Consider the following 57671-nt stretch of genomic DNA (forward strand, 5'->3'; position numbering starts at 1 on the left):
GCCCCGCTCGCGGGGTTCTGAGTACCGCTCAGCGCATTGTCACCATTATTGTTGGCATGGTGGAAACTCGGCTGCGTTTGGCCGTGGTGGAGCTGGAAGAGGAAAAGGCTAACGTTATTCAATTGCTGATGATGGCAGGCATTACGCTGCTGTTTACGGCATTTGGTTTGATGACGTTGCTGGTTCTGCTTTTCTGGGCAATTGATCCGGCCTATCGCTTGATGGCTTTGGGGATCACCACCGCAGTTTTACTGGGTCTAGCATTAATTGGGGCAATTTGGACTATCACCAAAGCTCGAAGATCAACGTTGTTAGGAGCCACTCGGCACCAGCTAGAAATTGACCGAGAGTTACTGGAAGAGGATCGCAAGTGAGCCGTAATCGTCAAGAACTCGCCTTAGAGAAAGCGCGTCTGCTGCGTCAGGTTCAGCAGCAACGTCTTGATTTAGCTGGTGAGCGTCGTACATGGTTACAGCTCACGGCGAAATTCGACCACCGTGTTTCGGCCGTGATGCGGTTACGCAAATTTATGCTGCTAGGCTCAAGCCTACTGGCGCTATATGGCGCTCGTCATCCGGCTAAAACTGCTCGCTGGACGCGTCGTGCATTCAGCGTATGGGGCGTTGTTAAAGTAGTACGCAAAGCGTTTTACTCAAAAGTCTAACTAAATTCCGCTCTCTTCAGACCTATAAAAACCCCACAAAAATCCTGCGCATTTATCTAAATTAAAAGTAATAACTTGCGAAATCACTCGCGTGCTATCTTTTAACTTATTGTATTTGATTATTTTCTTATAACTTTTTGACTTCAGTTTTTTTGAAGAATTCCAGCAATTTTACTCGCTAACACTCCTTCATGCTTTGTCCTAGTATTAGCCCATCGAGAGAAACGCGCTCCACAATATGGCTAACGCCACATGGATTGCACGCCTCACACCGAATAGCGCTGCATAAGCGGCAACATCAAATTGTCTGGAGCATGAAAATGAGCAACAAATTAGAAAATATCGCACTGCTGGCCGCCCGTATCCTGATGCCAATCCTGTTTATTTCAGCGGGTTGGGGCAAAGTGACTGGCTACGCTGGCACACAGCAATACATGGAAGCCATGGGCGTTCCGGGCGCACTGTTGCCGCTGACGATTCTGTTGGAGCTGGGTGGTGGTTTAGCCGTTCTGTTCGGTTTACTGACTCGCACTACCGCACTGTTTACCGCAGGCTTCACGATTCTGACCGCGTTCCTGTTCCATTCGAACTTTGCAGATGGTGTTAACCAACTGATGTTCATGAAAAACCTGACTATCGCTGGTGGCTACTTGGTTCTGGCCGTTGCAGGCCCAGGCGCATTCAGCATCGACCGTTTACTGAACAAAAAATGGTAATGACTTACCTTTCTACAGCTCGAATGATTTAGAGTAAAAAGGGCTATAGTGAGATAGTAAAGGGGCGAACACGCCCCTTTATGCTTTGGTATAAAGTCACTTCCCTGCAAATGATGGGGCACAATCAGGAGGATTTATGGGACAACTCGTTGACGGTATCTGGCAAGATATCTGGTATGACACCAAATCTACCGGTGGACGTTTTAAGCGTTCAAACGCGCAATTCCGTAACTGGGTCACTTCTGATGGATCTGCTGGCCCAAATAATGAACCGGGATTTAAGGCAGAAAAAGATCGCTACCATCTTTATGTCTCTTTGGCCTGTCCGTGGGCACATCGCACGTTGTTAGTCCGCAAGCTCAAGGGGCTGGAAACGCTGATACCTGTTTCCGTGGTCAGTCCGCTGATGCTGGAAAATGGTTGGACGTTTGAGCGCTCCTTTGCTGCCGCGACCGGTGACGAACTCTATCACCATGATTTTCTCTACCAGCTTTATCTACAGGCCGACCCGCACTATACCGGACGCGTCACTGTCCCTGTACTGTGGGATAAACAAACTCAAACCATCGTCAGCAATGAATCTTCAGATATCATTCGTATGTTTAATACGGCGTTTGATGATTTGGGCGCAAAGCCGGGTGATTTTTATCCGTCGGAATTGCGTGCTGAGATTGATGAGCTCAATAGTTGGGTTTATGACACCGTTAATAATGGCGTCTATAAAGCAGGGTTTGCGACGTCGCAAGAGGCCTATGATGAAGCCGTTAGCGCGGTATTTGCCTCATTAAATAAGCTGGAAAACATTCTTGCCCGTCAGCGTTACTTAACCGGTGAGCGTTTAACCGAGGCCGATCTTCGTTTGTGGACGACGTTAGTGCGTTTTGACCCAGTATACGTGACGCATTTTAAATGCGATTGGCAGCGGGTCAGTGACTATCCGAATCTGTATGGATTCCTGCGTGATATCTATCAGATGCCGGGTATTAAAGAGACGGTCAATTTGGAACACATCCGTAATCATTATTATCGCAGCCATAAAACCATCAACCCAACGGGCATTATTTCGATCGGGCCAAGGCAAGATCTTGATGCTCCGCACGGCCGCGATAAGCGTTAAAAAAAGCCCTGCAAAAGCAGTAACACCTTTCACTTAAGTGTGATTTTAGGGGAAGTACACCGATGGGGTCGTAGCAGCTTTAGCTGCCGACAACTTTGCTTGGAGCAAAGTTGAACAACGCTTTAGCGTTGGCCCTCTGGGAGGAACACAGGGATGTGTTCCTTAACCGCCCCGCGGTGTGCTAGCCCCGTGTATCTCGATCTCTTAAACGAACGGCGTTATGCACAAGCAGGGCTTTTTGATTTCTCATAAATACAGCGCAGGGCGGATAATTTGCTTTACGCCACGCTGGGCAAGCGCGGTGGCAAGCGTTTCAATATCTTCTTTTGTGGCACTTTGCCATGCTTGTGCATCACCGCGAACACCATGATGATGAAAGGCGTTGAGGCGTACAGGAATATCACCGAGCGTGGTAATAAACTGCGCTAATTCATCAATATGTTGCAGGTGATCGCTATGCTGTGGGATCACCAGCAGGCGCAGCTCGCTGAGCTTGTCATGTTTTGCCAACCACTGAATGCTTTGTTTGACCCTTTGATTATCTCGCCCCGTCAACGCTATGTGGCATTCGCTGCCCCACGCTTTAAGATCAATCATGGCACCGTCCATCCATGGTGCGATTTTCTCCCAGCCAGTCGTGGATAATTCACCGTTACTGTCGATTAGGCAGGTTAAATGCTTGAGCGCTGGCGTGGATTTAATCGCGGTGAAGAAGTCACATAAAAACGGCAGTTGCAGCGTTGCCTCACCGCCGCTAACCGTGATGCCATTGATAAACAGCGCATTGCGTTTTACCTGTGCCAAAAGAGAATCTACGCTGTAGCGCTGCACCATTGGGCTGGATTGGCGTGTGCAGGTTTGCAGGCAGGTATCGCATTGCTGACAGGCTTTCTCATCCCAACGCACACGCCCATCTTCCAGACGTAATGCCTGATGAGGGCAGGTCTCTACACAGTCGCCGCAGTGGTCACAAAGACCAATCGTGTAAGGATTGTGGCAATTCTTACAGTTTAGATTGCACCCTTGCAGAAAAATGGCCAAGCGACTGCCTGGCCCATCGACGCAGGAGAACGGTAAAATCTTACTTACCGAAGCGCATCGATTGCTCATGGCTAATCACTCGTGGCTGGCGTTGCATGATCCCGGTATTCTTGGCCGCTTCCTCTCCTAACCACGTGGTATTTAGTCGTGAGCCTTCCACATTGAATTTTTCAATATCAGACAGACGCACCATGTAGCCGGTGATACGAACCAAATCGTTACCGCAGACGTTGGCGGAAAACTCACGCATACCGGCGGCAAAACCACCGAGGCAAAGCTGCATCATGGCTTCAGGATTGCGCTTGATGGTTTCTTCCAGCGTTAAGATGTCGCTGATGCCCGATGTGTAATGCGCATGGTGAGGGGCCACGGTCATCAAATGGGTAACGGGATCGGGTTCTGTGCCGTAAGGAATTCGAGCGCCCGGCGTGGTGCCAATGTCAGAGCTAATACCCGATTGGGCATGCAGCATGGCACGCTGTTTCCAGCCGTGTTTAACCGGCGTTTGTGCCACAAACTCGGCCAGTTGTTCACTGATACGATAGCCAAGCTGATTCGCCTGTTCGCTTTCGCCGTAAACACCCGGTAAACCGTCTTTCTCCTGCAAAATATTCACCGCTTCCGCTAACGCATAAATCCCAAACATAGGCACAAAGCGCTGAGGATCGATTAAACCTTCTTTTACCAAGAAGCTTTGCTCAAAGAAATGCGATTGGTTGTAGAGGAAGTCGGTTCGAGCATCAATAATATTAATTTGCTGGCGACAATAATACGGTAGCTGGCGGGTAAAGAAGTCCTGTGAAGACTCGCTGCGTAACGCAATCTGCTTCAAATTAATACGAACTAGCGTGTTTCCGCCGCCGGCAAGTGGCAGAGAATTGTAACAGCTGACGATACCGTAGCCGCCTTTTGTGAAAATATTATCATGCACAGGGCCGTTGGCGATGTGAGGCTTACTGCATTCACAAATGTTTTTGGCCGCCTGAAGTAACAAAGATTCAGGTGTAATTTGTGGATCGTAGATAAACGTGAGGTTAGGTGCAACCTGCTTTAGCTCGGCGTCTACGCGTAAAATCAGGCGAGTCAGTAGGTTATCGTTCGGCCCAATGTTGGCATGCATAAAAGCATCTGGCAAAGTGCGATCCAGGTAACGCCAGAAACGTTTTATGCGGATATATAATTCGTTTTCTGTTAGAATTCCAACATAAGGCAGCAGTAGGCTGTCTAAATGGCCGAGAAATACCGGCATAGAGGTAACGGAAGGGACATGGTGGTACAGGATGCACAGCATATTGAGTGCGTCGTCAAAATCCTGCGCTGGTTCCAGTTCCAGATATTCGGAGCCCTGTGACAAAAACTTGACGTAATCCGGCAGAACGTAGCGTGGTTTGTACGGCGCATGTCCTTCAAACATATCGCAAATGACGTTCTCATCCAGTGCCTGACGGGCTTCTGGTGGTAGATTGGGATACGGTAGAGCGTTCTCGGCCTCTAGAGCCAAAAAGTGACGTTTTTGCTCTGGAGACAGCGTTTCGCTGGTCGCAATTTGCTGGCAGCGCTGTAGGAAAGCAGGTAGTACAGAAGTATCGGTGGAATTCGTCATAACGCCTCTCCGCGGGCAATAGTGCTGTTTTATCGTCATTCTAAAGAGGATAAGCCAGCGATCTATTGATCCTGATATAGGCCATGAGAAGGTAATGCGTTTTTCATCCATATAAGAGGTTATTTCGTGATGTTAATCACATATAATCTCGAGTTGTTACAGTTGGTTTTTCATCTACTGTGACGATGAGCACAAATGTGACGGAGGGTTTGTGTTCAAATAGTAACATATGATGTTGACCATGAAGGGCCACATGCGGTGAGATGGATCTCAGTTGCTTTCCGGTCAGAATGACGGAACAGAATCTTCAAGGAACCAAGTCCGCTCGCCAACGTATTGGGATACCTTCAAGGCTTTCGCGTTTATCGTGAACTGTGAAGCCTCCGAGCCCTAAATCATTGTGTCTGAATCTAGGCAAAGCCAGTTCAGCCCAGTTGGAGAGTAAAATGACTGATTTAAAAGTTGCTGCAAAACGTGCGTTACAGTTGATGGATTTGACCACCCTGAACGAAGACGACACCGACGAAAAAGTGATCGCTCTGTGCCATCAGGCAAAAAGCCCAGCTGGTAACACCGCAGCAGTTTGCATCTATCCACGTTTCATCCCAATTGCGCGTAAAACTTTGCGCGAGCAGGGCACTCCTGAAATTCATATCGCTACCGTGACTAACTTCCCGCACGGCAATGATGATATCGCTATTGCACTGGCAGAAACCAAAGCGGCTATCGCTTACGGCGCCGACGAAGTTGACGTGGTATTCCCATACCGCGCGCTGATGGCGGGCAACGAGCAGGTTGGTTTCGACATGGTTAAAGTCTGCAAAGATGCCTGTAACGAAGCTGGCGTATTGCTGAAAGTGATCATCGAAACTGGCGAGCTGAAAGACGCTGCGCTTATCCGTAAAGCATCTGAAATCTCTATCAAAGCGGGTGCTGACTTTATCAAAACCTCTACCGGTAAAGTACCAGTTAACGCCACGCTGGAAAGCGCAGAGATTATGATGACCGTGATCCGTGATATGGGCGTAGCCAAAACCGTTGGCTTCAAGCCTGCTGGTGGCGTTCGTACCGCTGAAGATGCTGCAGAATATCTGGCTCTGGCGGGTCGTTTGCTGGGTGATGACTGGGCTGATTCGCGTCACTTCCGTTTTGGTGCTTCCAGCCTGTTGGCAAGCCTGCTGAAAACGCTGGGCTACGATGCTAAAGGCACCGGCAGCGCTTACTAATTCAGTTTTTGTCTAACTGTTTGTCGCCGCGGCGGTTTCGTCGCGGTGATACTTATTGTTTTATTTAAATTATTTGTTCGATACCCAAAATGATTGACGTTGCATCAAGGCGGCAAACATAGCCAACGTAGCGGCAACTTCAAGCAGGAAGGGGCGGGGCGTTCCGCAGAACATACCTCTTTAACCTACACACATATCCAATGTCTTGAGCATGCGCTCTAAGTTCTAAGGATATAATCAGCAGGGGGATACAACCTTGTTCCTAGCACAAGAAATTATTCGTAAAAAACGTGATGGCCACGCGCTCAGCGAGGAAGAAATTCGTTTTTTCATCAACGGTATTCGTGACAATACCGTCTCTGAAGGTCAGATTGCCGCATTGGCGATGACCATCTTTTTCCACGATATGATCATGCCTGAACGCGTTGCCCTCACCATGGCAATGCGAGATTCCGGTACGGTTCTGGACTGGAAATCATTGAATCTAAACGGCCCGATTGTGGATAAACACTCCACCGGCGGCGTGGGTGACGTGACTTCATTGATGCTTGGCCCAATGGTGGCGGCATGCGGTGGTTATGTTCCGATGATTTCTGGCCGTGGTTTAGGCCATACCGGCGGTACGCTGGATAAGCTGGAAGCGATCCCAGGATTTGACATTTTCCCTGACGATGCGCGTTTCCGTAAAATTATTTCTGAAGTGGGTGTGGCTATTATCGGCCAGACCAACTCTTTGGCACCGGCAGATAAACGTTTCTACGCGACGCGTGACATTACCGCGACCGTTGACTCCATTCCGCTGATCACCGCGTCTATTTTAGCTAAGAAATTGGCTGAAGGACTGGATGCGTTAGTGATGGACGTGAAAGTCGGCTCCGGTGCCTTCATGCCTACTTTCGAGCTCTCCGAAGCGCTGGCGCAGTCTATCGTTGGCGTAGCTAACGGCGCAGGCTGCAAAACAACCGCGTTACTGACTGATATGAATCAGGTTCTGGCGTCAAGCGCCGGTAACGCCGTTGAAGTTCGCGAGTCTGTACAGTTCCTGACGGGTGAATACCGCAACCCGCGTTTGTTTGAAGTGACGATGGCTTTGTGTGCCGAGATGTTGATTTCTGGTAATTTGGCCGCAGATCAACAGGACGCACGCAATAAACTGCAGGCGGTATTGGATAACGGTAAAGCGGCAGAGATCTTTGGCCGCATGGTGGCAGCACAAGGTGGCCCAGCTGATTTTGTTGAGCGCTACGATAGCTACTTACCGCAGGCTACATTAAGCAAGCCGGTCTTTGCTGAACACAGTGGTATTATTACTGCTATGGATACCCGCGAACTGGGTATGTCAGTGGTTGGACTGGGCGGCGGGCGTCGCCGTGCGACCGACAGCATCGATTACAGCGTCGGTTTAACTGATATGGTTCGTTTGGGCGACAGCGTGGATGCGCAGCGTCCATTGGCGATTGTGCATGCGTCCAATGAAGAAGATTGGCAACAGGCTGCTCGTGCAGTACGCAGCGCAATTGTGTTGGGTGACAAAGCTCCGGCAGAAAATCCGGTAGTTTATCGCCGTATCACTGAGTAAACGCCATACTTAACGGGTGTTGGTTAAACCAGCCTTAGAATTAAAACCAGAGAGTCGCCAAGTTTGCATCGGCTCTTTGGTCACAGCGCTAAAGCGCAGGAGAGTAAGATGAAACGTACATTTATCATGGTATTAGACTCATTTGGTATCGGTGCGAGTGAAGATGCTGAACGCTTTGGCGATGTGGGTTCCGATACGCTAGGTCATATTGCTGACGCCTGCGCGCGCGGCGAAGCAGATATTGGTCGCAAAGGCCCGCTGACCCTGCCTAACCTGAGCCGTTTAGGTTTAGGTAAAGCTGCTGAAGAATCAACCGGCCGTTTTCCACAGGGCTTGGATAAAAACGCTGAGATCATCGGCGCGTATGGCTATGCGAGTGAGCTCTCTTCCGGTAAAGATACGCCGTCTGGTCACTGGGAAATTGCGGGTGTTCCTGTTCTGTTCGATTGGGGCTATTTCTCCGATCATGAAAACAGCTTCCCACAGGAACTGTTAGATATTCTGGTTAAGCGCGGCAATCTGCCGGGCTATCTGGGCAACTGCCACTCTTCTGGTACTGTGATTTTGGATCAGTTGGGTGAAGAGCACATGAAAACCGGCAAACCGATTTTCTATACCTCTGCTGACTCCGTATTCCAGATTGCTTGCCACGAAGAAACCTTTGGGCTGGATCGTCTGTATGAGCTGTGTGAAATCGCACGTGAAGAGCTGACTAAAGGTGGTTACAACATTGGCCGTGTGATTGCGCGTCCATTCGTAGGCGACAAACCTGGCGAGTTCAAACGTACCGGCAACCGTCATGACTTAGCGGTTGAGCCACCGGCACCAACCATGCTGAAAAAGTTGGTTGATGAGAAGGGCGGTGAAGTGGTTTCTATCGGTAAAATTGCTGATATCTACGCTAACGTCGGGATTACGCAGAAAGTGAAAGCGACCGGTATTGATGCGCTGTTTGATGCAACGCTTATCGAGATGGAAAAAGCGGGCAATAACACCATTGTGTTTACCAACTTTGTTGATTTCGACTCCTCTTACGGCCACCGTCGTGACGTCGCAGGTTATGCTGCCGCGCTTGAGCTGTTTGACCGTCGTCTGCCAGAAATGCTGAAATTGGTGAAAGATGACGATATCATTATCTTCACCGCTGACCACGGCTGTGACCCAACATGGGAAGGCTCCGACCATACCCGTGAACACATCCCTGTTCTGGTTTACGGCCCTAAAGTGAAACCGGGCTCGTTGGGCCATCGTGAAACCTTCGCAGATATTGGCCAAACCGTAGCAAACTACTTTGGTCTGTCTCCGATGGATTACGGTAAAGTGATGTTTTAATTTCTGAGCGCCACCCGGCTTTGATGAGTCGGGTGGCGTTTCATTTCATAGTTAGCTTGATATTTAGACTTACATACCAAAAGGATACGAATTATGGCTACGCCGCATATTAATGCCGAGATGGGTGATTTTGCAGACGTTGTGTTGATGCCGGGCGATCCGCTGCGCGCAAAACACATTGCTGAAACTTTCCTGCAAGACGTCCGTCAGGTAAACAGCGTGCGCGGCATGCTGGGCTTCACCGGTACTTATAAGGGTCGTAAGATCTCCGTTATGGGTCACGGCATGGGTATCCCATCATGTTCTATCTATGCGAAAGAGCTGATCACTGATTTTGGCGTGAAAAAAATCATCCGCGTGGGTTCATGTGGCGCAGTGCGCATGGACGTTAAACTGCGTGACGTGGTTATCGGCATGGGGGCATGTACTGACTCTAAAGTTAACCGTCTGCGTTTCAAAGACCACGACTATGCAGCGATTGCAGACTTCGACATGGTGCGTAACGCATCTGACGCAGCGAAAGCCAAAGGTATCAATGCACGCGTAGGTAACATCTTCTCTGCTGACCTGTTCTACACGCCAGACCCGTCTATGTTTGACGTGATGGATAAGTACGGCATTCTGGGTGTGGAAATGGAAGCTGCGGGTATCTACGGCGTTGCCGCTGAATTTGGTGCGAAAGCGCTGACTATTTGCACCGTGTCTGACCACATTCGTACCCACGAGCAGACCACTGCTGAAGAACGCCAGACTACGTTCAACGACATGATTGAAATCGCGCTGGAATCCGTTCTGCTGGGCGATGCGGAAGAAGCTGCTGCTAAGTAATAGCGGATAGCTGGAATACGTTTAAAGGCTCCTGAATAGGGGCCTTTTTTATATTCGGTGATGGTGTAAGGTTTTGTTCGCCTCTCGTTTATGTGGCGATGGTGATAGGTTTCGTTCGCCTCTCGTCTATGTGGCGATAGTGCAAGGTTTCGTTCGCCTATCCGCTGCTGTATTCACATACAAACTGGGTAGAAGGCGACCGATGAGGGGCGCCAGCGCGCGCCCCTTCAATCCTCGCGCTTTTATCCGAGACGCCATCTCCGCTCCGGTTTGGTATCGCCCATCCAGGGCGCCCCAAACTCCGCCGGTACATCCCTGTACCGGCGGCTCTCCCAACCAAGACTTAAACAATTAAAAGAAAAATAGAGAGATAAAATAAAAAGATAAGAAGACAAAAATGTCTTTTGTCTTTTTTATGTTTAAAGAGTGCATTTTAGAGCCGCCAGCAGGGATGCTGGTGGCAGGTTGAGGGCGTACAGGATGTGCGCTCCGAAACCGGTCGGGCAAACGACTCGGTAAAAAGCGCGAGAGTGAAGAGGTTGCGCGCTGGCAACCTCTTCTCGGACGCCTACATCAGCGGTTTCATGGAAACATAAAAGCTAACCGGCGTACGAAACCTTTCACTGTTCTAATATAAATACGAACAAGGCGACACACTGGCCGCCTTGTTTGTATTTGTGTTACATCAATTTAAATTACTTAGACCCAATCTTACGTAGTGGTTTGCCCTGCATCAGATTACGTTCAATGTGTTCCAGAGAGATATTCTTAGTCTCAGGGATCAGCGCTAACGTAATGAAGATGAAGATAACGTTCAGACCGGCATAGACCCAGAAGGTATGTGCGCTACCCAGAGAGTTCAGCATGGTCAGGAAGGTTGCCCCGACGATCATGTTGGCAATCCAGTTGGTGGCGGTTGAACATGTGATACCAAAATCACGGCCTTTCAGCGGCTGAATTTCAGAACACAGCACCCAAATCAGTGGACCGGCGCTCATGGCAAAACCGACGATGAAGATTAGCAGCATGATAACGGCAAAGTACTGAGCAAACACGGAGCTGATACCGATGTTCATCATGGTACCTAAGGTGCCCATACCTAAAGCCATCACGATAAAACCGAGAATCAAGGTTGGCTTACGACCCCAGCGGTCAACTAAACCGATGGCGATAAAGGTGGCTAATACGTTCACCAGACCCACGATAACCGTGCCCCACATCTGCTGTGAGGTGCTGGCAAAGCCCGCTAAGTCGAAGATTTTTGGTGCGTAATACATAATGACGTTCATACCGGTGAACTGCTGCATCACCTGTAACAACACGCCAAGATAAACGGCACGGCGGAAGTTTTTATTGTTAATAAACAATGCCCAGCCGCTTTGTTTCACTTTCAGACTTTCACGAATTTCATCCAGTTCACTTTTGGCTTGTTCACTGGTATCACGCAGTTTTTCTAATACACGGCGGGCTTTTTCATCGCTGCCGCGTGCGGCTAACCAGCGTGGGCTATCTGGCAGGAAGAACACACCTATCAATAGCAGAATAGCTGGAATAGTGATGACACCCAGCATCCAGCGCCATGCGCCGGTGTAGCTGAAAGCGGTGTCAGAAAGATAAGCGGCCAAAATACCGATGGTGATCATCAACTGGTACATTGAAATCATACTGCCGCGAATCTTTTCTGGTGCAATTTCAGAAAGATAAATCGGAGCCGTATAAGATGCGATACCTACCGCTAATCCCAGCAGTACGCGCGAAAGGATCAGAATTTCAACATCAGGTGCGAAGGCAGAAAACAGGGAGCCAACCACAAACAGGATTGCGCCAATCATCAAGCTGTATTTACGGCCAATGCGGAAGTTCAACCAGCCGCTACCCACTGCGCCGACTGCCGCACCAAACATCATAGAGCTCACAACCCATTCTTGTTGAGAGCTGGTGATTTGAAACGTCTCGCTGATAAATGGCAAAGCACCAGCGATAACACCAATATCCAGCCCGAACAGTAAGCCTGCCAGCGCAGCTAAAAAGCAGACAAAGAACGTTAGACTGGCATTTGAACGGGTCTTGCGAACCGATTGTGTACTCACGGTAGTACTCATACTGCCTCCGAAAAGAAACTCGTTTGTATGCTTATCATGTTAAGAATCTATGGCGCTAATGTAAGTGCTCTCGATCACATAAATGTAATCGTTTACACTAATGTGGCATTCATACGGAAAGCGAGTAGTCACAAGGTTATGGATTTACTTACAGTGTTGCGTGGCTAATTTATTGGTTTTAAAACAATTTAATCCATAAAACAGAGTGGTACTATATTGGTTTATATGGGTATTTTTTAATCATTAAACGTATTTTTAGTTTAAGTATGAATTTAATGTAATCGCTTTCATTTGAGCGGTAATATCGATGAGTCAATTTTTAGACAATAAAAAAGCAGGCACAAAGGCCTGCTTTTTTAGTTGGGGTTAACCTTATTTCAGGCCAGCGGCTTCACGCAGAAGTGCGGCTTTATCGGTTTTTTCCCAAGGGAAGTGCTCACGGCCAAAGTGACCATAGGCTGCGGTTTCACGGTAGATTGGTTGGATCAGATCCAGCATCTGAATCAAACCGTATGGGCGCAGGTCGAAGAATTCACGTACCAGCAAGGTCAGCTGCTCGGTAGAGATTTTCTCGGTGCCAAAGGTTTCAATCATGATTGAAGTTGGTTCAGCGATACCAATTGCGTAAGAAACCTGAATCTCACAGCGATCCGCCAGACCCGCAGCAACGATATTTTTTGCTACGTAACGAGCAGCGTATGCCGCTGAACGGTCAACTTTTGAAGGATCTTTACCGGAGAATGCACCGCCGCCGTGACGTGCTGCGCCGCCGTAGGTATCAACGATGATTTTACGACCAGTCAAACCACAGTCGCCCATTGGGCCACCGATAACGAAACGGCCTGTTGGGTTGATGAAGTATTTGGTATTAGCAGACAACCATTCTGGCGGCAGAACCGGCTTGATGATTTCTTCCATTACCGCTTCTTTCAAATCAGGCAGGCTGATGGTGTCTGCGTGCTGAGTAGAAAGAACTACGGCGTCGATGCCCGCAATTTTGCCGTCGTCGTACAGGAAAGTGACCTGACTTTTGGCATCCGGACGCAGCCATGGCAGAGTGCCGTTTTTACGCACTTGAGCCTGACGCTCCATCAAGCGATGAGCATAGGTAATTGGCGCAGGCATCAATACGTCGGTTTCGTTGGTCGCGTAACCAAACATAATACCTTGGTCGCCAGCACCTTGTTCTAAAGGATCGGTACGGTCAACGCCTTGGTTGATGTCTGGAGATTGTTTGCCGATAGCGCTCAGAACGGCGCAAGAGTTAGCATCAAAGCCCATATCAGAACTTACATAACCGATTTCAGCCACGGTTTTACGGGTCAGTTCTTCAATGTCTACCCATGCATTAGTGGTGATTTCACCACCAACCAGCACCATGCCGGTTTTGACATAGGTTTCGCATGCAACGCGCGCTTTTGGATCCTGCTCGAGGATCGCATCAAGCACGGCGTCAGAAATTTGGTCTGCAATCTTATCAGGATGTCCTTCGGACACTGATTCAGATGTGAAAAGGTGTTTAGCCATGGTGTTCTTTACCTTTAAAAGACGGGTTTAGAGTCACTGCGTAATGCTGGGGTATGTACATCAGTATCTAGCTTGTGGCTAGCTCTGGTGCCTGATGCATCCTGCAACGCCCCTCAGGCAAAGCCGTTCAGCAGTTTATCAGTCAATAAGTATAGATGGATTAACATCTGGACGGCTATTTTAAGACAGACCCGTCGTAGTTTTCTAGTCTTTTTGTCACTTTATGTCCGCAAACAAGTATTTTTTTCTATACAGCCCGTTCTTTTACACCTGCGTAAACGCACAGAAACAGTTTTTAGCAAAATTTCATTTTGCAATTTCGAGCTGTTGATTGTATAAACTGCGCGCGGCTTACCGGTGCATGACGCTTTAACCGAATCGCTAAAATGTGTTAACAGCAGTAATTTTTAGATAACTTGCTGAAAATACAAGTGATAAGGGGCGGCTATGTGTCTCACTTCCGGCCGAGGAGGGTATGAGTTGTTGCTCATACTGTCAGTCTCAACACACTGTTAACTTTTTGGATCTGCGCGTTATTTTAGCCGCAGGCATGGAGGTGGTTCAGGTAATGATCCGCACGAATATCTCAGCGACAACGGTCGCGTTCCACACTATTGCTTCCGGCAATATTCTGCGTCTTGATGGCGCTCCGCTGTTCCGCGCTTTGCGCCTTCCTTCCTATTTATCTGCATTTCTCGCATTTTCCCGATGTTATTCACCACTTTGGTGAAGATGGGGCGCGACTCAGGATTCTTACGCCGATAGCGGTAACTGATGACTGAACAAGGGTAACCTGCAGCGTGGTATGACTACCAAACAACGCGCAGGCGAATTTTCATTGGGGTTTATCCTGCATTCAAGAATGCACTCCCCGACCCACGGAGTTAGCGACGTGTTTTGCTCTTATACTTATATCAGTCCGGCATTTTGTCCGGTGCTGAGCTTTGTGGTCACGCCAAAAATCCCGGCGTGTGGGTTGTTAAGCGCAGATGTTGCTGCGATAGTGAATAACCGTGCTGTGAATAATTCCATTATTTGCCACGACAGTGCACAAGGAGTTCGTCATGTCTAACGAACTTCGCCAACGTCCGCAGGAAGCGGCCGGACATCATCAATTGCGTTCTATGCAGGAGGTTGCCATGAATGATCGTAATGCCAGCAAAATGCTGAGTACTTATAACGTCGCCTACTGGGGTGGCAACTATTATGACGTCAACGAGTTGGGTCATATTTCAGTTTGTCCCGATCCCGACGTCCCAGAAGCGCGCGTCGATCTGACGCAACTGGTAGAGAAGCTGCAAAAAGAGAGCAACCAGCGTTTGCCTGCGCTGTTCTGTTTCCCGCAGATCCTGCAACATCGCCTGCGTTCAATTAACGCGGCGTTTAAGCGTGCGCGTGAATCTTTCGGCTATGAAGGCGGCTACTTCTTGGTTTATCCAATTAAGGTAAACCAGCATCGTCGCGTCATTGAGTCGTTAGTGAATTCCGGCGAGCCCTTAGGTTTAGAAGCAGGTTCGAAAGCGGAGTTGATGGCGGTGCTGGCTCATGCTGGTATGACGCGTTCCGTGATTGTGTGTAACGGCTATAAAGATCGTGAATACATCCGTTTGGCATTGATCGGCGAAAAACTGGGTCACAAGGTGTATCTGGTTATCGAGAAGATGTCTGAAATCAAGCTGGTGATGGAAGAAGCCGAGCGCCTGAACGTGGTGCCCCGCCTTGGCGTGCGTGCGCGCTTATCTTCGCAAGGCTCCGGTAAATGGCAGTCGAGCGGCGGTGAGAAATCTAAATTTGGCTTGGCGGCAACGCAAGTATTGCAACTGGTTGAAACCCTGCGTGAAGCGGGTCGTTTGGATAGCCTGCAACTGCTGCATTTCCATTTAGGTTCTCAGTTAGCAAACATTCGCGATATCGCCACCGGCGTGCGCGAATCTGCACGTTTCTACGTTGAGTTACATAAGCTAGGCGTGAATATCCAGTGCTTTGACGTTGGCGGCGGTTTGGGCGTGGACTACGAAGGAACACGTTCTCAGTCTGATTGCTCGGTGAACTATGGCCTGAACGAATACGCGAATAACGTCATTTGGGGTATCGGTGATGCCTGTAATGAACACGGTTTGCCGCACCCAACGGTGATCACGGAGTCCGGTCGTGCGGTAACGGCGCATCATACGGTGCTGGTTTCTAATGTGATTGGCGTTGAACGTAATGAATTCCACGCGCCTGTGGCTCCGGCTGAAGATGCGCCTCGTGCGCTGCAAAGCCTGTGGTCTACATGGGAAGAGATGCAGGATTCTGATACCAAACGTTCATTGCGTGAATGGCTGCACGATAGCCAGCTCGATCTGAACGACGTGCACAGCCAGTATGCGCACGGTATTTTAGATTTAACCCAGCGTGCATGGGCTGAGCAGCAATATCTGACGATCTGTAGCCAGATCCAAGAACATCTTGATCCAAGCAATCGCGCACACCGTCCGATCATTGATGAACTGCAGGAGCGTATGGCTGACAAGCTGTATGTGAACTTCTCGCTGTTCCAGTCGATGCCTGATGCGTGGGGGATCGATCAGCTGTTCCCCGTTCTGCCGTTGAGCGGTTTGGATCAGGCGCCTGAGCGTCGTGCGGTGTTGCTGGATATTACCTGTGACTCAGATGGTGCCATCGATCACTACATCGACGGCGATGGGATCGCAACGACGATGCCGATGCCGCAGTACGATCCAGAAAATCCGCCGTTGATTGGCTTCTTCATGGTCGGTGCCTATCAAGAGATTCTGGGCAACATGCACAACCTGTTCGGGGATACGGCTTCGGTGGACGTCTTTGTCTTTGAAGACGGCAGCGTTGAAGTGCAAGACTCGGACGAAGGCAATACGGTTGCCGAGATGCTGGAATATGTTCAGCTCGATCCTGAAGTATTGTTGACCCGCTTCCGCGATCAGGTCCGCAAAACGGATCTCGACGCTGAGCTACAAACCCAGTTCTTGGATGAATTTGAGTCTGGTCTCTACGGGTATACCTATCTTGAAGATGAGTGATCGGTTGATCTAACAGACATCGAGATCACAAAGTGTAAGGGTGCTTCGGCACCCTTTTTTGTGGCTGATGTATAGTGAGAAATTATACCGATCTGAAGAATGGGAGTATTCACATGGAAAAAGTCGACCTGCATATGCACTCGCATCATAGTGATGACGCAGATTATCCGGTTGCAGAACTGATTGCTCGCTGCGTTCGTGAAGGCGTTACCACGCTGGCGATAACCGATCACAATTCGGCGTTTTCGTTTGCTGAATCTGAGAAGTGGCGAAGTGATGCGCTGAATATCATTTCTGGCATTGAAATCGACTGTACCTTCCAAGGACGTAACTTTCATTTGCTCGGCTATGGCTTTACGCCATCGGATGATTTCACGCAGGTGCATGAAAACTTCAACGATATTCAGCGTGAGCTGGTGCCCGTGAAGTTGGCGAAGCTACGCGAGTTCGGTTTCTTTATTGACGACGAGCATTTAGCGCGGCTGGCGAATGGCCGTTTGCCTCAGGAAGAGCAAATGGGCGAGGCTATTCTTGAAGATGAGCGTAATGCCAATAATCCACTATTGCTGCCGTACCGCTCCGGTGGTGCGCGCGCCGATATGCCATTAATCAACTTTTACTGGGATTTTTTCGGCCCAGGTAAAGCCTGCTATCAGCCAGTGACCTATCCGGCTCTGGAAGAGATGGCGGATTTGATCCGTGACAACTGTGGCATTCCCGTTATTGCGCATATCGGGGCCAATGTGAAAGAAGAACATGAGGCGATACTTGAGCTGATGCTGGAATCTGGCGTGGCGGGAATTGAAGTGTTCTCCAGCTACCATGATGATGAACTGGCGCAGCGCTTATATGATTTTGCCTTGGAGCAGGGGGCTTATGTGACCTGCGGCAGTGATTTCCACGGGCGTAACAAACCCAAAATTGAAGTGGGAACCTGTCGATACAATCCAGAGCAACTGGTAGAGATAAAACGGTTTCTGGATATCGTGAGCCAGTAAGCTCTTTTATGCCCGGATGGTAAACACGCATTCGGGCATTCTCACGATAATTACATTATTACGTAGCCAATTTCTCCCTTTTGGAGAGGAATACTTTCATGATGTTTATAGTAATAATCGCCTAGGCGCTTTTTAATGGTTGTCGCGCTTCGCTCACTTGTATTGGTATAAAAACCTACACACCAAAAAGAGCGCCCATCATCGCCTGACGCCCTCATACAGCTTAGTTTCTCAATGTCTTTTTCCATGTTGTTAATCAGCGCAGTTGGGCTTCGTGAGCATTTTAATTCTAGAAAAATGTATGAGTCTAAGCGTGCTCTTTTTTTTCTGAATTTCAGGTCAACAAACATGGTAAATCGATCTGGGGCAGAACGTCGATCGCAGAGATAAGGGACTTCTCTTTCTACATTCGCGATCGATTCATGCTGGCGCATAAAAAACTCTAATTCAAGCTGAAGCCATTTTTCCCAATCGTTAATGCTTTGATTTTTAATCATATCTAACCGATTTATAATGTGTTCTTGTTTTATAAATAGATCGACGAGAGCTTTGACGGTAATAAAATCTGCTGTTTCCATATCCATATAGAGCACCATTAATAGACAGTAATGAATCGGGCTTGTGACAATAACCTATGATTATTATTAAATTAACTTCTGATAAAGCCAGCATAATTTATAGTAATACATTGTTTTTATAAAGAAAAAACAATGATTTTATCCTGCTCTTGAAGAGTCGAAATTTTACGGCGATAATCGTCTACAGCAGCTTTTAAAGCGAACAATAAATCCCTTTCTCGTCGGGCTAACGACGCGGAAGGGATTTTTTTTTCATCGGTACTTTGACTTCGGCCAGCGATAACTGCGGCCTTTTACGAGGATTGATTATGAGCACCCTGGGCAATAAACCCGATAACTCACTGGTTTCTAACGCCTTTGGCTTCCTGCGTTTTCCGCTGAACTTCCAGCCATACGACAGCGATGCTGATTGGGTTATCACCGGTGTACCTTTCGATATGGCGACTTCAGGTCGTGCTGGTGGGCGTCATGGCCCAGCGGCAATTCGTCAGGTCTCCACTAATCTGGCGTGGGAAGGCAACCGCTGGCCATGGAACTTCGATCTGCGCGATCGCTTAAACGTGGTTGACTGTGGCGACGTAGTATTTAATTTCGGTGACGCGCAGGATATGAGTGACTCTTTGCAGGCTCATACCGAAAAGCTGCTGGAATCCGGTAAGCGTTGTTTGACCTTCGGCGGTGACCACTTTGTGACTCTGCCTTTGCTGCGTGCGCATGCGAAGCATTTTGGCAAAATGGCGCTGGTGCATTTTGATGCACATACCGACACCTATGCTAACGGCAGCAAATTTGACCATGGCACGATGTTCTTCCATGCGCCTAATGAAGGCCTGATCGATCCAAACCACTCGGTACAGATCGGTATTCGTACTGAATTCGATCACGATAATGGTTTTACCGTGTTGGATGCCGCGCAGGTGAACGATCGTGGCGTGGATGATGTGTTAGCACAGATCAAACAGATCGTCGGCGATATGCCGGTCTATCTGACCTTTGATATCGACTGCTTGGATCCTGCTTTTGCGCCAGGTACTGGTACTCCTGTTATTGGCGGACTGACTTCTGACCGTGCGCTCAAACTGGTGCGTGGTCTGAAGGATCTTAATATCGTCGGTATGGACGTGGTGGAAGTCGCTCCGGCTTACGATCAATCTGAAATCACCGCGCTGGCAGCTGCAACGCTGGCGCTGGAAATGCTCTATATTCAGGCAGATAAAAAAGGCGAATAATCTTCGCGTTTTACTGATATCAAGGCGGCCTTTGGGCCGCCTTTTTTCGTTATGGATGGCTAATTTTTTTTGCCAACAACAATTGGATTTTCATACTGATTGGGCGGCTGGTGGAGGCAAAAACCGATTCACCCACCCTGTGAGACTGTTGGCAAAGCATTTGGGAATAATGCATGGGCTGCAGCGTAATAATTTTGCACATCGTTTTCGCCTCATCGGCATGGATACTCATGCGATAAAACCAGAATAAGGCGATCGTTATAAAGGTTGGGTAAAACGTTGGAGGTGTGGGATAAAAAATGTGTCAACAGGATTTTTCAAACTTAAGAGAGCCCGTTTACCCACTTATGGATGTTATATCTATTTATTTTGTTATTCCTCTTAATATATTTACATCAATAATCCCTTTTTTAATCTAATTTTTTGAATGACTATCTGATTGCAGATAAATCCTACAAATCCTTATTCTGTGTGCCACTGGAGTTAACGAAACGTTACCCTTTCTACTTATTAAGGGGTAAATATTGAGTGAATAGTTCTATTTTTTGATTTGACTCAATATGAGCAGGGTTGTAACTGTTAGTTTGCCGCTGACAAAAACATCATTGAAGCAATGAGGATGGCAATGGACGTCAGTCGCAGACAGTTTTTTAGAATCTGCGCCGGCGGGATGGCTGGTACAACAGCGGCAGTTTTAGGATTTACTCCTACTATGGCGCTGGCGGAGTCACGTAACTATAAGTTGCTGCGTGCAAAAGAAACCCGTAACTCCTGTACCTATTGTTCTGTTGGCTGTGGGTTATTGATGTATAGCCTTGGCGATGGTGCCAAGAACGCGAAATCAACGATTTTTCACATTGAAGGGGACCCGGATCATCCGGTAAACCGTGGCGCACTTTGCCCGAAAGGTGCTGGCCTGCTGGATTATATCCACAGTGAAAATCGTCTGCGTTACCCTGAATACCGTGCGCCAGGCTCTGATAAATGGCAGCGCATTAGCTGGGACGATGCTTTTGAGCGCATCGCCAAGCTGATGAAAAACGACCGTGATAAGAATTTTGAAACGACAAACGCCGAAGGCGTCACGGTTAACCGCTGGCTTTCAACCGGTATGTTGTGCGCCTCTGCGGCCAGCAATGAAACCGGTATGCTCACGCAAAAATTCGCCCGTTCACTGGGCATGTTGGCGGTTGATAACCAAGCGCGCGTCTGACACGGACCAACGGTAGCAAGTCTTGCTCCAACATTTGGTCGCGGTGCGATGACCAACCACTGGGTTGATATCAAAAACGCCAACGTAGTTATGGTGATGGGTGGCAACGCCGCTGAAGCGCATCCGGTCGGATTCCGCTGGGCGATGGAAGCCAAAAACAACAATGACGCCACGCTGATTGTGGTCGATCCGCGCTTTACCCGCACCGCTTCGGTCGCGGATATTTATGCGCCGATCCGCTCTGGTACCGACATTACCTTCTTGTCGGGCGTTTTGCTGTACCTGATTTCTAACAACAAAATTAACGCTGAATACGTTAAAAACTACACTAACGCCAGCCTGCTGGTGCGTGATGATTTTACGTTTGAAGACGGTTTGTTCAGCGGCTATGACGAATCTAAACGTCAGTACGACAAAACTACGTGGAACTATCAGTTCGACGAAAATGGCTATGCCAAACGCGATGACACTTTGCAGCACCCGCGCTGTGTGTGGAATCTGCTGAAAGCGCACGTGAGTCGCTATACGCCAGACGTGGTGGAAAACATCTGTGGTACGCCGCAGGCGGATTTCCTGAAAGTCTGCGAAGTCTTAGCGTCAACCAGCGCAGCCGATCGTACAACGACGTTCCTGTATGCATTGGGTTGGACTCAGCACACCGTGGGTGCGCAGAACATCCGTACTATGGCGATGATCCAGCTGCTGTTAGGCAATATGGGGATGGCCGGTGGCGGTGTTAACGCCTTACGTGGTCACTCTAATATTCAGGGTCTTACCGATCTTGGTTTGCTGTCTACCAGCCTGCCGGGCTATTTGACGCTGCCATCAGAAAAACACACCAATCTAGAAACTTATCTGGCAGCCAATACGCCAAAAGCGACGCTGCCGGGTCAGGTTAACTATTGGGGTAACTATCCGAAATTCTTCGTCAGCTTGATGAAGGCTTTCTATGGTGACGATGCGCAGAAAGAAAATAACTGGGGCTTTGATTGGCTGCCGAAGTGGGATCAATCCTACGACGTGATGAAGTACTTCCAGATGATGGATCAGGGCAAAGTCACCGGCTATATCTGCCAAGGCTTTAACCCAGTGGCGTCGTTCCCAGATAAGAATAAGGTCGTTGAGTCGCTTTCTAAGCTGAAATATCTGGTGATTATCGATCCGTTGGTGACAGAAACGTCAAACTTCTGGCAAAACCACGGTGAGATGAACGAGGTTGATACTGCATCGATCCAGACTGAAGTCTTCCGTCTACCTTCAACCTGCTTCGCAGAAGAAGATGGTTCGATTGCAAACTCAGGCCGTTGGCTGCAATGGCACTGGAAAGGCGCCGACGCCCCAGGTGAAGCGCGTAACGACGGCGAAATTCTTGCCGGTCTGTACCACCGTCTACGCACCATGTACCAGAATGAAGGCGGTAAAGGCGTTGAGCCGTTACTGAAAATGGGCTGGGGCTATGAGCAGCCAGATCATCCTGAATCTGAAGAAGTGGCGAAAGAGAACAACGGTTATGCGTTGGCCGATTTGTACGACGCTAACGGCACGTTGTTAGCCAAGAAAGGCCAGTTGCTGGATACCTTTTCTCATCTACGCGATGACGGCACCACGGCAAGCGCCTGCTGGATTTATGCCGGTAGCTGGACCAGCAAGGGCAACCAGATGGCGAATCGTGATAACAGCGATCCGTCAGGCTTAGGTAACACGCTGGGCTGGGCTTGGGCATGGCCGCTGAACCGCCGCATTATTTATAACCGTGCGTCGGCAGATCCAATGGGTAAACCGTGGGATCCTAAGCGCATGCTGATCGAATGGAATGGCAGTAAGTGGGTCGGAAACGATATTCCAGACTACAACACCGCCGCACCGGGCAGCGGCGTCGGGCCGTTTATCATGCAGCCGGAAGGCTTGGGTCGTCTGTTTGCCATCGACAAGATGGCGGAAGGGCCATTCCCTGAGCACTACGAGCCGTTTGAAACACCGTTGGGTACCAACCCACTGCATCCAAACGTTATCTCCAATCCGGCGGCGCGTTTGTATGAGGCGGATGCCAAACGTATGGGTAACAAGACTGAGTTCCCTTACGTCGGTACCACGTATCGTCTGACCGAGCATTTCCACACGTGGACGAAGCATGCGCGTCTTAACGCCATCGTTCAGCCTGAACAGTTCGTGGAGATCAGCGAAGGTTTGGCGAAAGCGAAGGGCATTGAGCACGGTGATACGGTGAAAGTCAGCAGCAAACGCGGCTTTATCAAAGCGAAAGCGGTGGTGACTCGCCGTCTGCGTACCTTGCAGGTCAATGGTCAGGAAGTGGATACCGTGGGTATTCCTATTCACTGGGGCTTTGAAGGCGTGGCGCGCAAAGGCTTTATCGCCAACACCCTGACTCCGTTCGTTGGCGACGCTAACTCGCAAACGCCAGAGTACAAGGCGTTTTTAGTTAACGTGGAAAAGGTGTAAGGAGCCGAACTTATGTCCATGCAATCACAAGACATTATCAAGCGTTCGGCGACTAATGCCTTAACGCCGCCGCCGCAGGCTCGCGACTACAAAGAAGAAGTGGCTAAGCTTATCGACGTGTCTACCTGTATTGGCTGCAAAGCCTGTCAGGTAGCCTGTTCTGAGTGGAACGACATTCGTGACGAGGTAGGGCACTGCGTTGGGGTTTACGATAACCCTGCCGATTTGAGCGCTAAATCTTGGACGCTGATGCGTTTCTCGGAAGTCGAGCAAAACGGCAAGCTGGAGTGGCTCATCCGTAAGGATGGCTGCATGCACTGTACCGATCCGGGCTGCCTGAAGGCATGCCCGTCGGCAGGTGCAATCATTCAGTATGCAAACGGCATCGTCGATTTCCAGTCTGAACACTGTATCGGCTGTGGCTACTGCATCGCAGGCTGTCCGTTCAATATTCCTCGCTTAAATCCGGACGACAACCGTGTGTACAAATGCACACTGTGCGTTGACCGCGTGAGCGTGGGACAAGAACCGGCCTGTGTGAAAACGTGTCCGACCGGTGCGATTCATTTCGGCAGCAAGAAAGAGATGCTGGAAGTGGCGAGCGAGCGCGTTGAGAAGCTGAAAAAACGTGGCTTTGAGCATGCGGGTATTTATAACCCCGAAGGCGTTGGCGGCACTCACGTGATGTATGTTCTGCATCATGCGGATAAGCCAGAGCTTTATCACAACCTGCCGAAAGATCCGAAGATCGATATGGCGGTTGGTTTGTGGAAAGGGGTGTTGAAGCCGCTGTCGGTAGCGGGATTTATCGCGACCTTTGCCGGTTTGATTTATCACTACATTGGCGTAGGCCCGAACAAAGAGGTGAGCGACGAAGAAGAAGGTGATGACGAGAAGGGGAACCATCATGAGTAAAAGTAAAATGATCGTTCGTACCAAATTCATCGACCGTGCCTGTCATTGGACGGTGGTAATTTGTTTCTTCTTGGTTTCGCTATCTGGCATCGCGCTGTTCTTTCCAACGTTGCAGTGGCTGACACAAACGTTTGGTACACCGCAGATGGGGCGCATCATGCACCCATTCTTTGGCGTGCTGATTTTTGTGGCGCTGATGTTCATGTTCTTCCGTTTTGTGAAGCACAACATTCCTGAACGTGAAGACGTGCCGTGGGTGGTGAACATCGTTGAAGTGCTTAAAGGTAATGAACACGAAGTTGCCGATGTGGGTAAATATAACGCCGGTCAGAAAATGATGTTCTGGAGCATCATGAGCCTGATTTTCGTGTTGCTGGTCACCGGCATCATTATCTGGCGTCCGTATTTTGCCCAGCACTTCCCGATAGAAATGGTGCGCTATTCGCTGCTGATCCATGCGGCTGCGGCTATCGTGCTGATCCACGCGATCCTGATCCATATGTATATGGCCTTCTGGGTTAAGGGATCGATCAAAGGCATGGTGGAAGGTAAAGTCAGCCGTCGCTGGGCGCGTAAGCATCACCCACGCTGGTATCGTGAAATCGAAGCCAAAGAGGCGAAAGGCGAGAAAGCCGACGACTAATTTGTTTGGTTAGAATCGTTAAATAAAAACCGCAGCCAAAGAAAAGCTGCGGTTTTTTTATGCGTCAGATCTTATTTGTCTGCTGCGATACGATCGCGGATATGCTGTGCGCGCTCAGTTGATGGTGGGTGTGAATCGAACATGCTGCCTTTGCGGCCACCGTCGAGCTCAGCCAGTTTCTCAAAGCTGGTGGCCAACCCCAGCGTGTTCAGCTTGTGCTTTTTCAGGAAATCATAAGAGAAGTCGTCGGCTTCAGATTCCTGATGCTGTGAGAACTGCGAGTTGATCAGCGCTTCGCCCAGATCGGCTAACTGCGTTTGTGATAGCTCGGCGGCCACGCCGCCGGTGGAGGCTACCGCCGTTCTTGCCGCGATGGTGCCATAAGCGACCTTCATGGCTTTCAGGCTGTGGCCGAGTGCCACGTGCCCCATTTCATGACCTAACACGCCTTCGATTTCATCGTCAGTCATCATGTCCATCAGGCTGCTGTATACGCGGATGCAGCCGTTTGCCATTGCGAACGCGTTGATGTCATCGGTCATGTACACCTTGTAGTTAACCGGCAGCCCGTTGATGTTGTTACCCATCGCCTTCGCAATTTTGTTTAAGCGCTTGGTATATTTGCTTTTGCTGCTGGCGATTTGGCTTTGGCTATCCAATTCTTTGCAGGATTGATTGGCGAGGGATCTGGCATCGGCATCGCTGAGCGTTGCGGCCTGAATCGCTTGCACGCCAGACTGCGCGGCCATTTGGGTATTAATATTCTCACAGCCGGTTAATGTGGCCGATGCGATGGCTATCGCGATAAGCGTTTTAATGTTCATTATCTTTATCTTCCGTTGACAAATGATAGGTTAATTGTATGATTTTTATACAGTAAAATCGGCTGAGACTATCATTAGGCAGAAGCTGGAAGTAGTTAATTTACGATTAAAATAGAAGCAATTTTGTGGGCGGGAACGAAGTGAAAATGGCTCCGAAATGATATCGGAGCCTGAGTTTATTACTGCTCTGCGGCGATGCGATCGCGAATGTGCTGGGCACGAGCCTGAGAAGATGGGTGGTCGTCAAACATGCTGCTCTGACGCCCTGCTTCCTGAGAGGCCAGTTTGTCGAAGCTGGTGGCTAGCCCAATCGGGTTGATTCCGCGCTTTTTAAGCAGATCGAAAGAGTAGTCGTCGGCTTCGCTTTCTTGTTTTTGTGAGAACTGCGAATTCACCAGTTTTTCTCCCAGATCTGCGAGCTGTGATTGGGATAGCTGCGCGCCGATACCGCTGCTGGCGGCAATGGCGGTACGTGCAGCCGTGGTGGCATAAGCCACCTGCATCGCTTTACGCGAATGGCCTAATGCAACGTGGCCCATTTCATGCCCAAGTACGCCTTCGACTTCGTTGTCATTCATCATGTCCATAAGTCCGCTGTAGACACGCACGCAGCCGTTAGCCATTGCCCATGCGTTGACATCTTTCGTCACGTAGACTTTATAGTTGACTGGGGTACCATTGATATCGCTGCCCAGTGCTTTTGAAATGGTCGCCAGACGTTTGGCATAGGTGCTATCCGCAGGGGCAATTTGGTTCTTGCTGTCCATTTCCGCACAAGACTGTTCACTTAGGGCTTTGACCTGTGCATCAGAAAGCGTTGCGGCCTGAAAGGCCTGCGCGCCAGACTGCATCAGTCCTTCAGTATTCATGTTTTGACAGCCGCTGAGGAAGGCAGAGGCTGTTAGAGCAATAAGAGGAAGTGTTATTTTGTTCATGTTATTTTCCTTGGGTGCAGTCTTTCCAGAGATTGAATGACGATCTGTGGTAGTGTATTCAGCGCCAATTAGGCTGTCATTGAGTATGTATTCTGTCTATACAGACCCCGTATGAAAGCGGATTAATCTGCTATTAAGAGAAATATAATGAGACATCATCGACTCATTTAGCCTTAGGGATTGCTGTTTTCATACGTAGTCTGAGAAAATACCCCGAACCCTGTTTCTTTAAATCCGACTTGGAGTAGAACATGTCCTCTCGTAAAGAGCTTGCCAATGCGATCCGTGCACTCAGTATGGACGCTGTGCAGAAAGCCAATTCTGGTCACCCAGGTGCCCCTATGGGTATGGCTGATATCGCGGAAGTCCTGTGGCGCGATTACATGAATCACAACCCGACCAATCCAAATTGGGCCGATCGTGACCGCTTTGTGCTTTCTAACGGCCATGGCTCTATGTTGATTTATAGCCTGCTGCACCTCACTGGCTATGACCTGCCAATCACCGAGCTGGAAAATTTCCGTCAGTTGCACTCTAAAACTCCAGGTCACCCAGAATACGGTTATACCCCAGGCGTAGAAACCACCACTGGCCCACTGGGTCAGGGCATCGCGAATGCGGTGGGTATGGCAATTGCTGAACGTACTTTGGCCGCGCAGTTTAACCGTCCTGGTCACGATATCGTGAATCACCACACCTATGCATTCTTGGGTGATGGCTGCATGATGGAAGGCATTTCTCACGAGGTTTGCTCTCTGGCAGGCACCTTGAAGCTGGGTAAACTGACCGCGTTCTATGATGACAACGGTATTTCTATCGATGGTCACGTTGAAGGCTGGTTCACCGATAACACCGCTGAGCGTTTTGAAGCTTACGGCTGGCACGTTATCCGTGGCGTAGATGGTCACAACAGCGACGCAATCAAAGCGGCTATCGAAGACGCACGTAAAGTAACCGATAAGCCATCTCTGCTGATGTGCAAAACTACCATCGGTTTCGGTTCACCGAACAAAGCCGGTTCTCATGAAGCTCACGGTGCACCACTGGGTGCCGCTGAAATTGAAGCAACCCGTAAAGCACTGGGCTGGAACTACGCTCCGTTTGAAATCCCTCAGGAAATCTATTCTCAGTGGGATGCTAAAGAAGCCGGCAAAGCAAAAGAAAGCGCTTGGGATAAGAAATTTGCTGCCTATCAGGCTGCATTCCCTGAACTGGCCGCTGAGTTCAAACGTCGCGTAAGCGGTGAACTGCCAGCTAACTGGGCTGAAGAATCCAAGAAATTCATCGATCACCTGCAAGCTAATCCAGCGAAAATCGCAAGCCGTAAAGCGTCTCAAAACGCGCTGGAAGCTTTCGGTAAAGTTCTGCCTGAATTCCTAGGTGGTTCTGCTGACCTGGCACCAAGCAACCTGACTATGTGGTCTGGTTCTAAGCCACTGAACGAAGATCTGGCCGGTAACTACATCCATTACGGTGTACGTGAATTCGGTATGTCAGCCATCATGAACGGTATTGCTCTGCACGGCGGTTTCCTGCCATACGGCGCTACCTTCCTGATGTTTATGGAGTATGCACGCAACGCCGTTCGCATGGCAGCGCTGATGAAAATCCGTAATATCTTCGTTTATACCCATGACTCTATCGGTCTGGGCGAAGATGGCCCAACTCACCAGCCGGTTGAGCAGATGGCTAGCCTGCGTGTGACACCAAACATGAACACATGGCGTCCATGTGACCAGGTTGAATCTGCGGTTGCATGGCAGTTCGCTATTCAGCGTAACGATGGCCCATCTGCGCTGATCTTCTCGCGTCAGAATCTGGCACAGATGGATCGTACTCCAGAGCAGGTGGCTAACATCTCTCGCGGTGGTTACATCCTGAAAGATTGCGCTGGTCAGCCAGAGCTTATTTTCATTGCGACCGGTTCTGAAGTTGAACTGGCTGTGAACGCCGCAGATCAGCTGACCGCAGAAGGTCGTAAGGTTCGCGTCGTTTCAATGCCGGCAACTGAAGTCTTCGACAAGCAAGACGCTGCATACCGTGAGTCCGTACTGCCAGCGGCAGTGAGCGCTCGCGTTGCTGTTGAAGCCGGTATCGCTGACTTCTGGTACAAGTATGTTGGTCTGAACGGTACCGTGGTCGGTATGACGACCTTCGGCGAATCTGCGCCAGCTGAGCTGCTGTTCAAAGAGTTTGGCTTCACTGTAGACAACGTTGTCGCTAAAGCGAAAGCGCTGCTGAAATAATTCGGTAGTTATCGCTGATAAAAACGGGATTGCCGCAGGGCAGTCCCGTTTTTTTATGCTTAACGATGGGCTTTAATGCCCATAAATTGTGAGCTATAGCACATTTTAAGCGAAAGAAAGCGAGGCATAACGCCCATTTTATTGAGGTTATTTCTTTTATTGAGCCTTTGGTTTATTCTTGGCTGAAGCGTTTCAGTTGATTGATGAAACATCAATTATCGAGATTATGTGACAGCGGGATTTCCATCGTTTTCGATGCTGGATTACTCTATGCTCTTGCCTTAAAACTTTCGTTTTAAACTGCGTTTGGCGCAGGGAGTGATATGACTATTCGCATCGCAATAAACGGTTTTGGCCGAATCGGGCGCAGCGTATTACGCGCGTTATACGAATCTGGCCGTAGAGTAGAGATGTCCGTGGTAGCGATAAATGAATTGGCAAATGCGGAAGGCATGGCTCATTTATTGAAATACGATTCCAGTCATGGGCGCTTTGCTTGGGATGTCCGTCAGGAACGGGATACGATGTGGGTAGGCGATGACACAATTCGTCTGCTGCATGAGAAGCAGATTGCAGATTTACCGTGGCGTGAACTGGGTGTGGATATCGTACTCGACTGTAGTGGTGTTTATGGCAGTCGAGCCGATGGTGAAGCTCATATTATGGCGGGGGCCAAAAAAGTTTTGTTCTCCCATCCAGGCAGTCACGATCTTGATGCGACCGTAGTCTACGGTGTGAACCAGCAGGAATTGCAGCCAGAACACCACATTGTGTCTAACGCATCCTGCACGACTAACTGCATTATCCCTATCATTAAATTGCTCGATGATGCGTTTGGGATTGAATCGGGTACCGTTACCACGATTCACTCATCAATGAACGATCAGCCGGTGATAGATGCGTACCATTCCGACCTGCGTCGGACGCGTGCCGCCAGCCAGTCTATAATTCCCGTCGACACGAAGTTAGCGGCTGGTATCACCCGCATTTTTCCTAAGTTCTGCGATCGCTTTGAGGCGATTTCAGTGCGAGTGCCGACGATTAACGTGACGGCAATCGATTTGAGCGTCAGCGTGCAGGCCGCAGTAAAGGTGAGTGATGTCAACCACCTACTGCAAAAGGCAGCAAGCACCTCATTTCGTGGTATAGTTGACTATACAGAATTACCACTGGTTTCGACCGATTTTAATCATGACCCGCACAGTGCCATTGTTGATGGCACGCAGACGCGCGTCAGCGGTCAACACTTGATAAAAACGTTGGTCTGGTGTGACAACGAATGGGGTTTTGCCAATCGTATGTTAGATACGACGCTGGCAATGTTCCAAGCGGTTTCCAGTACGGCACAGCAGCCTGTGCAGCTGTGACGGTCAAGCAACTTTAAGAGAATCAACGAGAGGGTTCACCATGTCTGTAATTAAGATGACCGATTTGGATTTGGCTGGTAAACGTGTCCTGATCCGTTCAGATCTGAACGTTCCAGTTAAAGAAGGCAAAGTGACTTCTGATGCGCGTATCCGTGCATCGCTGCCAACTATCGAAGCTGCTCTGAAGCAGGGCGCTCGTGTAATGGTTACTTCCCATCTGGGTCGTCCTACCGAAGGCGAATACAACGAAGAGTACTCTCTGCTGCCGGTTGTTAACTATCTGAAAGACCACCTGAAGTCTCCAGTTCGTCTGGCTAAAGACTATCTGGACGGTGTTGACGTTGCAGAAGGTGAACTGGTTGTTCTGGAAAACGTTCGCTTCAACAAAGGCGAAAAGAAAGACGACGAAACCCTGTCTAAAAAATACGCTGCGCTGTGTGACGTTTACGTCATGGACGCATTCGGTACTGCACACCGTGCACAGGCTTCAACCCACGGCGTAGGTAAATTTGCACCTATCGCATGTGCGGGTCCTCTGCTGTCTGCAGAGCTGGAAGCACTGGGCAAAGCGCTGGGTAACCCAGCACGCCCAATGGTTGCTATCGTTGGTGGTTCAAAAGTTTCTACCAAACTGACCGTTCTGGACTCTCTGTCTAAAATCGCTGACCAGCTGATTGTTGGTGGTGGTATCGCGAACACCTTCGTTGCTGCTCAAGGCCACAACGTAGGTAAATCACTGTACGAAGCCGATCTGGTTGATGAAGCTAAAAAACTGCTGACTACCTGTAATATCCCAGTACCTACCGACGTCCGTGTTGCTACCGAGTTCTCTGAAACTGCGGCTGCAACGCTGAAATCTGTAAACGACATTAAAGATGACGAGCAGATTCTGGATCTGGGTGATGCTTCTGCACATCAGCTGGCTGAAATTCTGAAGAATGCGAAAACCATTCTGTGGAACGGCCCAGTCGGCGTGTTCGAGTTCCCTAACTTCCGCAAAGGCACCGAGATCGTTGCTCAAGCAATCGCTGATAGTGAAGCATTCTCTATCGCAGGCGGCGGTGATACTCTGGCGGCTATCGATCTGTTCGGTATCGCAGACAAAATTTCCTACATCTCTACTGGCGGCGGCGCATTCTTAGAATTCGTTGAAGGCAAAAAATTGCCAGCGGTAGTGATGCTGGAAGAACGTGCTAAGCAGTAATGAACCGTAACGGGAGGCCGAGCCTCCCGTTGTTCTATCTATTTGGATACACGGCGCTCTATGACGATATTCGTGATAAGCGTGTAGCAAGTAGCTGAAAACGATTTATTTTTTACTTACGGCCCACGAAACAGGACGACGTAACATGTCTAAAATTTTTGATTTTGTTAAACCGGGTGTCATCACTGGTGATGATGTTCAGAAAGTTTTCCAGATCGCTAAAGAAAACAATTTCGCATTGCCTGCAGTTAACTGTGTTGGTACAGACTCAATCAATGCGGTAATGGAAGCGGCTTCTAAAGTACGTGCTCCGGTTATCGTTCAGTTCTCAAACGGCGGTGCTGCATTTATCGCTGGTAAAGGCGTGAAAACCGACGTTCCTCAGGGTGCTGCAATCCTGGGTGCTATCTCTGGTGCGCATCATGTACATCAGATGGCTGAACACTACGGTGTTCCAGTGATCCTGCATACTGACCACTGCGCGAAAAAACTGCTGCCATGGTTAGACGGCCTGTTGGACGCGGGTGAAAAACACTTCGCCGCTACTGGCAAACCACTGTTCTCTTCTCACATGATCGACCTGTCTGAAGAGTCTTTGGAAGAAAACATCGAAATCTGCTCCAAGTATCTGACCCGCATGTCTAAAATCGGCATGACGCTGGAAATTGAACTGGGCTGCACCGGTGGTGAAGAAGATGGCGTTGATAACAGCCATATGGATAGCTCTGCGCTGTACACTCAGCCAGAAGACGTTGATTACGCGTACACTAAACTGAACGCAATCAGCCCACGTTTCACTATCGCTGCCTCTTTCGGTAACGTACACGGTGTATACAAGCCAGGTAACGTACAGCTGACGCCAAAAATCTTGCACAACTCTCAGGAATACGTTTCTAAGAAACACAACCTGCCACACAACAGCCTGAACTTCGTATTCCACGGTGGTTCTGGTTCTACTGCAGCAGAAATCAAAGAAGCGGTCAGCTACGGCGTAGTTAAAATGAATATCGATACCGATACCCAGTGGGCAACATGGGAAGGTATTCTGAACTACTACAAGAAAAACGAAGGCTATCTGCAGGGCCAGCTGGGTAACCCAGAAGGCGCAGACAAACCTAACAAGAAATTCTACGATCCACGCGTTTGGTTGCGTGCTGCTCAGACTAGCATGATTGCTCGTCTGGAACTGGCATTTGACGAACTGAACTGCAAAGACGTTCTGTAATGCTTGTTGCATCACGCTAATTTGATTAGCGTGATGGCTGAATAAAACACCCTAGCGTTCTCGTTGGGGTGTTTTTTTTTGTGTTTTTATTACCACTAAACTATCCGTAATGGCCATTTCGACTAATCCCAATTTTGCTATTTGGTCTTTGATTAGTTGGCGTATAACGCATTGTCCGTTAACCTTACACAAACATGCCGTACAAAACGGCATAAATTGAGCATATTGCGCTACTTTTGATTTGTTAAAGGAAGGATGGTTTATGAAAGACCTGAACGTTGTCGATGGCATTAATAGTGCCGGAAACTGGTTAGTAAAAAATCAGGACTTACTAATTCAGTATGCAGTCAATATTGTTGCTGCGATTGTTATTTTCATTGTCGGTTCGATTATTGCCAAAATAGTGTCTGGCACGATTACCCGCGTGATGAAAGCGCGCGGCGTTGACCTTACCGTCGCTCATTTCCTTTCAGCACTCGTTCGTTACGGCATTTTGGCGTTTACTATTATCGCCGCATTAGGTCGCATTGGCGTGCAAACGGCTTCCGTTATTGCGGTGATTGGTGCCGCAGGTTTAGCCGTTGGTTTGGCGCTACAAGGATCGCTCTCTAACTTTGCTGCTGGTGTGCTGTTGGTTCTGTTCCGCCCATTCCGCACGGGAGAGTTCGTCGATCTGGGTGGTGTTTCCGGTACCGTGAAGGATGTTCAGATTTTCTCTACAACCATGCTGACTTCGGATAATAAAACTATCGTGGTACCTAATGGGAAAATCATTGCTGGCAATATTATCAACTATTCTCGTGAGCCAAACCGCCGCGTAGATATTACCGTTGGTGTGGCCTACGATGCAGATATCGATCTGGTCAAAAAAGTATTAGGCGATATTGTTGCCGCTGATAAACGTATTATGCATGACCAAGGTGTGACCATTCGTTTAAATGAAATGGCCGCTTCATCGCTGAATTTCGTGGTGCGTACTTGGACGACAAATGCTAATTACTGGCCGGTCTATTTTGATCTGATGGAAAACTTCAAACGTGGTTTGGATGCCAATAATATTGGAATTCCATTCCCGCAGATGGATGTTCATCTGTATCAAGCCGCTGTGCGCAAGGCTGAACAGGAGTAATCCTCAGTCTTAGCCTCCTCTAATCCGTTTCCTGCAAAGGATAAGGTTGAGAGGGGGCAAATTTTATTTCACCAGTATTAGCCGTTCTAATCCCCGATAAGAATCATCCATTTCCTCTTCTTAACATCTCGGCGTAATATCGCTGCCATTCCGGCCCATCCTCTCTTTGGGACACAGCTATATTTTCGAGGAATTTCCCATGTTTTCTGTTTTCTTACAGGGCTTTGCCTTGAGCGCAGCCATGATTTTGCCGCTGGGCCCACAAAACACATTTGTTTTGAGTCAGGGGATCCGTCGTCAGTATCATCTGATGATTGCTTGCTTATGCGCATTGAGCGATATCGTTTTAATCTGTGGCGGTATTTTTGGTGGCAGCGCTTTATTGAGTCAGTCCCCTCTGCTGTTGATGCTAGTGACTTGGGGTGGGGTAGCATTTTTACTGTGGTATGGCTGGGGTGCTTTTCGTGCAGCTATGGCAAAAGAGGGGATTCAAGCAGGGGCTGACGTGGTGCAGCAGAGCCGCTGGCGGATTGTAGTAACCATGCTGGCCGTGACATGGCTTAACCCACATGTTTATTTAGATACGTTCGTCGTGTTAGGAAGCTTAGGTGGACAGCTTGCAGCAGACGCCCGCAGTTGGTTTGCTTTTGGCGCCGTAAGTGCTTCTGCGATTTGGTTCTTTTCGTTGGCACTGCTCGCCGCGTGGTTAGCGCCATGGCTAAGTACGCCTAAAGCTCAGCGGGTGATTAATCTTCTTGTTGCCTGTGTGATGTGGGTTATTGCCCTGCAACTGGCAAGAAATGGGCTACATTTGTAAGGTGTTGTTGGCAGTTGATAGATAAAATTCTGGATTGTTCCTAATGCGTTAGCGTCTTTTTTAGTTCAGGATGTTGTTCATCTTTCAGCGCCAGACACTGGCCGTTGAAACCACTAAACATCGAGTATGTCTACAAGGAGACACCATGAAGCTAAAAGCCTTAGCGATGGTTGCAGTGATGGGATTAAGCGCGTTGCCAGCGCTGTCTCAGGCGGCTGAAATGCCAGAAGGACCACATCTAGTGACCTCTGGAACATCAAGCGTAGACGCAACTCCTGATATTGCGACGCTGACTTTCCAAGTGACCGCTTCAGCGAAAGATGCGGCGAGCGCTAAGACGCAGGTCGATCAGCGTGTGGCAAAATATTTTGATTTTCTGAATACCAACGGTATTGAGAAAAAAGACATCAGTGCGGCTAACTTAAGCACTCAGCCAGAGTACGATTATCTGAAAGACGGCAAAAGCGAGCTAAAAGGCTATCGTGCCGATCGCCGCGTGCAAGTCACTCTGCGCCAGTTGGATAAGCTGAATGGTTTATTGGATGGTGCATTGAAAGCTAACCTCAATGAGATTCGTTCTGTTGAGTTAGGCGTTGCCAAGCCTGAAGCTTATCGTGAACAGGCACGTCAGGAAGCGATTAAAAATGCCGTGAGTCAGGCTCAGTCTCTGGCCAAAGGCTTTGGTGTGGTGCTTGGTCCGGTATACAGCATTCAATATCACGTATCCAACTACCAGCCAGCCCCAGTAAGCCGCATGTATATGGCAGCTGATTCAATGCCAAAAGCATCGGCTGCACAGACCTATGAACAGCAAACGATCCAGTTTGACGATCAGGTTGATGTGGTCTTCAGCCTGAATAAATAACGTCTGCCGAGAGAGCAAAAAAGCACACCGGAAGGTGTGCTTTTTTTATGGTTTTTATACCAATTATGAAGGGCTTAATCTTGGCGCAGTACGTTGTGCCCGTGAGAAAGCAGCGCATCGGTGACTCGACGCATCATGCGGCTTTCTGGTGCGAAGCGGTGCCAATACAACATACGGCGCTGAACCATGCCGGGGGTTAAGTTTATCAGCGAGCCTTCTTTTAGCTCTTTTTCGATCTGAAGATGCGGGATCATACAGCAGGTGGTTCCCTGCAATGCCAGTTGTACAAAGGCTTCAGATGAATTAACGATATGACACGGTACGCTGCCCGGCGGTAGATCAAAGTTCTGTTGTAGGAAAGCTTGGTGCATATCGTCTAAGTGGTCAAAGGCGACGGCTGGCGCTTTCAGCAATGAAGAACGGTTCACGCCATTTGGGAAGTAACGTGCAGCAAAAGTCGGTGACGCCACAAATAGGTAATCGAGCGCACCAAGGCGGTCGACTAAACAGCTAGGTAATGGCTGTGGCTGGATACTCACCGCGCCGACCACTTCACCACGACGGAGTCGTTCCTGAGTTCGGGTTTCATCTTCAACCTGAAGGTTCAAGCGCAGCGGTGAATCCGCCAGCACCGGTTTTAAGGCGGGCAGCAGCCAAGTTGCCAAACTATCGGCGTTGACGGCGAGAGAGAGCAACAGTGGGCCATCGGTGCTGCTATCGTTGCCTAGCCACTCCTCTTCAAGCAATTCAACTTGATGCAACAAAGCCAGCAAACGCTGCCCCTGTTCCGTTGGGCGAGGGGGGACGGTACGAACCAGCAGAGGCTGACCGAACAGGTTTTCTAACTGCTTGATTCGCTGAGAAACCGCTGACTGAGTTATACAGAGTTTTTGTGCCGCACGCTCAAAGCCACGTTCGCGTATTACCGCATCCAGTGCTTGCAAAGTCCGGTAGTCCGGGCGTTTCATGTTGTTCTTCGTCCCCTGCTCTTATGATTTTTATATCTTAATAACTGCAATATGCCACATTTTTTCCCCTTCAAGAGGAGAAAATACACTCTTGTCATGGAAAAGGTGATCGCTTAAGGCGAAAAAGCCGCCCTGTGACACGCCATTTATGGGCAGTTGCTCTATAATACGCACACGTTTTCGTAGCATAGTCCATAGGATTCGGTAATGACTCAAGATGAACTGAAAAAAGCAGTGGGTTGGGAAGCGCTCAAGTATGTAAAACCGGGCACCATCGTGGGTGTGGGCACGGGCTCAACCGCCGCGCATTTTATTGATGCGCTGGGCACCATGAAAGGGCAAATCGAGGGCGCGGTTTCAAGCTCTGATGCTTCCACTGAGAAACTGAAAAGTTTGGGCATTACCGTTTTCGATCTTAACGAAGTCGATTCGTTAGATATTTATGTTGATGGTGCGGATGAAATCAACGGTCACATGCAGATGATCAAAGGCGGCGGAGCGGCACTGACTCGCGAGAAGATCGTGGCGGCCGTGGCGAAGAAATTTATTTGCATCGTCGATTCTTCTAAACAGGTAGATATTCTGGGTAACTTCCCGCTGCCTGTAGAAGTGATCCCGATGGCACGCTCCTACGTTGCGCGTGAGTTGGTGAAATTAGGCGGCCAGCCTGAATATCGCCAAGGCGTTCTAACGGATAACGGCAACGTGATTTTAGACGTGCATAATCTGAAAATTATGGATGCGATTGCGTTAGAAAAACAGATTAACGGTATTGCCGGTGTGGTCACCGTTGGCTTGTTCGCAAATCGTGGCGCGGACGTTGCGCTGGTTGGCTCGGCTGACGGCGTGAAAACCATTACGGCTTAAATTATTCGCCATGATGAATCAGCAGCTCCGAATCTTCGGGGCTGTTTTTTTATGTGCAGCACCTTGCGATTTTTATCTTATTCCTCCCTCTTTGTTAACTTCGTTTTAAACATAGAATTCCATTTATTTATCACACCCCCTAAATTCGGTGACATATGTCACATATTTGCGCTTGACGATACTTTCACGCTGTCACGATTAAAAGCAGTAGCATTTTTCGCCAACTTTTAACGTTTTCAACCCGTTGCTCACCCCCTTGTAGGCAATCGGTTGGCTTGCTGGATGCGTAATATTTGTTATGTTGGCTGCATGCCGCAGGAGTTTTGCTTTCCGTTGCGGCCACACTAAGGTTCGAATTAACAGGGGTTAGGGTCGGGTCATGGCAAAAGTATCTTTGGAGAAAGACAGGATTAAGTTCCTTTTAGTTGAAGGGGTTCATCAAAGCACCGTCGACAATCTACGTGCAGCGGGTTACACCAACATCGAATATCATAAAGGTGCGCTGGACTCTGAATCGATGAAGGCATCCATTCGTGATGCTCATTTCGTTGGAATTCGTTCCCGAACCCACCTGACCGAAGATATCTTCGCTGCGGCTGAAAAATTGATTGCCGTAGGCTGTTTCTGCATTGGTACCAATCAGGTCGATCTTACCGCGGCGGCAAAACGCGGCATTCCAGTATTTAATGCGCCGTTCTCTAATACACGTTCGGTAGCCGAAATGGTGCTGGGCGAGCTGTTGCTGCTGTTACGCGGCATTCCAACGGCCAATGCCTGTGCGCATCGCGGTGAATGGAATAAACAGGCCGTGGGCTGTTTTGAAGCGCGTGGTAAAAAACTGGGCATTATTGGTTACGGCCATATCGGAACCCAGCTGGGTATTTTGGCTGAAGGCATTGGTATGAACGTCTTCTTCTATGATATCGAGAACAAACTGCCATTGGGGAATGCGCAGCAGGTCCGTCATCTCTCTGATTTGCTCAACATGAGCGATGTCGTGACATTGCATGTGCCTGAAACGCGTTCCACCAAAGATATGATTGGTGCCGAAGAGTTGGCGCTTATGAAGCCTGGAGCTATTCTTATCAACGCATCACGCGGCACCGTGGTGGATATTCCTGCTCTGTGCAACGCGTTATCTTCCAAGCATTTATCGGGTGCGGCCATCGACGTGTTCCCAACGGAGCCAGCGACCAACAGCGATCCGTTTAATTCGCCGCTGTGTGAGTTCGATAACGTCTTGCTAACGCCGCATATTGGCGGTTCAACGCAGGAAGCACAGGAAAATATCGGTGCTGAAGTCGCGGGTAAACTCACGAAATATTCTGATAATGGTTCTTCATTGTCAGCGGTGAATTTCCCTGAAGTTTCTCTGCCGATGCATGAAGAAAATGTCAGCCGTCTGCTGCATATTCATGAAAACCGTCCTGGCGTACTGACGCAGATTAACCAGATTTTTGCGGAAGAGGGCGTCAACATTGCCGCGCAGTATCTGCAAACCAATGCTCAGATCGGCTATGTCGTTATTGATATCGAAACCGAGACTGAACGTGCGGAAGCGGCATTGCTGCGCATGAAAGAAATTACGGGAACGATTCGCGCCCGCTTGCTGTACTAATCTCTAAGCGCGATGTTCTTCGCACTAACAAAAATGGCAGCCTAATGGCTGCCGTTTTTATTGGGGCATTTTGTCATCTTACCAGCGGTAGTGAGTGCTCGGCGTGATGATTTCTGGCAGTGGAACGTCCCACTCTTGTACCGGTAACGCATCGACTCTCTGGCAGTCATGCGCCAATCCTATTGGGTACGGGCCGCATTGTTGCGCGTAGGCACTTTCCCAATCCTGCAAGGTTCGGTCATAGAATCCGCCCCCCATGCCTAATCTTTGCCCTGTGGCGTCAAACGCAACCAGCGGGGTAAAAATGATATCTAGCCGAGATATCGGTAATACCTGCTGTACGTTAAGGCGTGGCTCTTCAATGCCAAAATGATTCAGAACCATTTCGCTTTCAGCGCTATAGCGTAAAAACAGTAAGTTACCGCGGCTGAAGGGATGGAGAACCGGAAGATAAACTGATTTTCCCGCCTGCCAAAGACGTTCAATCAGCGGTCTGGTATTGAGCTCGCCGTCGAAAGAGAGAAATAGGGAAACGGTGCGTGCGTTTTGAATTTGCGGTAGTTCCATTACGCGTGTAGCAATGTCTTGTGCTGCATGATGTTGGAAATCATCGCTAAGATTTTTACGTAATTGACGAACTGAACGGCGAATATCCGAGCGGGATTGATCCGAATTTGGAGAAGAAATGCTGAGAGAATGGTTATTGGACATGACACACCCGTTTAAGGATGTTTGGTGTAAGGGAATCTCCGAGGTGCCGCAGCAGGCTGTAACCCTTGAACCCATGGTTCAAGGTGAACGCAACGACGCAATCTTAAGGCTTCTCGGAGACCGAGCGTGCTCACCGATTACGGATCCGCCGCATTCTTGAGGTATTAAATATCGGCTCAGGGGACTGGCCCGCACACGAACACCTCAGAGAAATTTTGTATCCTTTACTGTTAATTAGCTTATCACATTTTTCTTAAAATGATACGACTTTCTTTAAAAATCGTTTGCCAATCAACATGTTACAACTATAAGTCACACTTATTCGAACTGCGCACCCTGACGATCAGTGATGCGACCTTGTTCCAGCAGAGCTTGTTCGATGGTCTGCTGCAACATGCGAATTCTTTGTTCCATATTGGAAGCATAATCGCGAGTTTTCAAGCGTTCTTGCGCCAGTTCGTGACATACGTTTAATGCCGCGATGAAAACCAGTTGCTCCGTATTGGTGACTCTAGTGCGAACTTTGAGATCTTGCAACCGCTGATTAAGATCCTCTGCAGCCTGATTCAACGCTTCTTGTTGTTCTGGCGGGCAATTAACTCTTAACGAACGACCAAAAATTTGAATATCTACCGGTTGTGCAGACATACCACCTTCCTGCCTAGATTTTGCGCCAGTTTCAAAACCGCGAGGGTCACTAAATCGGGCGCCAACTATATATACCTCGCTATGCAGATACAAGCCTTTTGCACATTCCCATTGTTGCGAAAGCCGCAAATGTGAATGCAACTTCAATGACTTTGGGTATGACAAGCCTTATAGCGTGCCCTTTTCTGGTATAGCGACTGATCTTGATGGTAGCATAACACGAACTTTATCTGCCAACGATGACCAAAACGTATGTCAATTGAGATTACTGTACCCGAATATTCTGTTTTTACTCAGGCTTTGCAGCAGCAAGGCGTTGGATTAACTCCCGCTGAAATGCATGGCTTGATCAGCGGGATACTGTGTGGCGGCAATCAGAACGATAATTGGCGCACGATGATCCACGATCTAACCAACGAGGGCGAAGCATTTTCGCAAACGCTCGCACAGCCGCTTCAGGCAACTTATCAGCACACTCGTGATGCGTTAGAAGATGACGGTTTTGGCTTCCAACTGCTTTTACCAGATAGCGATGATGTCACCGTGTTTGATCGTGCTGATGCGCTTTCCGGCTGGGTGAACCATTTCCTGCTAGGTCTGGGAATGATGCAAAAAAATCTTGGCCAGATCAAAGGCGAAGTCGGCGAGGTTATCGACGATCTGCGTAGCATTGCTCAGTTAGGCTACGAAGAAGACGAAGATCAGGAAGAGCTGGAACAATCTCTGGAGGAAGTTGCGGAATACGTGCGTATGGCAGCGATGCTATGCCACAGCGAATTCTCACAGGAAAAGCCAAACGCGGCTGAAATGCAAAAACCCACTCTGCACTAATAAATATCACGCCTAGCGCAACGATGAAATCAGGCGGAACTCCTACCGCCTGATTGATCTTGCTTATCCCATTACGCACTCTGCATGATAGTCTATATCCTTCATACTTGAAGCCGCATCTGTGTTGGCTGCTCATTTCTGAGTTCGCCACGCTACATGCCCGCAATTGCCGATTTCAGGAGAAGGTCATGACCCAGCAAGAATTTCAACGTCGTCGTCAGGCTGTTTTGGCACAGATGGCACCCGGTAGTGCCGCGCTCTTTTTTGCTGCGCCAGAATGCACCCGCAGTGCCGACAGTGAATACCCTTATCGCCAGAACAGCGACTTCTGGTATCTGACCGGCTTTAACGAGCCTGAAGCCTTGCTGATCCTGATTAAGAGCGATGAAACTCACAACCACAGCGTGCTGTTTAATCGCGTGCGTGACTTAACCGCCGAGATTTGGTTTGGACGTCGTTTAGGGCAAGAAGCCGCACCGGCTAAACTCGGTGTCGATCGCGCCCTGCCTTATGGCGATATTGAAGAGCAACTGCACCTGTTGTTGAACGGCCTAGACGTGGTTTACCACGCTCAGGGGCAATATGAATTTGCAGATCAAGTTACGTTTGCTGCGCTAGAGAAACTACGCCGCGGCATGCGCCAGAATTTCCGCGCACCGGCTACGCTTATCGATTGGCGTCCTTGGGTGCATGAAATGCGCCTGTTTAAATCGCAGGAAGAAATTGCCGCGATGCGACGCGCGGGTGAAATCACCGCGCTGGGGCATATTCGTGCCATGGAGAAATGCCGTCCCGGTATGTTTGAGTATCAGCTTGAAGGGGAAATTCTGCATGAGTTTACCCGTCATGGGGCGCGTTATCCTTCCTACAACACCATCGTTGGCGGCGGCGAAAACGGCTGCATCCTGCATTACACCGAAAACGAAAGCGAGCTCAAAGACGGCGAGTTGGTGTTAATTGATGCGGGCTGTGAATATAAAGGCTATGCCGGTGATATCACGCGAACCTTCCCGGTTAATGGCAAATTTACTCAGCCTCAGCGTGAGATTTACGATCTGGTGCTGGCCTCGATGGATAAAGCGTTTGAAATCTTTGGCCCAGGCCGCAGTATCCGTGAAGCTAACGACGCAGCGGTGCGCGTGATGGTTGAAGGGTTAGTTAAATTAGGCGTGATGAAGGGCGAAGTAGATCAGCTAATTGCCGATCAGGCACATCGTCAGTTCTTCATGCATGGTTTGAGCCACTGGTTAGGTTTGGATGTGCATGACGTCGGTGATTATGGTTCTTCTGCTCGCGAGCGCGTACTAGAAACGGGCATGGTGCTTACATGCGAACCGGGGTTATACATCGCGCCAGATGCTGACGTTCCGGCGGAGTATCGCGGCATTGGCATCCGTATTGAAGACGATATTCTCATCACCGAGAATGGCTTTGAGGTGCTGACCAAAGATGTGGTTAAGCATGCTGACGATATTGAAGCGCTGATGGCACAGGCAAAGGCCGCTAGCTGAGGAACGATACACGGCATGAAAATGATCATTGTAGGCGGAGGCATGGCGGGCGCTACGCTGGCGTTAGCGGTTTCCGCGTTGAGCGCAGGACGCGTTCAGGTTGAGGTTGTTGAGGCGGTTTCGCCAGACAGCCGCAAACATCCGGGATTTGACGCGCGAGCCATTGCGTTAGCCTACGGCACCTGTCAGCAATTAGCGCGAATTGGTGTGTGGCCCGCGCTGAAAGCGTGTGGAACACCGATAGAACGTGTTCACGTCAGCGATCAGGGACATGCCGGTTTTGTAGGGCTTGAGGCATCGGACTACCAGATCCCATATTTAGGTCAGGTTATAGAGCTTCATCAGGCGGGGGCGCGGCTGTTTACGCTGTTAGAAAAAGCGCCGGGCGTCACCTTGCACTGTCCGGCAAAAGTGGTCAGCGTCGAGCGTCAACAGCACAGCGCCGCTATCACGCTGGATAACGGTACTCGTCTTTCTGGTGAGTTACTGGTAGCGGCAGATGGTTCATCATCGGCGTTAGCACAGCACTGCAACGTTGACTGGCGCAGCGAAGATTATGGTCAGATAGCGGTTATCGCCAACGTCACGACCTCCTTACCGCATCAGGGTAAAGCGTTTGAACGTTTCACTCGCAACGGCCCGTTGGCAATGTTACCGATGAGTGAAGGCCGCTGCTCGCTGGTGTGGTGCCATGCGGCTGAAGATCAGGCGAAGATCGATAGCTGGAGTGATGCTGAGTTTTTACATCAGCTGCAGCAGGCTTTTGGCTGGCGTTTAGGTACGATGGTGAAAGCGGGTAAACGTCATAGCTATCCGTTGCGCTTAACGTCTGCCCAGCAACATATTAGCCATCGTCTTGCGCTGGTGGGCAACGCCGCACAAACGCTACATCCTATCGCGGGGCAGGGGTTTAATCTTGGGCTTCGTGACGTCATGTCTTTGGCGGAAATCATTGCCCAAGCGGAACAGCAGGGCAATGATATCGGCAGCTATCAAATATTAAGCCAATATCAACAGCGCCGAGAACCCGATCAGCAGGCCACAATCGGTGTGACCGATGGCCTGATTCATCTATTTGCTAATCGTCTGGCACCGTTAGTTGTTGGGCGTAATCTTGGTTTAATGGCGATGGAGTTGGTTCCTCCGCTGCGTGAAACGCTGGCTCGGCGCACCCTTGGCTGGGTAGAGCGCTAAGTTTATTCCTGTCGTGCTCAGCGCTGTTTAAGTTGCCTGAGTGATTGAAGGAATAGGATTCATTAACAGGAACAGAGAATCACAATGCAATCTTTTGATGTGGTTATTGCCGGTGGTGGCATGGTGGGGTTGGCAACGGCGGCGGCGCTTCAAGGCAGCGGGCTGCGCATTGCGGTGATTGAAAGCCGTATCCCCGAGCTCACTGAGTTGACGCCTGAACCCGCGCTGCGTGTTTCTGCCATTAATGCTGCCAGCGAGCGTTTGCTACAACATTTAGGCGTTTGGCAAGATATCCTCGCCCTGAGAGCGAGTGCCTATCAGGGTATGGAAGTGTGGGAAAGCGACAGCTTTGGGCGTATTGCGTTTCGTGCCCAAGAATATGGGCATACCCATCTTGGCCATATCATTGAAAACCGAGTTATTCAGTTGGCGCTGTGGAATAAAGTGGGCCGTCAGTCCGAGGTCACGATGATTGCACCAGCGACACTTAAACAGGTGGCGTGGGGCGAAAATGAAGCCTTCATCACGCTGGATAATGGGCAGATGCTTACGGCTCGTTTGGTGATTGGTGCCGATGGTGCGCATTCATGGCTGCGTCAGCATGCTGATATTCCACTGACGTTTTGGGATTATGGACACCATGCGTTGGTGGCTACCATCAAAACCGAATTGCCCCACGAAGGCTGCGCGCGTCAGATTTTTCGACCAAACGGCATCTTAGCTTTCTTGCCGCTGGAAGATACGCATTTATGCTCCATCGTGTGGTCCGTTTCTCCGGAAGAGGCTCAGCGCTTAGAGGCTTTGCCTGAGTCTGATTTCAACCGTGAGTTGGCCGTTGCGTTTGATACGCGTCTTGGTCTGTGCGAAGTCGTCAGCGCTCGACAGTCACATCCTCTGGTTGGGCGTTATGCTCGCAGCTTTGCCGCGCACCGACTCGCGCTGGTGGGGGATGCGGCGCATACCATTCATCCATTGGCGGGACAGGGCGTGAACCTCGGCTTTATGGACGCGGCTGAATTGGCTTCTGAAATCAAACGTCTACAGCGTCAGGGCAAAGATATCGGCCGCTATATGTATCTGCGCCGCTATGAGCGCACCCGCAAACACAGCGCTGCGGTGATGCTGACGGCGATGCAAGGTTTCCGCCAGTTGTTTGACGGTGATAATCCAGCCAAGAAACTGCTGCGCGATGTCGGCATGGCGCTGGCTGATAATCTCCCAGGGCTTAAGCCGCGCTTAGTTCGTCATGCCATGGGCCTAGCGGATTTGCCTGAAAGTTTGCAAAAATAGAGTCTGTAAAAACAGTGCCTCGCGGCTAGCTATGTATTTATGTTAGCCGCTCCCTCCTTTTTGTCCTTTCTGGTTATCCCTCCAGCCGATTTGAAATATTCTAATGTTGCCACTGGTTTTGAATTAGTTTTTCTCATGCATGGAAATTTAACATCCGCTATTTTCCCTAATAAAATTGCGATATACGTTATATAACTGCAATGCAGTTGCAGTGAAAATGTTAATTTTGTGCCATTCGACGCAGTTTTGTAGATGAAACTTCTGCATTATCCCTTCTCTAAATTTCACTATCGATAAAGTCTGGTCTTATTTTAACTTATGGTTAATCGCTGATATCGGTGATAACGTCTGAGGTAGGGTATCGTTTGCGTAGCGATGTTTACAGGTGTTCAGCTTTAGGGAGCACATCAACATTTTTAGGCAAAAAATATCTTATTAGCGCGCCCGGGACTCTATAGCGGATGGCTTGTACCGGATGACAAACGTTCAGGAAAAGAGGGTTAAGATGGCCAAACAGACTCCACTCTTCGATCAACACGTCGCCTGCGGCGCGCGTATGGTTGATTTTCACGGCTGGATGATGCCACTGCACTACGGTTCTCAACTCGATGAGCACCACGCGGTGCGTCAGGATGCGGGCATGTTTGATGTGTCACACATGACCATTGTCGATCTTCGTGGGCCGCGCACGCGTGAGTTCCTGCGCTACCTCCTCGCTAACGATGTGGCAAAACTGACGGTGCCGGGCAAAGCGCTCTATACCGGCATGTTGAACGCCTCTGCGGGCGTTATCGATGACCTGATCGTTTATTTCCTTGAAGAAGAATATTTCCGCTTGGTGGTTAACTCTGCCACGCGAGAAAAAGATTTGGCGTGGATCACCGAGCATGCCGAGCCCTATCACGTTGAAATCACCGTGCGCGACGATCTAGCACTGATTGCGGTGCAAGGCCCACAGGCGCAAGAACGTGCCGCAACGCTGTTTACTGATGCACAAAAACAAGCGATCAGCGGTATGAAACCGTTCTTCGGCGTGCAGGCTGGCGACTACTTTATTGCGACAACGGGCTACACCGGCGAAAACGGCTATGAAATTGCTTTGCCAATCGGCGAAGCGGCAGAATTCTGGCAGAAGTTGGTGAAAGCGGGCGTTAAACCGTGTGGTTTGGGCGCGCGTGACACTCTGCGTTTAGAAGCTGGCATGAACTTATATGGTCAGGAAATGGATGAAGGCGTTTCGCCGTTAGCCGCCAATATGGGCTGGACCATTGCTTGGGCGCCGGAAGATCGTGACTTTATCGGCCGCGAAGCATTAGAGCAGCAGCGTGAGAACGGTACCGAAAAACTGGTTGGTTTGGTGATGACCGAAAAAGGCGTGCTGCGCAATGAGCTGCCGGTGCGTTTCACCGATGCCAACGGAAATCTTCAAGAAGGTGTGATCACCAGTGGTTCCTTCTCACCAACCTTAGGTGTCAGTATTGCATTGGCCCGCGTGCCTGCAGGGATTGGCGAAGAAGCTATCGTGCAGATCCGTAACCGTGAAATGCCAGTGCGTGTCGTGAAGCCCGGTTTTGTGCGCAACGGTAAAAGCCTGATTAACTAGGCTACGCTCGCTACGCCAATTGAATCAGACTTATAAAGTAAAATTTAACAAACATTTAAGAGAGGATGTCGATGAGCAACGTGCCTACTGAATTGAAATATACCGCATCTCACGAATGGGTTCGTGCAGAAGGCGAAGGGGTGTATAGCGTTGGTATCACCGAGCATGCACAGGAACTGCTGGGCGATATGGTCTTTATCGATCTGCCAGAAGTCGGCACATCTTTCGATGCGGGCGATGACTGTGCGGTGGCCGAGTCTGTGAAAGCGGCTTCCGATATTTATGCCCCAATCAGCGGCGAAATCGTTGCTATCAACGATGAGCTAGAAGGTGCACCAGAGCTGGTCAACAGCGCGCCGTACTCCGAAGGCTGGCTGTTCCGCATCAAAGCAACAGACGAAGCGCAAATTGCTGGTTTGCTGGATGCCGCAGCCTACGAATCTTCTATCGAAGATTAATGCCTGCGTGGTGAATGGTGTTGGGCGCAGCCGCGCTTGATCGTGCTTCATCCTTTTTCCCCGCGCTCTGAGCGGGGAGAAAGTGAGTTCGTGCCGCATTTAGTTGTGTCAAATCAGCATTTCTTTTGTATGTACATTTAGGAATCAGTCACTCATGACCCAGACTCTCAGCCAGCTCGAAAACAGCGAATCCTTTATCGCTCGCCATATCGGTCCGTCTGCCCAACAGCAACAGCAAATGCTGGAAACCGTTGGCGCACGCTCTTTGCATGAACTGATCGAGCAGATCGTTCCTTCCGATATTCAGTTACCTACTCCGCCAGCGGTCGGTGATGCCGTAACGGAACATCAGGCGTTGGCTGAGCTGAAAGCCATTGCGGGTCAGAATCAGCGTTACAAATCCTTTATTGGTATGGGCTATCACGGTGTTTTAATGCCGCCGGTTATCCAGCGCAATATGCTGGAAAATCCGGGCTGGTATACCGCTTATACGCCATATCAGCCGGAAGTTTCCCAAGGTCGCCTTGAGGCGTTGCTGAACTTCCAGCAATTGACGCAGGATCTCACCGGTCTTGAATTAGCGTCGGCGTCCTTGTTGGATGAAGCCACCGCCGCGGCGGAAGCCATGGCCTTGGCGAAGCGTGCTAGCAAGCTGAAAGATGCGAATCGTTTCTTTGTGGCAGCCGATGTTCATCCGCAAACGCTGGACGTGGTGCGTACTCGCGCTGAAACCTTTGGCTTTGATGTGATCGTCGATGATGCAGATAAAGTGCTCGATCATCAGGACGTGTTTGGCGTATTGCTGCAACAGGTGGGGACCTACGGCGAGCTGCACGACTACACCGATCTGATGAATGAGCTGAAAAGCCGTAAGGTGATTACCTGTGTTGCCGCCGATCCGATGGCTCTGGTGCTGCTGGCCGCGCCGGGTAAATTGGGTGCTGACGTTGTATTTGGTTCTGCGCAACGTTTTGGCGTACCCATGGGCTACGGTGGTCCACACGCGGCATTCTTTGGCTGTCGTGATGAGTTTAAGCGCTCTATGCCGGGGCGTATTATTGGGGTTTCTCGCGATGCCGCGGGCAATACTGCATTGCGTATGGCGATGCAAACGCGTGAGCAGCACATCCGCCGTGAGAAAGCGAACTCCAATATCTGTACTTCTCAAGTCTTGTTGGCAAATATTGCCAGCCTGTATGCGGTCTATCATGGCCCCGTTGGCCTGAAACGCATTGCCGATCGCATTCATCGTTTGACTGATATTTTGGCTGCGGGTCTGAAGCAAAAAGATGTGACCGTTCGCAACCATAGCTGGTTTGATACCCTCACGGTAGCCGTGAAAGACAAGGCTGAAGTGTTGGCGCGCGCGCTGAGCTTTGGTTTTAACCTACGCAGCGATATTCCGGGCGCAGTGGGGATTTCTCTGGATGAAGCGACCAGCCGCGAAGACGTTGCAGCACTGTTTGCTATTCTGCTGGGCGATAACCACGGGCTGGATATCGACACGCTGGATGCGCTGGTTGCAGAAGATAGCGTTGGTAGCATTCCTGCCCACATGCTGCGTACTGACCCGATTTTGACGCATCCTGTATTTAACCGCTATCACAGCGAAACCGAGATGATGCGCTACATGCATCGCTTGGAACGTAAAGATTTGGCATTGAATCAGGCCATGATCCCATTGGGCTCTTGCACCATGAAGCTGAATGCTGCTGCGGAAATGATCCCAATTACGTGGCCTGAATTTGCTGAGCTGCATCCGTTCTGCCCACCAGAGCAGGCTATGGGTTATCAGATGATGATTTCCCAGCTGTCGCAATGGCTGGTTCAGCTAACCGGTTATGATGCCGTCTGCATGCAGCCGAACTCTGGTGCACAGGGCGAATACGCGGGTCTGCTGGCCATTCGTCGCTACCACGAAAGCCGCAACGACGCTGCGCGCCATATTTGCTTAATTCCAAGCTCAGCGCATGGCACTAACCCTGCTTCAGCGCAGATGGCGGGGATGAGCGTGGTGGTGGTGGCCTGTGATGATTCTGGCAATATCGATCTGCACGATCTGCGTGCAAAAGCCGAACAGGCGGGCGAAGAGCTCTCTTGTATCATGGTGACTTACCCATCAACGCACGGCGTGTATGAAGAAACTATCCGCGAAGTGTGTCAGATCGTGCATCAGTTCGGCGGACAGGTTTACCTCGACGGTGCGAACATGAATGCGCAGGTTGGGATCACCACACCGGGCTATATTGGCGCCGATGTGTCTCACCTCAACTTACATAAAACGTTCTGCATCCCGCACGGCGGTGGCGGACCGGGTATGGGCCCAATCGGTGTGAAATCGCATTTGGCTCCGTTTGTACCGGGGCACACCGTGGTGCAAATTGATGGTTTAACCACCCAGAAAGGCGCGGTTTCTGCGGCCCCGTTTGGTAGTGCCTCCATTCTGCCAATTAGCTGGATGTACATCCGTATGATGGGCGCTGAAGGGCTGAAGAAAGCCAGCCAGACCGCTATCCTGAATGCCAACTATATTGCTACGCGCTTGAAATCAGCGTATCCGATTCTGTACGCAGGCCGTGATGGTCGCGTTGCGCATGAATGTATTTTGGATATTCGCCCGCTGAAAGAACAAACCGGCATTAGCGAAATGGATATTGCTAAGCGTTTGATCGACTTCGGTTTCCATGCCCCAACCATGTCGTTCCCTGTTGCGGGTACGTTGATGGTTGAGCCAACAGAATCTGAAAGCAAAGCCGAGTTGGATCGCTTTATCGATGCGATGCTGGCAATCCGTGCTGAAATTGAACGCGTGAGCAGCGGTGAATGGACGCTAGCGGATAACCCGCTGGTGAATGCGCCACATATTCAGGCGGAACTGGTTAATCACTGGGAGCACGCTTATTCTCGTGAACTGGCCGTATTCCCAACGGAATCAACACGTGAGAATAAATACTGGCCAACCGTAAAACGTCTGGATGATGTTTACGGCGACCGTAATTTATTCTGCTCTTGTGTGCCAATCTCTGAATATGAATAGCATTTAGATAGGCTGCCCAATCAAAACCGCTCTGACGTTAATATCGCGTCAGGGCGGTTTTTTTATGGACGTTTATGATGGGAGTAAGCGTTACAGCAAATTCAGTAAATGCAAAATAATATGGCTGCTGTCACCGCGACGCCACGCAATGGCAATATCGCTGGTTAGTCGAGTGTCTTTGAGCTTCAAACACACCACGTTTTTTTCGTCAATTTTGCTTAACGAGTCAGGCACGATGGCCATGCCAAAACCACCGCCCACCATGCTGATCGCCGAGGTCAGCTGAGGCGACTGCTGGCCTAGGTTGGGCGAGAATCCGGCGACTTCACAGGCATGGATCGTTTGGTCATACAGGCTGGGGGCGACCTCGCGTGGAAAAGTGATCAGCGATTCATCTTTGAGATCGAACAATGAAACCGCGCCGTTACGGCTAAGTGGATGCTGGCGTGGGAGTGCCACCATCATCTCTTCGGTGTCGATGACGCGACACATAAAATCTTTGCTGCGTTCGCACGGCAGGCGGATAAACGCGAAATCAATATTTCCCTCTTCTAATGCATTCATCAAACCGGACATCTCTTTCTCCTGCGGCTGAAGATGCATCATCGGGTAGTTTTCTCTAAAGCTATGCAGCAAAGAAAAAACCGCTGGGTTGAACGCCGTGGAGCAGGCGAAGCCGATATTGACCGTGCCGCTAATGCCTCGGGCGACGTTGCGTGCTCGCTCAAGCGCGGCATCGGTGAGTTTGATGATTTCACAGGCGTCTTTGTAGAGCGTTCTTCCTGTTTCGGTGAGCTCAATCCCGCGTGTTAAACGCTTAATCAGTGGGGTGCCAACTTCATGTTCAAGCCTTTGAATTTGCTGGCTGAGCGGGGGCTGTGAGATCCCTAGCTGTTCGGCTGCGCGCGTAAAGTGACCTGTTTGAGCCACCGCGACGAAATAGCGTAAATGGCGTAGTTCCATATCAAAAACGTCTCAAAGTGAACACAACATCATATTGGAACTCATTGCTGAAAGGAGTCAACCTTTAGTTAATAACGCTAATAATTGAAAAACTGGATCACCTCATGAAATCACATCCTTCTGACTGTTCATGCGTGGCAGACATCGCAAAAACGGCTATGCAGCTGCAACGTGCACACCCAGAACGCGTCATTTATCAAACTTCTCTAATGAGTGCGCTATTAAGCGGGGTTTACGAAGGGGAGACTACGATGGCCGATTTGCTCCAGCATGGAGACTTTGGCTTAGGTACTTTTAACCATCTTGATGGCGAGATGATTGCGTTTAACCGCAATATTTTCCAGCTGCGCGGTGATGGTAGCGCCCGCCGCGCTAAACCTGAACAGAAAACGCCTTTTGCGGTGATGACCTTTTTCCAACCGACCGAAGAATACCGCATCAACCGTTTGCATAGCCGCGATGAGATCCATCAGGTTATCGACAAAATGCTTACCAGCCAAAACGCCTTCTGCGCGCTGCGCATTGACGGGATTTTCCGTAACGTAGAAACGCGTACCGTGCCGGAGCAGCACCGCCCTTACAAACCAATGCAGGAAGCCATTGAGGCTCAGCCGACATACCACATTGAACATCGCGAAGGGGTGTTGATTGGTTTTCTGACGCCTAACTACATGCAAGGTATCAACGTTGCGGGATATCACGAACACTTCATCACTGCGGAGCGCGACTGCGGCGGCCATATTCTTGATTATCAAGTGGAAAGTGGCGTTTTGACCTTTGGCTCTATCGATAAATTACTGATCGATTTCCCACATGATGATGATTTTATGCAGGCCGATTTGTGCCCTGCAAATTTAGATACGGCGATTCGTTCCGTTGAAAGTTAAGCCTTTTTGGCTGCGAGGAGTGTGGTTCCATGAAAAAGTCTGATAGCAATAAAGCATGGCAGTGCGGGGCTGATTTGATCGTCGCTCAGCTAGAAGCTCAGGGGGTTAAACACGTATTTGGTATCCCTGGTGCGAAAATTGATAGGGTGTTTAACTCGCTGGTTGATTCCAGCATTGAAACCATTGCCGTTCGCCATGAAGCCAACGCGGCATTTATGGCGGGAGCGGTTGGGCGTTTAACCGGCAAAGCCGGTGTTGCCTTAGTGACATCGGGGCCAGGGTGCTCCAATTTAATTACCGGCGTAGCGACGGCGACCTCAGAAGGCGACCCTTTGGTTGCGCTGGGCGGGGCGGTGAAACGTGCCGATCATTTAAAACAGGTACATCAGACGATGGATACCGTGACGATGTTCCGTCCGGTAACCAAATATTCCGCCGAGGTGACTTCGGCGTCGGCATTGTCTGAAGTATTGGCGAACGGCTTTCGGGCCGCCGAGTTTGGACGCCCCGGAGCCAGTTTTATCAGCTTGCCGATGGATATTCTCAATGAGCCGGTCAACAGCAGGGTGTTAACAACACAGCATCCTACTCTGGGTGCGGCTCCTTTTGAAAGCATCGTGCAGGTGGCTCGTCGGCTGGAAAAAGCGAAAAATCCGGTGATTTTGCTTGGCTTGATGGCAAGCCAGCCGCGTAACGCGGACGCTATTCGCCGCTTATTGCATAAAAGTGGGCTGCCGGTCACCAGCACTTACCAAGCCGCTGGGGTTATCGATCAGGCTCACTTCCATCGTTTTGCTGGGCGCGTAGGACTCTTCAATAATCAGGCCGGTGACCGCCTATTGCGTAACGCTGATTTGGTCATAACCATTGGCTATAGCCCGATTGAATATGAGCCAGCGCAGTGGAATAACGATGATGCCGATTTGGTTCATATCGACATTATGCCTGCCGAAACCGATAGCGATTATCAGCCGGATATTGAGCTGGTAGGGGATATCGCAGAGACGTTAGATCTGCTGTCTGAACATATTCATGCCGCGCTTGATTTAAGCAGCGACGCGGTGGCGATTTTAGAAGAGCGCCGTCAGCAGCGCGATCTTTTAGCGCAGAAAGGAAGAAGCTTAACCCAGTTTGCCATTCATCCGCTGCGTTTGGTCAGAGCCATGCAGGATATCGTGAATAGTGACGTGACGCTGTGCGTCGATATGGGCAGCTTCCATATTTGGATCGCCCGCTATTTATACAGCTTCCGTGCGCGTCAGGTGCTGATTTCAAACGGACAGCAGACGATGGGGGTTGCGTTACCGTGGGCGATTGGTGCCGCGTTGGTCGACCCGAGCCGTAAAGTGGTGTCGGTTTCCGGCGATGGCGGTTTTATGCAGTCCAGTATGGAATTGGAAACGGCGGTGCGCCTAGGCGTGAATCTGTTGCATATCATATGGGTAGATGAAGAATACAATATGGTTGCTATCCAAGAGGACAAAAAATACCACCGTACGTCGGGGGTTAAATTTGGCCCGATTGACTTTAAAGCCTACGCGGAAGCGTTTGGTGCCAAAGGATTTGCCGTGACGTCTTCAGAAACATTGGAAAGCACGTTGCGTGCAGCGATGGACGTACAGGGGCCAGCGGTTGTCGCCGTGCCAGTTGATTACAGCGATAACGCGCTGCTGATGAGCCAACTGAATATGAGCGAACTATTTTAAGATTTATTATTGTTATTTCACCTACCCCGAAGGCTGTCTGACATAACATCTCTTCGGTTTCGGCCTCATCGTTTGCTTGATGGGGCTTTTTTTATTTATCCCGTTCAGGAATATCTTTAAGCCTTACTTTTTTTCATTAATTTTGGGTGAGATTTTCTAATGACAAAACCCAATAACCACAATTAAAGCTTGGCTGAGTGGTAATGTAAAAAGTGATAAATATTAAATAATTACATTGTTATTTCATCCTATTACTTACGCTAATCATCATTTTTACTCATGTTACTAATGGTCGGTTTCTGGGCAAGTATGGCGACAAAAGTGTGATAGAGTTCTCACCGTGAAATGTTCCCCTTTTTAAGACGCGATCAACGGGGCCTATCTGGCCTTATTTGTTGATACATCTGCATTTTTCATTATGGCAACCCACCTTGGTGCTTATACAGGCTACGGGTGAACTATTGGCTTAAAACAACAACCATGACGTGTGACCACACACGCACTGGCATAAAAACAGGTAAGGCATTATGGAATTCATTGCTCAGTTAGTTAATCAGGTAAACGGCCTGCTTTGGGATGAACTGCTGATTTTCCTCCTGTGTGGAACAGGTATTTACTACACGCTGCGTTTGGGTTTCATTCAGATCCGTCATTTTGGCTCTGGTTTTAAGGCGTTGTTCGGCGGTATTTCTTTGTCAGGCGCGAAGGCTGACAAGCAGGGTATGAGTTCATTTCAGGCGGTTGCAACGGCTATTGCTGGACAGGTCGGCACCGGCAATCTGGCTGGCCCCGCAACGGCGATTATCGCGGGTGGCCCCGGTGCGATTTTCTGGATGTGGGTTTCCTCGTTTCTGGGAATGGCGACGATTTACGCGGAAGCGATGTTGGCGCAAAAATTCAGATCAAAAGATAAAAACGGCCAAGTGGTCGGTGGCCCTGCGTATTACATTGAGAAAGGGCTGAACTGTAAATGGCTGGCCTGTATTTTCTCCGTGTTGGTGATTATTGCGCTGGGTTTTATCGGCAATATGGTGCAGTCCAACTCTATCGCGGCGGCGTTTAATAGCTCTCTGGGTGTACCGGGCTGGGTGATTGGTATTGTTTTGGCGGTGATCACCGGCGTAGTGATTATGGGGGGGATTAGCAGCATCGCCTCATTCACTGAGAAAGTGGTGCCGATTAAAGCGGTGTTTTATCTGCTGGGAACCTTGGTTATTTTGGTGCACAACGCCCACTATATTTTACCGGCGTTTAAGTCGATTTTTGTGGCGGCCTTTAATCCAACGGCGGTATTGGGCGGTGGTGCAGGGATTGCGATTCAGCAGGCGATGCGTTTTGGTATCGCTCGCGGTCTGTTTTCCAACGAAGCAGGGATGGGCTCAACGCCGCATGCTCACGCTGTGGCTAAGGTTGAGCGTCCAGAACAACAGGGCTATATCGCGATGATGGGCGTGTTTGTGGTGTGCGTTATCGTCACGCTAACCGCATTGGCGATTATCACATCGGGTATGAGCATGTGGGAGCTGGGTGGTAAAACCCAGACCAACTTCCTTGGTGTCTTCACCGGACAAGGCATTGCGGTGACTCAGCAGGCGTATACCTATGTTTATGGCTATTTTGGCAGCCTGTTTATTTCGGTTTCGCTGTTCTTCTTTGCTTTCTCAACGATTGTTGGCTGGTACTACTATGGTGAAATGAATATTCGTTATCTATTCAATTCCCAACGTGCGGTACGTGCCTATCAACTGGTGGTGATTGCCTTCATCTTCATTGCCTCGTTCTTCAAAGTTGAACTGGTGTGGAATATGGCAGATATGTTCAACGGATTGATGGTATTGCCAAACCTCGTGGCGCTGATTTTGCTGTCGCCGATAGTGATTAAGATGAGTAAGTATGTGGGTGGGAAGGTAGCGGAGAATAAAGTTTAAACATTGGTGGATGTTATGTCCGCAATTTTACCTTTGTACTGTGTGAACGTCCTTTGGGTATGGTGCATATTACGTCCGCCCAGAAGACCGAGTCTTGCATATGCATCGTGCGGGCGTCCGTGTTAGGGGGCCAGTTGCCGCCCCCTAACAACCCGGCTTGCCCCCCCCTTCCAGCCCGCTACGCGGGTGCCCTCATTTCATCATTCCGGTCTTAACGGAACGAACGGCAATCGCCATCCTGGCTCCTCCGTTCTTTCGCCGACGTCCCTGTCGGCGAATCCTAACCTGCATGATTCACTCGGCTGTCCGGTAACGTGCCGGAAAAGGTCAAATTCAAAAGATTATATTTGTTTATGTCTTGGGAGAAAGAGCAACGCTAACAGGATGTTAGCGTTAGGGGAGGAGGCGCCAAGGATGGCGCATGCCGACCCGGCGCGGAGATGGCGTCTCGGATAAAAGCGCGAGGATTGAAGGGGCGCGCGCTGGCGCCCCTCATCGGTCGCCTTCGACTCTAGCTATATGTGATTGCCGTTATAAAGGGCGAACGAAACCTTTCACTAGGACTGCATAGATATAGGCGAACGAAACCTTCCCCCTTCGATCTACACATACAAATAAATCGCAAAAAAATGACAAGCGCATCCGCCCAGCACAAACGCATGCCAGATGGCGTGGTTGTACGGAATTCGTTTACTGACGTAGAAAATTACGCCAAGCGTATAAACAATCCCACCTACGGCCAATAAGGTTACACCGCCCCATGCCAGCTTGGTGGCCAACTGATAGATAACAATTAATGACAGCCATCCCATTGTGAGGTAGGTGATAAGTGAAAGCACTTCAAAACGATGGGCAAACGCGAGTTTGAACAAAATACCAAACAGCGCAATTCCCCAGATGACCCCCATCAACCATTTGGCTAAGGTGGAATCTAATCCAACCAGCAGGAATGGGGTATAGGTACCGGCGATCAATAAATAGATGGCGCAGTGGTCAAACACCTTCAGCCAGCGTTTAACGTTCTGATGCGAAATCGCGTGATAGAGCGTGGATGCAAGAAACAGCAAAATCATGCTACCGCCGTAAAGGCTGTAGCTGGCAATGGCTGTCGCATCGGCACCGGTACCAATGGCTTGAACCAACAATAAAACCAGACCGACGATCCCTAGAATAAAACCAATTCCGTGGCTGATGCTGTTGGCAACTTCCTCTGCCAGTGAATATCCCTGCTGAACAATGTTTGCCTTTGCCATAGTGCGGCACTACCTCTGTTGAACAATGGAAATCATGCTATTGCTTAAAACTAGAGCTAGGTTATCTGAGAATTATTCCAGTGTACACGTGTAAGCTCAAATATAATTGCGCTAATTACGACATGAATTACTTTGCTTTTGTTTATCAGATATTTATATGACTTTAGAGCGAATGGGTTGGCTTTAGGAATTATAGTACATCAGAACGTTTGTCATGATTTTCACAAAATAATGATTGATTTATTAGCATTCAAACATTTGTTGGTCTGCGACATTGTAACAGCAGCAAAGTTTCGTCAATTTTTTCCTTTTGTAAGTTGCGCAACCTTTCATCCAGACACAAAAAACGTGAGTGTTTCTCCCCGAATGCCTGATGGAATAAGCCTTTCAGGGCAATTCTTATAATAATGACTTGGTTTTAAATTTGATTATTGCCGCAAAGATTGTAGAATCCCTCCGAATTTTTTCATCGCAAACGTGAACGCAATCGATTACGTATTTAAGAATGTATTCAGAGATCACAGATTTTTGTGAGCAATAATTTCTATAATACGCACGGCCAGAAAGGTGGGTTGTTGATCATTTGATGGCTATTTGTGGTGATGTTTACATGGGTCTTTTCCCTGGCAGGGAATTTTGCTTAAGGTAAGTAGCAATATTATGAAAAAAATAATTTTAGCTGCAGGCACCGTGCTTGCACTTTCAAGCAGCGTTACTGCTGTAGCAGCAGACAACAACAGCGAATATCTTTCTGACTGGTGGCATCAAAGCGTT

General features: G+C 49.5%; 48 protein-coding genes and 1 other RNA gene (2 of these 49 only partly in view). 36 read left to right on the forward strand and 13 right to left on the reverse strand.

The window, feature by feature from the left end; all coding sequences use genetic code 11:
* From CPY98_RS03270 to CPY98_RS03285, 4 genes are all read left to right on the forward strand, one after another.
* Window positions 1-374, forward strand: the 3' portion of a protein-coding gene (locus CPY98_RS03270; protein WP_043490890.1) for a phage holin family protein. Its footprint begins 28 nt before the window's first position; 374 of the gene's 402 nt are visible here — the last part of the coding sequence; its start codon lies off the left edge, out of view; its stop codon occupies window positions 372-374.
* A complete protein-coding gene (locus CPY98_RS03275) occupies window positions 371-664 on the forward strand; it encodes a YqjK-like family protein (RefSeq protein WP_096386336.1) in 294 nt (97 codons plus the stop codon). Before CPY98_RS03270 ends, CPY98_RS03275 begins: the two co-directional genes overlap by 4 nt.
* Before the next feature lie 320 nt (window positions 665-984).
* Window positions 985-1380 carry a DoxX family protein gene (locus CPY98_RS03280; RefSeq protein WP_025799105.1) on the forward strand — a complete coding sequence of 132 codons (396 nt, stop codon included), beginning with the start codon at window positions 985-987 and terminating at the stop codon, window positions 1378-1380.
* A 136-nt stretch (window positions 1381-1516) separates the two neighbouring features.
* Window positions 1517-2497, forward strand: coding sequence for a glutathione S-transferase family protein (locus tag CPY98_RS03285; protein WP_096386338.1), 981 nt, complete (start codon window positions 1517-1519; stop codon window positions 2495-2497).
* Between the two features lie 246 nt (window positions 2498-2743).
* Here CPY98_RS03285 and CPY98_RS03290 read toward each other — a convergent pair whose 3' ends face one another.
* Complete coding sequence (locus CPY98_RS03290; RefSeq protein WP_096386341.1) at window positions 2744-3607, reverse strand: YjjW family glycine radical enzyme activase; 864 nt, start codon at window positions 3605-3607, stop codon at window positions 2744-2746.
* On the reverse strand, window positions 3579-5141 hold the full coding sequence (locus CPY98_RS03295; protein ID WP_046449730.1) for a YjjI family glycine radical enzyme: 1563 nt from the start codon (window positions 5139-5141) through the stop codon (window positions 3579-3581). The genes CPY98_RS03290 and CPY98_RS03295 overlap by 29 nt, the downstream gene beginning before the upstream one ends.
* A gap of 446 nt (window positions 5142-5587) precedes the next feature.
* On the opposite strand from CPY98_RS03295, the gene deoC reads away from it, so the two are divergent.
* The 4 genes from deoC to deoD all read left to right on the forward strand — a co-directional run bounded on the left by deoC (window position 5588) and on the right by deoD (window position 10106).
* Window positions 5588-6367, forward strand: coding sequence for a deoxyribose-phosphate aldolase (gene deoC, locus CPY98_RS03300; RefSeq protein ID WP_043490900.1), 780 nt, complete (start codon window positions 5588-5590; stop codon window positions 6365-6367).
* A 256-nt stretch (window positions 6368-6623) separates the two neighbouring features.
* On the forward strand, window positions 6624-7946 hold the full coding sequence (gene deoA / locus CPY98_RS03305; protein WP_040046210.1) for a thymidine phosphorylase: 1323 nt from the start codon (window positions 6624-6626) through the stop codon (window positions 7944-7946).
* Between the two features lie 108 nt (window positions 7947-8054).
* A complete protein-coding gene (deoB, locus tag CPY98_RS03310; RefSeq protein WP_025799116.1) occupies window positions 8055-9278 on the forward strand; it encodes a phosphopentomutase in 1224 nt (407 codons plus the stop codon).
* A gap of 93 nt (window positions 9279-9371) precedes the next feature.
* Complete coding sequence (deoD, locus tag CPY98_RS03315) at window positions 9372-10106, forward strand: purine-nucleoside phosphorylase (RefSeq protein ID WP_004846800.1); 735 nt, start codon at window positions 9372-9374, stop codon at window positions 10104-10106.
* Window positions 10107-10801: 695 nt separating this feature from the next.
* On the opposite strand, the gene CPY98_RS03325 is transcribed toward deoD, so the two are convergent.
* A complete protein-coding gene (locus tag CPY98_RS03325; RefSeq protein WP_025799118.1) occupies window positions 10802-12208 on the reverse strand; it encodes a sugar porter family MFS transporter in 1407 nt (468 codons plus the stop codon).
* Window positions 12209-12580: 372 nt separating this feature from the next.
* A complete protein-coding gene (gene metK, locus CPY98_RS03330) occupies window positions 12581-13735 on the reverse strand; it encodes a methionine adenosyltransferase (protein ID WP_025799120.1) in 1155 nt (384 codons plus the stop codon).
* Window positions 13736-14210: 475 nt separating this feature from the next.
* Between metK and CPY98_RS03335 the strand changes: the two genes are divergently transcribed.
* The 4 genes from CPY98_RS03335 to CPY98_RS03350 all read left to right on the forward strand — a co-directional run bounded on the left by CPY98_RS03335 (window position 14211) and on the right by CPY98_RS03350 (window position 17774).
* Window positions 14211-14465, forward strand: a complete 255-nt coding sequence (locus CPY98_RS03335) for a hypothetical protein (protein WP_071842607.1) — start codon at window positions 14211-14213, stop codon at window positions 14463-14465.
* Between the two features lie 75 nt (window positions 14466-14540).
* Entirely contained in the window at window positions 14541-14807 is a 267-nt protein-coding gene (locus CPY98_RS03340) for a hypothetical protein (RefSeq protein ID WP_130983814.1), read from the forward strand.
* On the forward strand, window positions 14800-16776 hold the full coding sequence (gene speA / locus CPY98_RS03345) for a biosynthetic arginine decarboxylase (RefSeq protein ID WP_040046206.1): 1977 nt from the start codon (window positions 14800-14802) through the stop codon (window positions 16774-16776). The genes CPY98_RS03340 and speA overlap by 8 nt, the downstream gene beginning before the upstream one ends.
* A gap of 113 nt (window positions 16777-16889) precedes the next feature.
* Window positions 16890-17774 carry a PHP domain-containing protein gene (locus CPY98_RS03350; RefSeq protein ID WP_096386344.1) on the forward strand — a complete coding sequence of 295 codons (885 nt, stop codon included), beginning with the start codon at window positions 16890-16892 and terminating at the stop codon, window positions 17772-17774.
* A gap of 50 nt (window positions 17775-17824) precedes the next feature.
* Here the strand turns inward: CPY98_RS03350 and CPY98_RS03355 are convergent, their stop codons facing one another.
* Window positions 17825-18358, reverse strand: a complete 534-nt coding sequence (locus CPY98_RS03355) for a hypothetical protein (RefSeq protein ID WP_096386346.1) — start codon at window positions 18356-18358, stop codon at window positions 17825-17827.
* Between the two features lie 302 nt (window positions 18359-18660).
* Here CPY98_RS03355 and speB point away from each other — a divergent pair, with 302 nt between their 5' ends.
* The 4 genes from speB to fdnI all read left to right on the forward strand — a co-directional run bounded on the left by speB (window position 18661) and on the right by fdnI (window position 24812).
* On the forward strand, window positions 18661-19581 hold the full coding sequence (gene speB, locus CPY98_RS03360) for an agmatinase (protein WP_025799129.1): 921 nt from the start codon (window positions 18661-18663) through the stop codon (window positions 19579-19581).
* Window positions 19582-20206: 625 nt separating this feature from the next.
* The gene (gene fdnG / locus CPY98_RS03375; protein WP_157743833.1) at window positions 20207-23254 is read left to right on the forward strand and encodes a formate dehydrogenase-N subunit alpha; all 3048 of its coding nucleotides are present in this window, start codon (window positions 20207-20209) and stop codon (window positions 23252-23254) included.
* A gap of 12 nt (window positions 23255-23266) precedes the next feature.
* Complete coding sequence (fdxH, locus tag CPY98_RS03380) at window positions 23267-24169, forward strand: formate dehydrogenase subunit beta (RefSeq protein WP_025799133.1); 903 nt, start codon at window positions 23267-23269, stop codon at window positions 24167-24169.
* Window positions 24162-24812: a formate dehydrogenase-N subunit gamma gene (gene fdnI, locus CPY98_RS03385; protein ID WP_025799135.1), complete on the forward strand. Its 651-nt coding sequence runs from the start codon at window positions 24162-24164 to the stop codon at window positions 24810-24812. The genes fdxH and fdnI overlap by 8 nt, the downstream gene beginning before the upstream one ends.
* A gap of 71 nt (window positions 24813-24883) precedes the next feature.
* On the opposite strand, the gene CPY98_RS03390 is transcribed toward fdnI, so the two are convergent.
* Both CPY98_RS03390 and CPY98_RS03395 read right to left on the reverse strand, forming a co-directional pair.
* Window positions 24884-25639, reverse strand: coding sequence for a M48 family metallopeptidase (locus CPY98_RS03390; protein ID WP_025799137.1), 756 nt, complete (start codon window positions 25637-25639; stop codon window positions 24884-24886).
* Between the two features lie 176 nt (window positions 25640-25815).
* A complete protein-coding gene (locus CPY98_RS03395; protein WP_043490917.1) occupies window positions 25816-26571 on the reverse strand; it encodes a M48 family metallopeptidase in 756 nt (251 codons plus the stop codon).
* Between the two features lie 251 nt (window positions 26572-26822).
* Between CPY98_RS03395 and tkt the strand changes: the two genes are divergently transcribed.
* From tkt to CPY98_RS03430, 7 genes are all read left to right on the forward strand, one after another.
* Window positions 26823-28817, forward strand: coding sequence for a transketolase (gene tkt, locus CPY98_RS03400; RefSeq protein ID WP_043490919.1), 1995 nt, complete (start codon window positions 26823-26825; stop codon window positions 28815-28817).
* A gap of 323 nt (window positions 28818-29140) precedes the next feature.
* A complete protein-coding gene (gene epd, locus CPY98_RS03405; protein ID WP_096386354.1) occupies window positions 29141-30184 on the forward strand; it encodes an erythrose-4-phosphate dehydrogenase in 1044 nt (347 codons plus the stop codon).
* A gap of 40 nt (window positions 30185-30224) precedes the next feature.
* Complete coding sequence (gene pgk / locus CPY98_RS03410) at window positions 30225-31388, forward strand: phosphoglycerate kinase (protein WP_025799145.1); 1164 nt, start codon at window positions 30225-30227, stop codon at window positions 31386-31388.
* 145 nt (window positions 31389-31533) lie between these two features.
* Entirely contained in the window at window positions 31534-32613 is a 1080-nt protein-coding gene (gene fbaA / locus CPY98_RS03415) for a class II fructose-bisphosphate aldolase (protein ID WP_025799147.1), read from the forward strand.
* A gap of 262 nt (window positions 32614-32875) precedes the next feature.
* Window positions 32876-33742: a small-conductance mechanosensitive channel MscS gene (mscS, locus tag CPY98_RS03420; RefSeq protein WP_025799148.1), complete on the forward strand. Its 867-nt coding sequence runs from the start codon at window positions 32876-32878 to the stop codon at window positions 33740-33742.
* Between the two features lie 199 nt (window positions 33743-33941).
* A complete protein-coding gene (gene argO, locus CPY98_RS03425) occupies window positions 33942-34559 on the forward strand; it encodes an arginine exporter ArgO (RefSeq protein ID WP_096386356.1) in 618 nt (205 codons plus the stop codon).
* A gap of 145 nt (window positions 34560-34704) precedes the next feature.
* Window positions 34705-35424: an oxidative stress defense protein gene (locus CPY98_RS03430; RefSeq protein ID WP_025799152.1), complete on the forward strand. Its 720-nt coding sequence runs from the start codon at window positions 34705-34707 to the stop codon at window positions 35422-35424.
* 74 nt (window positions 35425-35498) lie between these two features.
* Here CPY98_RS03430 and CPY98_RS03435 read toward each other — a convergent pair whose 3' ends face one another.
* Window positions 35499-36392, reverse strand: a complete 894-nt coding sequence (locus CPY98_RS03435; RefSeq protein WP_043490926.1) for a LysR family transcriptional regulator ArgP — start codon at window positions 36390-36392, stop codon at window positions 35499-35501.
* A 207-nt stretch (window positions 36393-36599) separates the two neighbouring features.
* Here CPY98_RS03435 and rpiA point away from each other — a divergent pair, with 207 nt between their 5' ends.
* Both rpiA and serA read left to right on the forward strand, forming a co-directional pair.
* A complete protein-coding gene (rpiA, locus tag CPY98_RS03440) occupies window positions 36600-37259 on the forward strand; it encodes a ribose-5-phosphate isomerase RpiA (protein ID WP_025799156.1) in 660 nt (219 codons plus the stop codon).
* Between the two features lie 379 nt (window positions 37260-37638).
* The gene (gene serA / locus CPY98_RS03445; RefSeq protein WP_025799158.1) at window positions 37639-38877 is read left to right on the forward strand and encodes a phosphoglycerate dehydrogenase; all 1239 of its coding nucleotides are present in this window, start codon (window positions 37639-37641) and stop codon (window positions 38875-38877) included.
* Window positions 38878-38955: 78 nt separating this feature from the next.
* On the opposite strand, the gene CPY98_RS03450 is transcribed toward serA, so the two are convergent.
* From CPY98_RS03450 to zapA, 3 genes are all read right to left on the reverse strand, one after another.
* A complete protein-coding gene (locus CPY98_RS03450) occupies window positions 38956-39588 on the reverse strand; it encodes a 5-formyltetrahydrofolate cyclo-ligase (protein ID WP_096386359.1) in 633 nt (210 codons plus the stop codon).
* A 31-nt stretch (window positions 39589-39619) separates the two neighbouring features.
* Window positions 39620-39802, reverse strand: a non-coding RNA gene (gene ssrS, locus CPY98_RS03455) — 6S RNA.
* Between the two features lie 104 nt (window positions 39803-39906).
* On the reverse strand, window positions 39907-40236 hold the full coding sequence (gene zapA, locus CPY98_RS03460) for a cell division protein ZapA (RefSeq protein ID WP_004846886.1): 330 nt from the start codon (window positions 40234-40236) through the stop codon (window positions 39907-39909).
* Window positions 40237-40488: 252 nt separating this feature from the next.
* Here zapA and CPY98_RS03465 point away from each other — a divergent pair, with 252 nt between their 5' ends.
* The 7 genes from CPY98_RS03465 (at window position 40489) to gcvP (ending at window position 50160) form a co-directional block, all read left to right on the forward strand.
* Window positions 40489-41067 (forward strand): YecA family protein, encoded by a 579-nt coding sequence (locus tag CPY98_RS03465; protein WP_040046195.1) that lies wholly within the window; start codon window positions 40489-40491, stop codon window positions 41065-41067.
* A gap of 188 nt (window positions 41068-41255) precedes the next feature.
* Window positions 41256-42578 carry a Xaa-Pro aminopeptidase gene (gene pepP, locus CPY98_RS03470; RefSeq protein ID WP_096386361.1) on the forward strand — a complete coding sequence of 441 codons (1323 nt, stop codon included), beginning with the start codon at window positions 41256-41258 and terminating at the stop codon, window positions 42576-42578.
* 15 nt (window positions 42579-42593) lie between these two features.
* Entirely contained in the window at window positions 42594-43772 is a 1179-nt protein-coding gene (gene ubiH, locus CPY98_RS03475) for a 2-octaprenyl-6-methoxyphenyl hydroxylase (RefSeq protein WP_043490935.1), read from the forward strand.
* Window positions 43773-43856: 84 nt separating this feature from the next.
* On the forward strand, window positions 43857-45062 hold the full coding sequence (gene ubiI, locus CPY98_RS03480; RefSeq protein ID WP_043490937.1) for an FAD-dependent 2-octaprenylphenol hydroxylase: 1206 nt from the start codon (window positions 43857-43859) through the stop codon (window positions 45060-45062).
* Window positions 45063-45567: 505 nt separating this feature from the next.
* Window positions 45568-46665, forward strand: coding sequence for a glycine cleavage system aminomethyltransferase GcvT (gene gcvT / locus CPY98_RS03485; RefSeq protein WP_096386364.1), 1098 nt, complete (start codon window positions 45568-45570; stop codon window positions 46663-46665).
* A gap of 71 nt (window positions 46666-46736) precedes the next feature.
* Window positions 46737-47123: a glycine cleavage system protein GcvH gene (gene gcvH / locus CPY98_RS03490; RefSeq protein WP_043490943.1), complete on the forward strand. Its 387-nt coding sequence runs from the start codon at window positions 46737-46739 to the stop codon at window positions 47121-47123.
* Between the two features lie 154 nt (window positions 47124-47277).
* A complete protein-coding gene (gene gcvP / locus CPY98_RS03495; RefSeq protein WP_096386366.1) occupies window positions 47278-50160 on the forward strand; it encodes an aminomethyl-transferring glycine dehydrogenase in 2883 nt (960 codons plus the stop codon).
* 90 nt (window positions 50161-50250) lie between these two features.
* On the opposite strand, the gene CPY98_RS03500 is transcribed toward gcvP, so the two are convergent.
* On the reverse strand, window positions 50251-51123 hold the full coding sequence (locus CPY98_RS03500; protein ID WP_096386369.1) for a LysR family transcriptional regulator: 873 nt from the start codon (window positions 51121-51123) through the stop codon (window positions 50251-50253).
* A 104-nt stretch (window positions 51124-51227) separates the two neighbouring features.
* Here CPY98_RS03500 and budA point away from each other — a divergent pair, with 104 nt between their 5' ends.
* The 3 genes from budA to CPY98_RS03515 all read left to right on the forward strand — a co-directional run bounded on the left by budA (window position 51228) and on the right by CPY98_RS03515 (window position 55644).
* Complete coding sequence (gene budA, locus CPY98_RS03505; RefSeq protein ID WP_043490950.1) at window positions 51228-52010, forward strand: acetolactate decarboxylase; 783 nt, start codon at window positions 51228-51230, stop codon at window positions 52008-52010.
* A 29-nt stretch (window positions 52011-52039) separates the two neighbouring features.
* On the forward strand, window positions 52040-53716 hold the full coding sequence (gene alsS / locus CPY98_RS03510; RefSeq protein ID WP_025799178.1) for an acetolactate synthase AlsS: 1677 nt from the start codon (window positions 52040-52042) through the stop codon (window positions 53714-53716).
* Window positions 53717-54243: 527 nt separating this feature from the next.
* Complete coding sequence (locus tag CPY98_RS03515; protein WP_096386371.1) at window positions 54244-55644, forward strand: sodium:alanine symporter family protein; 1401 nt, start codon at window positions 54244-54246, stop codon at window positions 55642-55644.
* 602 nt (window positions 55645-56246) lie between these two features.
* On the opposite strand, the gene CPY98_RS03520 is transcribed toward CPY98_RS03515, so the two are convergent.
* Window positions 56247-56897, reverse strand: coding sequence for a hemolysin III family protein (locus CPY98_RS03520; protein ID WP_025801627.1), 651 nt, complete (start codon window positions 56895-56897; stop codon window positions 56247-56249).
* A 660-nt stretch (window positions 56898-57557) separates the two neighbouring features.
* Between CPY98_RS03520 and CPY98_RS03525 the strand changes: the two genes are divergently transcribed.
* Window positions 57558-57671, forward strand: the beginning of a protein-coding gene (locus tag CPY98_RS03525) for a nucleoside-specific channel-forming protein Tsx (RefSeq protein WP_043490960.1). Its footprint extends 771 nt past the window's final position; 114 of the gene's 885 nt are visible here — the first part of the coding sequence; it begins with the start codon at window positions 57558-57560; the stop codon falls past the right edge of the window.

Source organism: Hafnia sp. CBA7124, from assembly GCF_002355555.1.
Lineage (GTDB): Bacteria > Pseudomonadota > Gammaproteobacteria > Enterobacterales > Enterobacteriaceae > Hafnia > Hafnia alvei.

What these genes read in the sequence shown, in the direction of transcription:
- serA (WP_025799158.1), top strand. Translation starts at nt 37,639, where the DNA reads ATGGCAAAAGTATCTTTGGAGAAAGACAGGATTAAGTTCCTTTTAGTT.
- deoD (WP_004846800.1), top strand. Translation starts at nt 9,372, where the DNA reads ATGGCTACGCCGCATATTAATGCCGAGATGGGTGATTTTGCAGACGTT.
- tkt (WP_043490919.1), top strand. Translation starts at nt 26,823, where the DNA reads ATGTCCTCTCGTAAAGAGCTTGCCAATGCGATCCGTGCACTCAGTATG.
- CPY98_RS03355 (WP_096386346.1), bottom strand. Translation starts at nt 18,358, where the DNA reads ATGGATATGGAAACAGCAGATTTTATTACCGTCAAAGCTCTCGTCGAT.
- deoB (WP_025799116.1), top strand. Translation starts at nt 8,055, where the DNA reads ATGAAACGTACATTTATCATGGTATTAGACTCATTTGGTATCGGTGCG.
- CPY98_RS03515 (WP_096386371.1), top strand. Translation starts at nt 54,244, where the DNA reads ATGGAATTCATTGCTCAGTTAGTTAATCAGGTAAACGGCCTGCTTTGG.
- rpiA (WP_025799156.1), top strand. Translation starts at nt 36,600, where the DNA reads ATGACTCAAGATGAACTGAAAAAAGCAGTGGGTTGGGAAGCGCTCAAG.
- CPY98_RS03285 (WP_096386338.1), top strand. Translation starts at nt 1,517, where the DNA reads ATGGGACAACTCGTTGACGGTATCTGGCAAGATATCTGGTATGACACC.
- CPY98_RS03395 (WP_043490917.1), bottom strand. Translation starts at nt 26,571, where the DNA reads ATGAACAAAATAACACTTCCTCTTATTGCTCTAACAGCCTCTGCCTTC.
- ubiH (WP_043490935.1), top strand. Translation starts at nt 42,594, where the DNA reads ATGAAAATGATCATTGTAGGCGGAGGCATGGCGGGCGCTACGCTGGCG.
- CPY98_RS03340 (WP_130983814.1), top strand. Translation starts at nt 14,541, where the DNA reads ATGACTACCAAACAACGCGCAGGCGAATTTTCATTGGGGTTTATCCTG.
- argO (WP_096386356.1), top strand. Translation starts at nt 33,942, where the DNA reads ATGTTTTCTGTTTTCTTACAGGGCTTTGCCTTGAGCGCAGCCATGATT.
- CPY98_RS03325 (WP_025799118.1), bottom strand. Translation starts at nt 12,208, where the DNA reads ATGAGTACTACCGTGAGTACACAATCGGTTCGCAAGACCCGTTCAAAT.
- alsS (WP_025799178.1), top strand. Translation starts at nt 52,040, where the DNA reads ATGAAAAAGTCTGATAGCAATAAAGCATGGCAGTGCGGGGCTGATTTG.
- fbaA (WP_025799147.1), top strand. Translation starts at nt 31,534, where the DNA reads ATGTCTAAAATTTTTGATTTTGTTAAACCGGGTGTCATCACTGGTGAT.
- CPY98_RS03280 (WP_025799105.1), top strand. Translation starts at nt 985, where the DNA reads ATGAGCAACAAATTAGAAAATATCGCACTGCTGGCCGCCCGTATCCTG.
- ubiI (WP_043490937.1), top strand. Translation starts at nt 43,857, where the DNA reads ATGCAATCTTTTGATGTGGTTATTGCCGGTGGTGGCATGGTGGGGTTG.
- speB (WP_025799129.1), top strand. Translation starts at nt 18,661, where the DNA reads ATGAGCACCCTGGGCAATAAACCCGATAACTCACTGGTTTCTAACGCC.
- fdnI (WP_025799135.1), top strand. Translation starts at nt 24,162, where the DNA reads ATGAGTAAAAGTAAAATGATCGTTCGTACCAAATTCATCGACCGTGCC.
- pepP (WP_096386361.1), top strand. Translation starts at nt 41,256, where the DNA reads ATGACCCAGCAAGAATTTCAACGTCGTCGTCAGGCTGTTTTGGCACAG.
- budA (WP_043490950.1), top strand. Translation starts at nt 51,228, where the DNA reads ATGAAATCACATCCTTCTGACTGTTCATGCGTGGCAGACATCGCAAAA.
- mscS (WP_025799148.1), top strand. Translation starts at nt 32,876, where the DNA reads ATGAAAGACCTGAACGTTGTCGATGGCATTAATAGTGCCGGAAACTGG.
- pgk (WP_025799145.1), top strand. Translation starts at nt 30,225, where the DNA reads ATGTCTGTAATTAAGATGACCGATTTGGATTTGGCTGGTAAACGTGTC.
- fdxH (WP_025799133.1), top strand. Translation starts at nt 23,267, where the DNA reads ATGTCCATGCAATCACAAGACATTATCAAGCGTTCGGCGACTAATGCC.
- CPY98_RS03465 (WP_040046195.1), top strand. Translation starts at nt 40,489, where the DNA reads ATGTCAATTGAGATTACTGTACCCGAATATTCTGTTTTTACTCAGGCT.
- CPY98_RS03350 (WP_096386344.1), top strand. Translation starts at nt 16,890, where the DNA reads ATGGAAAAAGTCGACCTGCATATGCACTCGCATCATAGTGATGACGCA.
- zapA (WP_004846886.1), bottom strand. Translation starts at nt 40,236, where the DNA reads ATGTCTGCACAACCGGTAGATATTCAAATTTTTGGTCGTTCGTTAAGA.
- gcvP (WP_096386366.1), top strand. Translation starts at nt 47,278, where the DNA reads ATGACCCAGACTCTCAGCCAGCTCGAAAACAGCGAATCCTTTATCGCT.
- metK (WP_025799120.1), bottom strand. Translation starts at nt 13,735, where the DNA reads ATGGCTAAACACCTTTTCACATCTGAATCAGTGTCCGAAGGACATCCT.
- deoC (WP_043490900.1), top strand. Translation starts at nt 5,588, where the DNA reads ATGACTGATTTAAAAGTTGCTGCAAAACGTGCGTTACAGTTGATGGAT.
- CPY98_RS03435 (WP_043490926.1), bottom strand. Translation starts at nt 36,392, where the DNA reads ATGAAACGCCCGGACTACCGGACTTTGCAAGCACTGGATGCGGTAATA.
- CPY98_RS03430 (WP_025799152.1), top strand. Translation starts at nt 34,705, where the DNA reads ATGAAGCTAAAAGCCTTAGCGATGGTTGCAGTGATGGGATTAAGCGCG.
- CPY98_RS03520 (WP_025801627.1), bottom strand. Translation starts at nt 56,897, where the DNA reads ATGGCAAAGGCAAACATTGTTCAGCAGGGATATTCACTGGCAGAGGAA.
- speA (WP_040046206.1), top strand. Translation starts at nt 14,800, where the DNA reads ATGTCTAACGAACTTCGCCAACGTCCGCAGGAAGCGGCCGGACATCAT.
- CPY98_RS03295 (WP_046449730.1), bottom strand. Translation starts at nt 5,141, where the DNA reads ATGACGAATTCCACCGATACTTCTGTACTACCTGCTTTCCTACAGCGC.
- CPY98_RS03290 (WP_096386341.1), bottom strand. Translation starts at nt 3,607, where the DNA reads ATGAGCAATCGATGCGCTTCGGTAAGTAAGATTTTACCGTTCTCCTGC.
- epd (WP_096386354.1), top strand. Translation starts at nt 29,141, where the DNA reads ATGACTATTCGCATCGCAATAAACGGTTTTGGCCGAATCGGGCGCAGC.
- gcvH (WP_043490943.1), top strand. Translation starts at nt 46,737, where the DNA reads ATGAGCAACGTGCCTACTGAATTGAAATATACCGCATCTCACGAATGG.
- gcvT (WP_096386364.1), top strand. Translation starts at nt 45,568, where the DNA reads ATGGCCAAACAGACTCCACTCTTCGATCAACACGTCGCCTGCGGCGCG.
- CPY98_RS03335 (WP_071842607.1), top strand. Translation starts at nt 14,211, where the DNA reads ATGAGTTGTTGCTCATACTGTCAGTCTCAACACACTGTTAACTTTTTG.
- CPY98_RS03450 (WP_096386359.1), bottom strand. Translation starts at nt 39,588, where the DNA reads ATGTCCAATAACCATTCTCTCAGCATTTCTTCTCCAAATTCGGATCAA.
- CPY98_RS03500 (WP_096386369.1), bottom strand. Translation starts at nt 51,123, where the DNA reads ATGGAACTACGCCATTTACGCTATTTCGTCGCGGTGGCTCAAACAGGT.